The sequence below is a fragment of the Bradyrhizobium sp. BR13661 genome (genome assembly GCF_029892425.1).
Taxonomy (GTDB): domain Bacteria; phylum Pseudomonadota; class Alphaproteobacteria; order Rhizobiales; family Xanthobacteraceae; genus Bradyrhizobium.
The window spans coordinates 57,213-113,856 of sequence record NZ_JARXWB010000017.1 but is presented as its reverse complement, the minus strand read 5'-3'; the positions used below and the strand labels follow the sequence as shown (position 1 = coordinate 113,856).

At 64.7% G+C, this 56,644-nt stretch carries 51 protein-coding genes (2 of these 51 only partly in view); 10 read left to right on the top strand and 41 right to left on the bottom strand.

The features are described 5' to 3' along the window. The 7 genes from rpsO to rimP form a co-directional block, all read right to left on the bottom strand. Positions 1-76: the 5' end (the start) of a 30S ribosomal protein S15 gene (rpsO, locus tag M2427_RS25980; protein ID WP_018644188.1), read on the bottom strand. It extends 194 nt beyond the left edge of the window; only the first 76 of its 270 coding nucleotides appear in the window; its start codon is at positions 74-76; its stop codon lies off the left edge, out of view. 2 nt (positions 77-78) lie between these two features. Beyond that, the gene (gene truB, locus M2427_RS25975) at positions 79-1,197 is read right to left on the bottom strand and encodes a tRNA pseudouridine(55) synthase TruB (RefSeq protein WP_280709657.1); all 1,119 of its coding nucleotides are present in this window, start codon (positions 1,195-1,197) and stop codon (positions 79-81) included. Further along, positions 1,194-1,625, bottom strand: coding sequence for a 30S ribosome-binding factor RbfA (gene rbfA / locus M2427_RS25970; protein WP_280709656.1), 432 nt, complete (start codon positions 1,623-1,625; stop codon positions 1,194-1,196). Before rbfA ends, truB begins: the two co-directional genes overlap by 4 nt. Before the next feature lie 155 nt (positions 1,626-1,780). Further along, the gene (infB, locus tag M2427_RS25965; RefSeq protein WP_280709655.1) at positions 1,781-4,471 is read right to left on the bottom strand and encodes a translation initiation factor IF-2; all 2,691 of its coding nucleotides are present in this window, start codon (positions 4,469-4,471) and stop codon (positions 1,781-1,783) included. A 70-nt stretch (positions 4,472-4,541) separates the two neighbouring features. After that, positions 4,542-5,225, bottom strand: coding sequence for an RNA-binding protein (locus M2427_RS25960; protein ID WP_280709654.1), 684 nt, complete (start codon positions 5,223-5,225; stop codon positions 4,542-4,544). Between the two features lie 23 nt (positions 5,226-5,248). Next, positions 5,249-6,859, bottom strand: coding sequence for a transcription termination factor NusA (gene nusA / locus M2427_RS25955; RefSeq protein WP_280709652.1), 1,611 nt, complete (start codon positions 6,857-6,859; stop codon positions 5,249-5,251). Positions 6,860-6,861: 2 nt separating this feature from the next. After that, positions 6,862-7,617: a ribosome maturation factor RimP gene (gene rimP / locus M2427_RS25950; protein WP_280709650.1), complete on the bottom strand. Its 756-nt coding sequence runs from the start codon at positions 7,615-7,617 to the stop codon at positions 6,862-6,864. Between the two features lie 414 nt (positions 7,618-8,031). On the opposite strand from rimP, the gene M2427_RS25945 reads away from it, so the two are divergent. Then, positions 8,032-9,114 carry a DUF2336 domain-containing protein gene (locus M2427_RS25945; protein WP_280709649.1) on the top strand — a complete coding sequence of 361 codons (1,083 nt, stop codon included), beginning with the start codon at positions 8,032-8,034 and terminating at the stop codon, positions 9,112-9,114. Here M2427_RS25945 and trmB read toward each other — a convergent pair. The 15 genes from trmB to murJ form a co-directional block, all read right to left on the bottom strand. Next, positions 9,111-9,821 carry a tRNA (guanosine(46)-N7)-methyltransferase TrmB gene (gene trmB / locus M2427_RS25940; protein ID WP_280709647.1) on the bottom strand — a complete coding sequence of 237 codons (711 nt, stop codon included), beginning with the start codon at positions 9,819-9,821 and terminating at the stop codon, positions 9,111-9,113. The two genes, M2427_RS25945 and trmB, sit on opposite strands and share 4 nt — an antisense overlap. Continuing rightward, positions 9,818-10,975, bottom strand: coding sequence for a M20 family metallopeptidase (locus M2427_RS25935; RefSeq protein ID WP_280709646.1), 1,158 nt, complete (start codon positions 10,973-10,975; stop codon positions 9,818-9,820). The genes trmB and M2427_RS25935 overlap by 4 nt, the downstream gene beginning before the upstream one ends. An 80-nt stretch (positions 10,976-11,055) precedes the next feature. Then, entirely contained in the window at positions 11,056-11,469 is a 414-nt protein-coding gene (locus M2427_RS25930; protein ID WP_148750925.1) for a helix-turn-helix transcriptional regulator, read from the bottom strand. 231 nt (positions 11,470-11,700) lie between these two features. After that, positions 11,701-13,314: an apolipoprotein N-acyltransferase gene (lnt, locus tag M2427_RS25925; protein WP_280709645.1), complete on the bottom strand. Its 1,614-nt coding sequence runs from the start codon at positions 13,312-13,314 to the stop codon at positions 11,701-11,703. Beyond that, complete coding sequence (locus tag M2427_RS25920; protein WP_280709644.1) at positions 13,311-14,426, bottom strand: hemolysin family protein; 1,116 nt, start codon at positions 14,424-14,426, stop codon at positions 13,311-13,313. Before M2427_RS25920 ends, lnt begins: the two co-directional genes overlap by 4 nt. Before the next feature lies 1 nt (position 14,427). Next, positions 14,428-14,937, bottom strand: coding sequence for an rRNA maturation RNase YbeY (ybeY, locus tag M2427_RS25915; RefSeq protein WP_280709643.1), 510 nt, complete (start codon positions 14,935-14,937; stop codon positions 14,428-14,430). A 60-nt stretch (positions 14,938-14,997) separates the two neighbouring features. Beyond that, a complete protein-coding gene (locus tag M2427_RS25910) occupies positions 14,998-15,996 on the bottom strand; it encodes a PhoH family protein (protein WP_280709642.1) in 999 nt (332 codons plus the stop codon). A 64-nt stretch (positions 15,997-16,060) separates the two neighbouring features. Continuing rightward, the gene (gene miaB / locus M2427_RS25905) at positions 16,061-17,458 is read right to left on the bottom strand and encodes a tRNA (N6-isopentenyl adenosine(37)-C2)-methylthiotransferase MiaB (RefSeq protein WP_280709733.1); all 1,398 of its coding nucleotides are present in this window, start codon (positions 17,456-17,458) and stop codon (positions 16,061-16,063) included. Positions 17,459-17,594: 136 nt separating this feature from the next. Next, positions 17,595-18,263 (bottom strand): HAD family hydrolase, encoded by a 669-nt coding sequence (locus M2427_RS25900; protein WP_280709641.1) that lies wholly within the window; start codon positions 18,261-18,263, stop codon positions 17,595-17,597. Positions 18,264-18,269: 6 nt separating this feature from the next. After that, positions 18,270-18,725 (bottom strand): Fur family transcriptional regulator, encoded by a 456-nt coding sequence (locus M2427_RS25895; protein WP_280709640.1) that lies wholly within the window; start codon positions 18,723-18,725, stop codon positions 18,270-18,272. A gap of 38 nt (positions 18,726-18,763) precedes the next feature. Further along, the gene (rimI, locus tag M2427_RS25890; RefSeq protein WP_280709638.1) at positions 18,764-19,249 is read right to left on the bottom strand and encodes a ribosomal protein S18-alanine N-acetyltransferase; all 486 of its coding nucleotides are present in this window, start codon (positions 19,247-19,249) and stop codon (positions 18,764-18,766) included. Beyond that, on the bottom strand, positions 19,246-19,941 hold the full coding sequence (gene tsaB, locus M2427_RS25885; protein WP_280709637.1) for a tRNA (adenosine(37)-N6)-threonylcarbamoyltransferase complex dimerization subunit type 1 TsaB: 696 nt from the start codon (positions 19,939-19,941) through the stop codon (positions 19,246-19,248). The genes rimI and tsaB overlap by 4 nt, the downstream gene beginning before the upstream one ends. An 88-nt stretch (positions 19,942-20,029) precedes the next feature. Beyond that, the gene (locus tag M2427_RS25880) at positions 20,030-20,599 is read right to left on the bottom strand and encodes a NifU family protein (RefSeq protein ID WP_280709636.1); all 570 of its coding nucleotides are present in this window, start codon (positions 20,597-20,599) and stop codon (positions 20,030-20,032) included. 279 nt (positions 20,600-20,878) lie between these two features. After that, entirely contained in the window at positions 20,879-21,931 is a 1,053-nt protein-coding gene (trpS, locus tag M2427_RS25875) for a tryptophan--tRNA ligase (protein ID WP_280709634.1), read from the bottom strand. Positions 21,932-22,012: 81 nt separating this feature from the next. Next, the gene (gene murJ, locus M2427_RS25870; RefSeq protein WP_280709633.1) at positions 22,013-23,545 is read right to left on the bottom strand and encodes a murein biosynthesis integral membrane protein MurJ; all 1,533 of its coding nucleotides are present in this window, start codon (positions 23,543-23,545) and stop codon (positions 22,013-22,015) included. Between the two features lie 124 nt (positions 23,546-23,669). Between murJ and M2427_RS25865 the strand changes: the two genes are divergently transcribed. Beyond that, complete coding sequence (locus M2427_RS25865; protein ID WP_280709632.1) at positions 23,670-24,671, top strand: adenosine kinase; 1,002 nt, start codon at positions 23,670-23,672, stop codon at positions 24,669-24,671. A 139-nt stretch (positions 24,672-24,810) separates the two neighbouring features. Here M2427_RS25865 and M2427_RS25860 read toward each other — a convergent pair whose 3' ends face one another. Continuing rightward, entirely contained in the window at positions 24,811-26,004 is a 1,194-nt protein-coding gene (locus M2427_RS25860) for a serine hydrolase domain-containing protein (protein ID WP_280709631.1), read from the bottom strand. A 337-nt stretch (positions 26,005-26,341) separates the two neighbouring features. Here M2427_RS25860 and M2427_RS25855 point away from each other — a divergent pair, with 337 nt between their 5' ends. Continuing rightward, positions 26,342-26,662, top strand: a complete 321-nt coding sequence (locus M2427_RS25855; RefSeq protein WP_280709630.1) for a hypothetical protein — start codon at positions 26,342-26,344, stop codon at positions 26,660-26,662. A gap of 163 nt (positions 26,663-26,825) precedes the next feature. Beyond that, positions 26,826-28,319 carry an NAD-dependent succinate-semialdehyde dehydrogenase gene (locus M2427_RS25850; RefSeq protein ID WP_280709629.1) on the top strand — a complete coding sequence of 498 codons (1,494 nt, stop codon included), beginning with the start codon at positions 26,826-26,828 and terminating at the stop codon, positions 28,317-28,319. Positions 28,320-28,329: 10 nt separating this feature from the next. Here M2427_RS25850 and M2427_RS25845 read toward each other — a convergent pair whose 3' ends face one another. After that, positions 28,330-29,142: an AraC family transcriptional regulator gene (locus tag M2427_RS25845; protein ID WP_280709627.1), complete on the bottom strand. Its 813-nt coding sequence runs from the start codon at positions 29,140-29,142 to the stop codon at positions 28,330-28,332. Between the two features lie 118 nt (positions 29,143-29,260). On the opposite strand from M2427_RS25845, the gene M2427_RS25840 reads away from it, so the two are divergent. Further along, positions 29,261-30,163 carry an NAD(P)H-binding protein gene (locus tag M2427_RS25840; protein ID WP_280709626.1) on the top strand — a complete coding sequence of 301 codons (903 nt, stop codon included), beginning with the start codon at positions 29,261-29,263 and terminating at the stop codon, positions 30,161-30,163. Then, positions 30,160-31,038: an MBL fold metallo-hydrolase gene (locus M2427_RS25835; protein ID WP_280709625.1), complete on the top strand. Its 879-nt coding sequence runs from the start codon at positions 30,160-30,162 to the stop codon at positions 31,036-31,038. The genes M2427_RS25840 and M2427_RS25835 overlap by 4 nt, the downstream gene beginning before the upstream one ends. A 75-nt stretch (positions 31,039-31,113) precedes the next feature. Here M2427_RS25835 and M2427_RS25830 read toward each other — a convergent pair whose 3' ends face one another. The 3 genes from M2427_RS25830 to M2427_RS25820 form a co-directional block, all read right to left on the bottom strand. Next, on the bottom strand, positions 31,114-33,330 hold the full coding sequence (locus M2427_RS25830) for a SulP family inorganic anion transporter (RefSeq protein ID WP_280709624.1): 2,217 nt from the start codon (positions 33,328-33,330) through the stop codon (positions 31,114-31,116). Between the two features lie 319 nt (positions 33,331-33,649). Then, complete coding sequence (locus M2427_RS25825) at positions 33,650-34,564, bottom strand: phosphoribosylaminoimidazolesuccinocarboxamide synthase (RefSeq protein WP_280709623.1); 915 nt, start codon at positions 34,562-34,564, stop codon at positions 33,650-33,652. 77 nt (positions 34,565-34,641) lie between these two features. Continuing rightward, the gene (locus M2427_RS25820) at positions 34,642-35,559 is read right to left on the bottom strand and encodes a pirin family protein (protein ID WP_280709622.1); all 918 of its coding nucleotides are present in this window, start codon (positions 35,557-35,559) and stop codon (positions 34,642-34,644) included. Between the two features lie 64 nt (positions 35,560-35,623). On the opposite strand from M2427_RS25820, the gene M2427_RS25815 reads away from it, so the two are divergent. The 3 genes from M2427_RS25815 (at position 35,624) to M2427_RS25805 (ending at position 38,893) form a co-directional block, all read left to right on the top strand. Further along, the gene (locus tag M2427_RS25815; protein ID WP_280709621.1) at positions 35,624-36,193 is read left to right on the top strand and encodes a GNAT family N-acetyltransferase; all 570 of its coding nucleotides are present in this window, start codon (positions 35,624-35,626) and stop codon (positions 36,191-36,193) included. Between the two features lie 65 nt (positions 36,194-36,258). Further along, entirely contained in the window at positions 36,259-37,320 is a 1,062-nt protein-coding gene (locus M2427_RS25810; RefSeq protein ID WP_280709620.1) for a helix-turn-helix domain-containing protein, read from the top strand. Between the two features lie 145 nt (positions 37,321-37,465). Beyond that, complete coding sequence (locus M2427_RS25805) at positions 37,466-38,893, top strand: serine hydrolase (protein ID WP_280709619.1); 1,428 nt, start codon at positions 37,466-37,468, stop codon at positions 38,891-38,893. 5 nt (positions 38,894-38,898) lie between these two features. Here M2427_RS25805 and M2427_RS25800 read toward each other — a convergent pair whose 3' ends face one another. Beyond that, positions 38,899-40,269 (bottom strand): MmgE/PrpD family protein, encoded by a 1,371-nt coding sequence (locus M2427_RS25800; RefSeq protein ID WP_280709617.1) that lies wholly within the window; start codon positions 40,267-40,269, stop codon positions 38,899-38,901. Positions 40,270-40,393: 124 nt separating this feature from the next. Between M2427_RS25800 and M2427_RS25795 the strand changes: the two genes are divergently transcribed. Further along, on the top strand, positions 40,394-41,509 hold the full coding sequence (locus M2427_RS25795; protein WP_280709616.1) for an FUSC family protein: 1,116 nt from the start codon (positions 40,394-40,396) through the stop codon (positions 41,507-41,509). A gap of 1 nt (position 41,510) precedes the next feature. Here the strand turns inward: M2427_RS25795 and M2427_RS25790 are convergent, their stop codons facing one another. The 13 genes from M2427_RS25790 to dnaN all read right to left on the bottom strand — a co-directional run. Beyond that, entirely contained in the window at positions 41,511-42,161 is a 651-nt protein-coding gene (locus M2427_RS25790) for a 2-hydroxychromene-2-carboxylate isomerase (protein WP_280709614.1), read from the bottom strand. Beyond that, positions 42,158-42,646 (bottom strand): DUF2867 domain-containing protein, encoded by a 489-nt coding sequence (locus M2427_RS25785; protein WP_280709613.1) that lies wholly within the window; start codon positions 42,644-42,646, stop codon positions 42,158-42,160. Before M2427_RS25785 ends, M2427_RS25790 begins: the two co-directional genes overlap by 4 nt. Further along, positions 42,643-44,034, bottom strand: coding sequence for an MATE family efflux transporter (locus M2427_RS25780; RefSeq protein WP_280709612.1), 1,392 nt, complete (start codon positions 44,032-44,034; stop codon positions 42,643-42,645). Before M2427_RS25780 ends, M2427_RS25785 begins: the two co-directional genes overlap by 4 nt. Positions 44,035-44,222: 188 nt before the next feature. After that, the gene (gene murA / locus M2427_RS25775) at positions 44,223-45,518 is read right to left on the bottom strand and encodes a UDP-N-acetylglucosamine 1-carboxyvinyltransferase (RefSeq protein ID WP_280709610.1); all 1,296 of its coding nucleotides are present in this window, start codon (positions 45,516-45,518) and stop codon (positions 44,223-44,225) included. A gap of 121 nt (positions 45,519-45,639) precedes the next feature. Continuing rightward, on the bottom strand, positions 45,640-46,104 hold the full coding sequence (locus tag M2427_RS25770) for a hypothetical protein (protein WP_280709609.1): 465 nt from the start codon (positions 46,102-46,104) through the stop codon (positions 45,640-45,642). Positions 46,105-46,132: 28 nt separating this feature from the next. After that, on the bottom strand, positions 46,133-46,771 hold the full coding sequence (locus tag M2427_RS25765) for a phospholipid scramblase-related protein (protein WP_280709607.1): 639 nt from the start codon (positions 46,769-46,771) through the stop codon (positions 46,133-46,135). Between the two features lie 255 nt (positions 46,772-47,026). After that, positions 47,027-49,462: a DNA topoisomerase (ATP-hydrolyzing) subunit B gene (gene gyrB / locus M2427_RS25760; RefSeq protein WP_280709606.1), complete on the bottom strand. Its 2,436-nt coding sequence runs from the start codon at positions 49,460-49,462 to the stop codon at positions 47,027-47,029. 284 nt (positions 49,463-49,746) lie between these two features. Beyond that, the gene (locus tag M2427_RS25755) at positions 49,747-50,439 is read right to left on the bottom strand and encodes a hypothetical protein (RefSeq protein ID WP_280709605.1); all 693 of its coding nucleotides are present in this window, start codon (positions 50,437-50,439) and stop codon (positions 49,747-49,749) included. A gap of 138 nt (positions 50,440-50,577) precedes the next feature. Then, positions 50,578-52,755, bottom strand: a complete 2,178-nt coding sequence (locus tag M2427_RS25750) for a hypothetical protein (protein WP_280709603.1) — start codon at positions 52,753-52,755, stop codon at positions 50,578-50,580. Between the two features lie 100 nt (positions 52,756-52,855). Next, the gene (locus M2427_RS25745) at positions 52,856-53,614 is read right to left on the bottom strand and encodes a hypothetical protein (protein WP_280709602.1); all 759 of its coding nucleotides are present in this window, start codon (positions 53,612-53,614) and stop codon (positions 52,856-52,858) included. Between the two features lie 118 nt (positions 53,615-53,732). Then, on the bottom strand, positions 53,733-54,869 hold the full coding sequence (gene recF / locus M2427_RS25740; RefSeq protein ID WP_280709601.1) for a DNA replication/repair protein RecF: 1,137 nt from the start codon (positions 54,867-54,869) through the stop codon (positions 53,733-53,735). Between the two features lie 84 nt (positions 54,870-54,953). Continuing rightward, entirely contained in the window at positions 54,954-55,319 is a 366-nt protein-coding gene (locus M2427_RS25735) for a DUF559 domain-containing protein (protein ID WP_280709600.1), read from the bottom strand. Positions 55,320-55,567: 248 nt separating this feature from the next. Next, on the bottom strand, positions 55,568-56,644 hold the 3' portion of the coding sequence (gene dnaN, locus M2427_RS25730; protein ID WP_280709599.1) for a DNA polymerase III subunit beta. Its footprint extends 42 nt past the window's final position; the window shows 1,077 of its 1,119 coding nt (coding positions 43-1,119); its start codon lies beyond the right edge, outside the window — the gene reads right to left on this strand; it ends in the stop codon at positions 55,568-55,570.

Below are 56,644 nucleotides of genomic sequence, written 5' to 3'. Positions count from 1 at the left end.
CGGGCGAACCGGTATCACCGGCCTTGGTGGCATTCGTCTTGATGACTTCCGCTTTGCGTTCTGCGGCAATCGACATCGTCAATTTCTCTCGTTGCGACCGGTTGAGGCAGTCAAGCCGGTCAGGTTGAACACACGCTTGGGGATGATTTCGCCATTGCCAACTTCAGCAAGCGCCAAAAGACGGCCTGCCACCGTGACATAGACTGTGCCGCTACTTGTGGGCGCATCCCGTCCGCGCAACAAAACGGCTTGGCCCCGATGGAGCCTTGCCGCATCAGCCCGAGTGACGGCCAGTGCCGGGATGTCGTCCAGCGCGGTCTCAACGGGCATCAGCGCGTCGGCGAGGCTTCCCTCGCCGGACGCGGCTCTATCGCACAAAGCCTCCAGCTGATCCAGTGGAATCATGTCGTTTTCGCCGAATGGGCCGACCAGGGTCCGCCTGAGCGCGCAGATATGGCCGAAAGTGCCGAGAATCCGGCCCATATCGCGCGCAAGCGCGCGGACATAGGTACCCTTGCCGCATTCGGCCTCGAACACGGCCCGGTCGTTATCCGGTTGATCCACAAGGGTTAAATGGTGAATCTCGACCGGGCGGGCGGCCAGTTCCACGACCTCGCCGTCGCGGGCAAGGTCATAGGCGCGCTCGCCCTGGACCTTGATCGCCGAATAACGTGGCGGAACCTGCTCGATCACCCCGGTGAAACGCGGCAGCAGGGCCAGGATGGCCTCGCGGGTCGGGCGCTGGTCGGATGTCGCGGTGACTTGGCCCTCGATGTCGTCGGTGTCGCGCTCCTCGCCCCAGCACACGGTGAAGCGGTAGCGCTTGCGGCCGTCCATCACGAAGGGAACCGTCTTGGTGGCTTCACCCAGTGCGATCGGCAGGCCGCCGGAGGCGAGCGGATCGAGCGTGCCGGCGTGGCCGGCGCGCTTCGCATTGAACAGCCGCTTGAGCACGGCGACGGCCTGCGTCGAGGTCATGCCGATCGGCTTGTCGAGCACGACCCAGCCGTGCACGTCGCGCCGGTCGCGGCGCACCTGATTGCCCTTCTGCTTGTTCGCGCGCGGATCGTTGTTGACGCGACGCGCCTCCTGATGCGGCTGCGCATTGCCGCCGACATCTGCAAAATTATTTTGCTGCGCCTCGCGCGCATTGGCCTCGTCGCTGGCGATCGTGCCGTGAGCCGGGTCCATCATCATTGTTCTTCTTCCCGATCCGAATCCGGATCCTGTTCCAAATCCTTTTGCACCGCAGGCGTTCGCAAAAGCTTCTCGATCCGTTCCGCTTCGTCGAATCGTTCGTCGACGCGGAAGCGAAGGTCGGGTGCAAATTTCAGGTTAACGCGCCGCGCGACTTCGCCGCGCAGGAATTTCTTGTTGCGATCGAGCGCAGTGATGACGAGCTCGGTGTCGCGTCCGCCGAGCGGCATCACGTAGATGGTCGCGAGCTTCAAATCGGGCGACATCCGCACCTCCGGCACGGTGATGATGTGACCTTCGAGGTCCGCATCATGCACGCTGCCTTGCGCCAGAATATCGGCTATCGCGTGGCGAACCTGCTCGCCGACACGCAGCTGGCGCTGCGAGCCGCCGGTCGCGGAACTCTTCTTCTGATGATGGCGCGGCATAGTCGGAAATCACCTCAACGTGCCCGCGTTGGGACACGAGCATTGTCATTTGTCCTGTTGAAACGAATGGAGCGTGGATGGCCGGAATAAGTCCGGCCATCGCACTCCCGCAATTTCAGCTCAAAAAGATCCGGGCGCTTCGGTAAGATTTGGACTTACAGGGAGCGCTGGATCGTCTCCACGCGATAACACTCGATGACATCGCCTGCGCGCATGTCGTGGTAGTTCTCGAAGGCCATGCCGCATTCCTGACCGGCCTGGACTTCCTTCACTTCGTCCTTGAAGCGCTTCAGCGTCGACAGCTTGCCTTCATGCACGACGACGTTGTCGCGGATCAGGCGCACATTGGCGCCGCGTTCCACGGTGCCGTCGGTGACGCGGCAGCCGGCAACCTTGCCGACCTTGGAGATGTTGAAGATCTCCAGGATCTCGGCATTGCCCAGCATGGTTTCGCGCAAGGTCGGCGCGAGCAGACCGCTCATCGCCTTCTTCACGTCGTCCACGAGGTCGTAGATGATGTTGTAGTAGCGGATCTCGATGCCGTTGCGCTTGGCGGCAGCGGCAGCTTCCTTGTTGGCTCGAACCGAGAAGCCGATGATCGCGGCGTTGAAGCCTTCCGCGAGCGTCACGTCGGATTCCGAGATGCCGCCGACGCCTGCATGCAGGATGCGGGCTGCGACTTCGTCGGTGCCGAGCTTCTCGAGCGAACCGAGGATCGCTTCCAGCGAGCCCTGCACGTCGGCCTTGACGATCAGCGGGAATTCCTTGCGGCCCGCCGTCTTCAACTGCGACATCATCTGCTCGAGCGAGCCGCGCATGCCGGAGATCGAGGCGGCCGCGTTCTCGCGCTTCTGGTGCGCACGGTAGCTGGTGACCTGGCGGGCGCGGGCTTCGTTCTCGACCACCGCGAGACGATCGCCGGCTTCCGGCGGACCGTTGAAGCCGAGCACTTCGACCGGCACCGAGGGACCGGCTTCCTGCACCGTATCGCCCTGATCCGAGATCAGCGCGCGGACACGGCCCATTTCGGCGCCGGCGACGATGATGTCACCGACACGCAGCGTGCCGCGCTGGACCAGCACGGTGGCGACCGGACCACGGCCGCGATCGAGCTTGGCTTCGATCACGGTACCTTCGGCCGGACGCTCCGAATTGGTCTTCAGCTCGAGAATGTCGGCCTGGAGCGCGATCATCTCGAGCAGCTTGTCGAGATTGGTCTTGTTCTTGGCGGACACTTCGACGTCGACGACGTCGCCGCCGAACGATTCCACCTGTACCTCGTGCTGGAGCAGCTCGGTGCGGACACGCTCGGGCTTGGCATCGGGCTTGTCGATCTTGTTGATGGCAACAATGATCGGCACGCCTGCCGCCTTGGCGTGATTGATGGCTTCGACCGTCTGCGGCATGACGCCGTCATCGGCCGCAACCACCAGCACGACGATGTCGGTGACCTTGGCGCCGCGCGCGCGCATCGCGGTGAACGCGGCGTGGCCGGGCGTGTCGATGAAGGTGATCTTCTTGCCGGTTTCAGGCGAGGTCACCTGATAGGCGCCGATATGCTGGGTGATGCCGCCGGCTTCGCCGGAGACCACGTTGGCATGACGCAGCGCGTCGAGCAGCGAGGTCTTGCCGTGGTCGACGTGGCCCATCACGGTCACGACAGGCGAACGGGTCTCAGTGTCGCTGGAATCGTCGATGGCGTCGAACAGGCCTTCTTCAACGTCCGACGCGGCGACGCGCTTGACGGTGTGGCCAAGCTCTTCGGCGATCAGCTGCGCAGTGTCGGCGTCGATCACGTCGGTGATCTTGTGAATCGCGCCCTGCTTCATCAGCATGCGGATGATTTCCACCGCGCGCTCGGCCATGCGGTTGGCGAGTTCCTGGATCGTGATCGCTTCCGGAATGATCACCTCGCGGATGAGCTTTTCCTTCGGCTCGTTCGAGGCGTGGCCCTTCAGGCGCTGGGTGCGGCGGCGGAACGAGGCGATCGAGCGCTCGCGCACTTCATCGGCGTTGAGCGCGGTGACGACCGTCAGGCGACCGCGTTCCTTCTGCGGGCCAGGCTTGTGGGTGGGCTTGGGCGCGACCACAGGGCGCGCAGCGCCACCGGGACCGCGACGGATCTGGCGCGGACCATCGTCCTCGTCCGGTCCGGCAGCAACTGCGGGGGCACGACCCAGGGGGCCACCACCCGGCCGCGCCGTGGTGGTCGCCGGACGAGCGGTCGTGGTCGCTGCAGGGCGCGTCGTGGTCGGCGCGGGGCGCGGAGCACTGGTCGTTGGAGCTGCGGCCGCCGCGGCGGGACGCGCGCCGGCTGCCGGCTGCTCGCCTTCGCCAAAACGCTTCTTGGCCTCGGTCTCGGCCTTGCGCTTGGCTTCGTCCTCGTGACGGTGGCGCTCTTCCTCGGCCTTGCGGCGGGACTCGGCGGCTTCGCGTTCGGCGCGCTCGGCAGCCTCGCGAACCGAGCGGCGCTGGGCCTCTTCCTCGGCCACGCGACGCTCTTCGACTTCGCGAACCTTGGCGTCGGCCAGCGCGCTGGCGCGAGCAGAACGTTCGTCCTCGGTCAACGTGCGCAACACGACGCCGGAGCCGGCGTTGCGCGGCGGGGCCGGGCGCGACGGAGCAGGCGTCGGCGCTGCCGGCGCCGGCTTCGCGACAACGGTCGGTGCCTGCGGCTCGGGGCTGCCGTCGATGCGGCGCTTGCCGCGCTTCTCGACCACGACCTGCTTGCTGCGGCCATGGCTGAAGCTCTGGCGGACAGTGCCCGTTTCGACGCGCGGCTTGAGCGATAGCGTCTTGCTCGGAACGCTCAGCTTCTTGTCGTCAGGGGTCTTGGTATCAACCATTCAGCAGTCCTAATCCTGATTTATCAGTGTTGTGCGTTGCCGCACCGTCCTATCGGGTCGTCGTTTGTCTTCAGAAATCCTGGCCGGGCTTTTCGGCAGTCTTGTCAGCGTCCGCCATCCGGTATCGGACCAGCATCTGGCTACGTGACAGGAATGACTTGCTCGCCGGGCCCGCGAGCAGGGCAGCATGTATCACATTTGACCGGGTAAGTGCCAAATCCAATTCTATCGATTTCAGGGCGGTGATGACGGGAATCTGCGGCCGGGTACCGCGATTTTCGTCATTTTGCCGCGCCAGCGTGTCCAATTTACGGATTCCGTCCGGGGCCCCGTCACTGGCGTGGATCAGGACCTCGACCGTGCCTTCCTTGAGGGCGCTCTCGACCTTGCCGAAGCCGGCGACGATCTGGCCGGCCTTGGCGGCAATCCCAAGGGCTTCGGTCACGCTCCTGACCAGGAGCGCCTCGATGTCGGCGGGAAGCGTCGGGGGAGTGCGCAACTCGCGCTTGAAGGCTTTGCTAAATTGGTGACGGCGCACAGCTTCCGCAACCACCTCGCGCGAGGCGGTCACCCACATGCCGCGTCCGGGCAGCTTGCGCTTGAGATCGGGAACAATGTCGCCCCCGGGCGACAGGACGAAGCGGATCAGCTCGTCGATCGGCCGGACCTCGCGGCTGACCGCGCACATGCGCATGGTCGCGGTCCTTTCGGCCCGCGGTCCATGATCAAGTTCGTTGTCAGTGCTGGCAAGCATCCGGGCGACATTCTCCTTCGCCCTTAAGCCGGCTGATCTGCGGCCGCGTCAGCCTCTTCGGCCGGCTTGGCGAGGTCAGCCTCGGTGATCCAGCCGGCCTTGACGCGGGCCTGCATGATCATGGCTTCCGCATCGTCGCGGGAGACGCCGAGGCCGTCGAGCGCGCCGGCGAACTTGGTCTGCTCGCCCCCTTCCTTGCGCTCGGTCCAGCCGACCAGATCGTCGGTGGCGCAGCCGGCGAGGTCCTCGACCGACTTGATGTCGTTCTCGCCGAACTTCACCAGCATCTTCGAGGTCACGCCAGGCACGTCCTTCACGGCGTCCTCGACGCCGAGTTCCTTGCGCTTGGCTTCGATCTCGGCTTCCTGCTGATCGAGATATTCGCGGGCGCGGTTCTGCAGCTCCTGCGCGGTCTCCTCGTCAAAACCCTCGATGCTGGCGAGTTCCTTGAGGTCGACCATCGCGAGCTCCTCGACCGACGTGAAGCCTTCGGACGCCAGCAGCTGGCCGACCACCTCGTCGACATTGAGCGATTCCATGAAGACGCGGGTGGAGTTCTCGAAGTCGGCCTGGCGGCGCTCCGATTCCTCCTGCTCGGTCAGGATGTCGATGTCCCAGCCGGTGAGCTGCGAGGCGAGGCGGACGTTCTGGCCGCGACGGCCGATCGCCAGCGACAGCTGGTTGTTGGTATCGGGCACCACGACCTCGATGCGCTCGCGGTCTTCGTCGATGACGACCTTGGAGACTTCAGCCGGCGCCAATGCGTTGACCACGAAGGTCGCGATGTCGGGCGACCACGGAATGATGTCGATCTTCTCGCCCTGCAACTCGTTCACCACGGCCTGCACGCGCGAGCCGCGCATACCGACGCAGGCGCCGACCGGATCGACGGAGGAATCGCGGGAAATCACGCCGATTTTCGCGCGCGAGCCCGGGTCGCGGGCGACTGCCTTGATCTCGACGATGCCGTCATAGATCTCAGGCACTTCCTGGGCGAACAGCTTCGCCATGAACTGCGGATGGGTGCGGGAGAGGAAAATCTGCGGACCGCGGGTCTCGCGGCGGACGTCGAAGATGTAGGCGCGGACGCGGTCGCCGTTGCGGAACACTTCGCGCGGCAGCATCTCGTCGCGGCGGATGATGGCTTCACCGCGGCCGAGATCGACGATCACGCTGCCATATTCGACGCGCTTGACGACGCCGTTGACGATGTCGCCGATGCGGTCCTTGAATTCCTGATATTGCCGGTCGCGCTCGGCCTCGCGCACCTTCTGCACGATCACCTGCTTAGCCGATTGCGCGGCGATGCGTCCATATTCGAGCGGCGGCAGCGTGTCGGCGATGGTGTCGCCGACCTGGGCGCCAGGATTGGCGCGCTGCGCGTCGACCAGCGAGATCTGGTTGGAGTGGTTCTCGACCTTGTCGACCACCAGCATGTGGCGCGACAGCCGGAGCTCGCCCTTCTTCGGGTCGATCTCGGCGTGAACGTCAGTCTCGCTGCCGTACCGGGCCCGCGCGGCCTTGGCGATGGCATCTTCCATCGCCGCGATGACGATGCCGCGGTCGATCGATTTCTCGCGGGCAACGGCGTCGGCGATCTGGAGCAGTTCAAGTCGATTGGCGCTGACTGCCATAGCTAGTCTCCTTCGTCAGGCTCGATCTCGCCGCGCCGCGCGCGTTCGGCGGCAAGGCGATGTTTCTTCGTATTGGTCGGGGCCGGCTTCTTTTGCGGCTTGGTGTTCTTGGTGGTTTTCGCACTGATCTCGGCGTGCGGCGCCTGCGGCGGCGCGATGCCGAGATCGCGGCGCATCTGGCGCTCCTCGGCCTTGCCGCGGCGCATCGATTCCGCGATCAGCGCATCGGTCAGCACCAGCCGTGCCTCGCCGATATCTTCCATCGTCAAGAGAACGTCGGCATCGTCGCTGGCCTTGGCGTCGTCGCGATGCAGATGCACCCGATCACCCTCGACGGCACCGAGAACGCCACGGAACCGCTTGCGGCCTTCATGGGCGACGGCCATGTCGATTTTCACCAGATGGCCGGAATAGCGTTCGAAATCGGAGCGGCGCACCAGCGGACGGTCGATCCCCGGCGAGGAGATTTCCAGCCGATAGGCGCGGTCGATGGGATCGGCGACGTCGAGCACGGGCGACAGCGCCCGCGAGATTGCCTCGCAGTCCTCGAGCTGCATCGAACCGTCCGGCCGCTCGGCCATGATCTGCACGGTGCAGCCAGACTCGCCGGAAATGCGGATCCGCACCAGGCGGTAGCCCATGCCTTCGAGCACGGGAGAAGCGACCGCAGACACCCGCGCCGCGACGCCCGGCTCGACCACGAGCCTCGGCTCGGCCAGCAACTCGGCATCTGTGGAACCAATGGTCGGTTCGGTCATCTCAGGGATCAAGGCGCTCGATCGTCTCGATGGTTAAGACCCGGTTAAAACGTCAGGCCCGCTTCGGAACTCCCCCGACAGCCTGTCGGGTCGCATCTTCCGCCGAGCCGCGTCCAGGTAATAAAAAAGAGCGGGTCCTTTCGGGCCCACTCTCACTACGCGGATCGTATGAGAAGATGAATTGGCGCTGATATAGCCCTTTCCGCCGTCCCGGACAAGGCCCATCACAGGCGAATGCGGGCTTTTTGCGCCTCGGGCGGCGTCCCCCGGGAGCGTCGAGAGACGCCCCAAGGGAGCGCCGAGAGGCGCCCCTGGGAGCAACGCTTCTTTCACGAAACGGGCCTAAATTCCCTGATTGTGGGGCGGCTTGAGCTTTGGCGCGCCCACGGCGTGCCAGATCCGAGTTGCGTTTTCATGACCGTTGCCACGTCGCTCATTCCAGGACTGGACGATATCGTCAAACGTGGCGATCCCCGCCGTCGTGGCGAGGTCGCGAGCGCCATCGCCGCGCTGTTCTTTCAGGACGCCTCAAGACTCCGTCCCGAGCTCATCGATCTCTTCGACAATCTGCTGATCGATCTCGTCCCGCACGCCGAGCTTGCATCGCGCGTCGATCTCGCCGAGCGCTTCTCGCGGCTGGACAATGCGCCGCCGCATCTGGTCGGCCAGCTCGCGCGCGAAAACGAGATCCAGGTGGCGGGCCCGGTGCTGCGCCGCTCACCCGTGCTCGATGAGGCCGCGCTCGTCGAGATCGCCCGGCTGAAGGGCCAGGGCCATCTGCTCGCGATGACGGAGCGGCCGACTCTGTCGACCGTGATCACCGATGTGCTGGTCGAGCGCGGTGATCGCGACGTGGTGCGCCGCGCCGCCGGCAATGCCGGTGCCCATTTCTCTGCCGGTGGCTATTCGGAATTGATCAAGCGCGCGAGCCAGGATGGCGTGCTGACGCTCAAGCTCGGCCAGCGTGAAGATCTTTCCGGCGATCATCTCAAAGAGCTGCTCAACGGCACGCTCGACGTCATCAGGCGTCGGCTTTCCACCGTGGTCAATCCGGCGCGCCAGGTCGAGATCAAGCGCGCGATGGCTGCGATCGAGGAAGCTGCGCGGCCCGCAGGCCCGCGGCGCGATTTCGCGGATGCGCAACGCACGGTGCTCGGCCTGCATCGCGGCGGACATCTCGGCGAGAGTGCGCTGCTCGGTTTCGCCAAGGCGCACAAATACGAGGAATCGGTCGCCACGCTCTCGGCAATGGCCGGCGTCAGGCTTCCGATCCTCGATCGCCTGATCTCCGGCGATCGCTACGATCCGATCCTGATCCTCGGCCGCGTGCTGAATCTCGGCTGGCCCACGGTACGCGCGCTGATCCTGATGTGGTACGGGCCGCATCGCACGCCGGCTGATGCCGATCTCGAGCAGGCACGGACGAATTTCACCCGCCTGATGCCGTCGACGGCAGAGCGCGTCGTGAATTTCTGGCGCAACCGGCGGACGATCTAGCTTCGCTTGAACCGCAAATACGCTGCCTTGCGCCCTTCTCGCGCGGCTTTTCTGCCATAGCGCGTCATGGTGTAGCCGGCCCAGGGTTGGCGGAAATCATCGGCGCGTTCTGCGAGCCAACGAAAATCCGGCGCGCGCGCAAGATGTGACAGCGTCCAGGCACAGTAATCGTCGATATCGCAGACGAAGCGGAATTCACCGCCCGGCTTGAGGACGCGCGCCATCGCGAGGATCGTGCGATCCTGGACGAAGCGCCGCTTCCAGTGTCGCCGCTTCGGCCAGGGATCGGGATGGATCAGATCGATCCGCGACAGCGAGGCATCAGGCAGCCAGGCCAGCAGTTCGGCGGCGTCGCCTGCGAACAGGCGGATGTTGGCAATGTTGGCCGCCTCGATCTGCGCGAGGATCTTGGCCATGCCGTTGACATAGGGCTCGCAGCCGATGAAGCCGGTTGTCGGAAAGGCCTGCGCTTCTGCTGCGAGATGCTCGCCGCCGCCGAAGCCGATCTCGAGCCGCACGTCCTCCGCTGCGGGATCGAAGATCTCGTTGGCGTTCGCCGGTCTCTCGCCCGTGATGTCGAGCGCGAGATGCGGCAGCAGATGGTCGACCAGCTCGGCCTGGTGCTGCCTGAGCTTGTGGCCCTTGCGGCGTCCGAAGAAGGCGCGCTCGCCATCCGCGCGATCGGGGTCTGACTGGCGTTCGCTCATCGCAGCGTCTGGTACAGCCGATACAGCAGCCGCGCGCGCGGCTCGAGCGAGGAAACGTAGATCTGCTCATAATGCGTGTGCGCGCCCTTGCCGTCGACGCCGAGTCCGTCGAGCGTGCCGGTGTAAGGCGCGGTGAAATTACCGTCCGAGCCGCCGCCGGTGTGGGTGTCGACCAGCTCGAAGCCGAGTTCCGCGGCAATCGTCTTCGCATGTTCGTACAGTGAGGCGCCCGCATTGCCCTTCTCGTAAGGAGGACGATTGAGCTCGCCGGTGACGGTGACGGTCACGCCCTCGGTCTTCGACGTCAGGCCGAGAATCTTGCCGACGAACTCTTCTGCATCGCTGGCGCTCGGCACGCGCAAATCGACTTCGGCATAGGCCTCTTCCGGCGTGACGTTGGGGCGTGTCCCGCCGCGCACCACGCCGACATTGACGGTCACCCCGCGCTTCAGATCGTTCATCCCTTCCAGCGTCTGGATGACGTTGGCGAGCTCGCGCACCGCGCTGCGGCCGTCTTCAGGGCGCGAGCCGGCATGCGCGGGCACGCCCTTGATGAAAACCTGGAACCGTCCGACGCCCTTGCGCCCGGTGACGATCTTGCCGCCGTCGCGCGCGGGTTCCGTCACCAGCACGTATTTGGCCTTGCGTCCCTCCTTCTCAATGAGCGCACGCGAGGTCGGGCTGCCGATCTCCTCGTCGGAGGTGAACATGTGGGTGATGCCGAGTGGCGAACGCTCGGGTGCAGCGCAAAGCTCGCGAAAGGCGTGATAGGCGATGTAGGCGCCGCCCTTCATGTCGTAGATGCCGGGACCGAACGCGCTGTCGCCTTCGACCTTGAAAGGCAGGCGCGCGATGAAGCCCATCGGATGAACGGTGTCGAGATGACTGAGCACCAGGATACCGGGCCGGTCCTGGCCCCAGCTTGAACGCACCACGAGATGATCGCCGCAGCCATCGACACCGGCGACGCGCTCGAGTCTGACGGGGAGATCGCGATAATGGTCGGCAACCATCGAGGTCAGCTTGTTGACCTGCTCGGGCACTTCCGTCGGCGTCTCGATCTCCACCCAGCGGCGGATACCAGCGAGGATAGTTTGGGAATCGAATGAATTGGAGTTCGCCATGGACGTATCTGTGCCTTCAAATCGCATCATCTCAGCGGAGGTGGCGCAAGGCGCGCCCGCAGATGACGACATAGGCCAGAATTGGCGCAGTCTCAAATCGAACAAGCGCCTTAGCGCTTGTCCGGGCCTTCGCGGGCGGCGATCTGCTCGACGAGATCGACGATCGAACGGCGCAGCTTCGAATCGGTGATTCGGGTGAACGCCTTGGTCAGCGCGAGCCCTTCGGAGGTGGCGAGGAAGTCGGAGACATAGGAGGGCGATGCACCTTCGGCGAAGCCGTCGGGCCCGGCTACGCCGCTCGGTCCGCCCTCGAACAGGAACGACACCGGCACCTGGAGAATCTCGGCAATCTGCTGGATACGGCTCGCGCCGACCCGATTGGTGCCCTTCTCGTATTTCTGAACCTGCTGGAAAGTCAGGCCCAAAGCTTCACCGAGCTTTTCCTGGCTCATGCCCAACATGATGCGGCGCATGCGCACGCGACTGCCGACATATTTGTCAACAGGGTTGGGCGCTTTCGACATTTCCTCAGCCCTCCAAACACCACCGTCGGCGCAATGAAAGTATTGCCTCAGGTGACAGCGACGTCAAAACTTCACTCTGATTGGGGAAACATTGCGGAGAAATTTAGCAATGCACCGCTGTCTTGTGCAGCCGGTGCAGAATGGGGAGCCAGCGTGCAGTCTGTCAACCGTGGGACTACGGTTGTCAAAAGTTTCCGGCCGTCTCACCCGAAATCGCTAGCGACGGCGCGATCAGGGGTGCCGCTTTGCAACGCGTCGTCGCACCGCAAGAACGATCGCCAGCGCGACGAGCATGGCCGCGGGGATGTCTCCGACTCGCGCATAGACCGTGGGTGGGATGGCGGCGGGCAGACTTGCATCCAAAATGCCTTCGATCCCGAGACCGAGGCTGGCCACCGTGCGTCCCGCCGGATCGACCACGGCCGAGATGCCGGTATTGGCAGAGCGAACCAGCGGCAGTCCGAGCTCGATGGCGCGCATCCGCGCCTGCTCCAGATGCTGGTACGGACCGGTCGAGATGCCGAACCAGCCGTCATTGGTGAGGTTCACCATCCAGCCCGGACGCTCATCGCGCGTGCCGACTTCGCCGGGGAAGATTGCTTCGTAGCAGATCAGCGGCAGCGCGGGCGGTGCGCCCGGCACTGGCAGCGCGTGCCGCACTGTGCCGGGAATGAAGCCGCCACGCATCCGCGTCAGTTGCTCGAGGCCGAGCTTCTCCAACACATCCTGGTAGGGGAGATATTCGCCGAACGGCACCAGATGGAGCTTGTCGTAGACCGCCAGCACGCTGGCGTCGTGGTCGATGACATAGATCGAATTATAGGCCCGCGTGATCGGCGTGCCTGGCGGCAGATCGGGAGCGCGCACCGAGCCGGTGATCAGCACCGTGCCCTTGGGCAACAGCTCGGCAATCTGGGCCATCGCGTCGGCTTCGCGTGTGAGGAAGAACGGAAAGGCGGATTCCGGCCAGATCAGGATGGTCGCAGCGCTCACGCCGGTTGCTTGTGGACCGGAGGCGCGGTCCGACAGCGCCAGATATTTCTTCATCACCTCCGCCTTGGCGGAGTAGTTGAATTTCAAATCCTGCTGGAGGTTCGGCTGCATCAGGCGCAGCTTCGCACCCGCAACCATCGTGGTCGGATGCAGCGACAGGCGGATCGCGCCGAACAGGCCCATGACGACCAGCAGCGCAATCGCAGCAGTCGGCACGCGCCACGCCGGGCTGCGATCGCGCGTGCGGTCGATCAGCACGGCAGGCGCCGCGAAGATCGCGATCGCCAGAAACGTCATGCCCCATTGGCCGATCAACGAGGCCGTCTGTGCCAGCGGCAGCGGCTCCGACAGCGCATAGCCGAACGCGTTCCAGGGAAAGCCGGTGAGCACGTGCCCGCGCAGCCATTCGCCAATGGTGAGGCTTGCTGCGAGCGCGAGTATGCGGGTGGCATCCTTGGTCCAGAGCAGACGGGCCAGCGCGAACCCGATCGCGGTGAAGATCGAGAGATAGGCCGGCAAGCCCAGCACGGCGAACGGCGTCAGCCATGCGAACACGTCGGCATCAACGAAGAAGGCGATGCCGATCCAGTAGAGCCCCGGGACGAAATAGCCGAGCCCGAACCAGTAGCCCGTCAGCGCCGCGGCGGGGACGCCGCCATAGCGTCCGGCGCCGGCGCCGTCGATCAGCCAGACCATCACGGGGAACGTGATGAACAGCACCGGAAAAATGTTGAACGGGGCCAGCGCCAGCACGGAGAGTGCGCCGCACGCCATCGCGAGCAGCGCGCGCTTCCACCCCCAGGTCAGGATGATGGCGAGTGCAATCTGCCTGAAACGCTGGAACGCCGTCACTGCGGGGTCCCGTCGGCCGGCGGCGGGGTCGGCGTGTCGCCGGCCGGCGGCTGGCCGCTCTCGGGCGTAGTCTCGCGGCGGCTCCTCTCGCGCTGGGTGCGCGGCGCGGGACGTTCCTTCCGGGTCGAGATGCGCAGCCGCTTGACGCGGCGCGGATCGGCATCGAGCACTTCAACCTCGTAATTGCCGGGACCCGAAATCACCTCACCGCGCACGGGCAGGCGCCCGACGAAGCTGACGAGATAGCCGCCCAGCGTCTCCACCTCCTCGCCGGCCTCGCCGGTGACGAAGTCCTCGCCGATCACGGTGCGGACGTCGTCGAGGCTGGCGCGGGCGTCGGCGATGAAAGCGTTGTCGGGCAGCCGCACGATCGACGGCGGCTCGTCGCTGTCATGCTCGTCGTCGATCTCGCCGACGATCTGCTCGACGATATCCTCGAGCGAAACAAGTCCGTCGCTGCCGCCATATTCGTCGACGACCAGCGCCAGGTGAATGCGCGTCGCCTGCATCTGCGCCAGCAGGTCGATCGCGCGCATCGACGGCGGCACATAGAGCAGCTTGCGGATGATGCGCGCGTCGTGCAGCGGTAATGCGAGGTCCACGGCCTTCAGATCGAGCCCGGCCGGCAGCGGCTTCTTGCGCTTGGTCTTGGTGGCCTCCGACACCCGCGCACGCGCGGTCATGAAGGCGAGCAAATCGCGGATGTGGACGATGCCGACGGGATCGTCGAGTGTCTCGTTGTAGACCACGAGGCGCGAATGGCCCGCGCTCTCGAAACGGTCCATCAATTCGCCGAGCGGGATGTCGCGCTTCACCGCGACGATGTCGGCGCGGTGCACCATGACGTCGGCGATGCGGCGCTCGTGCAGGCCCAGGATGTTGCGCAGCATGGTGCGCTCGACCGCGGAGAAGCCGGTGTCACCGGGCGTCGTCGCATCGAGCACGACCTGGAGATCGTCGCGCACCGAGCCGGCCTTCCAGCCGAACAGCGTGCGGATCGCACGCAGCAGCCAGCCGTCCGCGGTCGGGCGCATGACCTCGCCTTGCGTCACCACGACCGGGAGATTGGCGGTGTTGCGCGGATTGTCGTGAATAGGCTCCGAATCCGGCATCTCAGTGTGTCCCTGCGCGGTCTGCATAGGGGTCGGGGATGCCGAGATGAGCCAGGATCTCGGTTTCGAGCGCTTCCATTTCTTCCGCGTCGTCGTCGTTCTCGTGATCGTAGCCGATCAGGTGCAGGAAACCATGCACGGCGAGATGGCTCAAATGATGATCGAACGGCTTGTGTTCCTCGTCCGCCTCGCGCCGCAGGGTCTCGTAGGCGATCGCGATGTCGCCGAGCATGCGCGGTGCATCGCCCGGCTTCCATTCGCCTTCGGGCTGGAGCGCGGGAAACGACAACACGTTGGTCGGCTTGTCCATGCCGCGCCAGTTGCTGTTGAGTGTGCGGATGCCGGCATCATCGGTCAGCATCACGGCCACTTCGGCATCCGCGACGTCGTCGTCGACAGATTCGGCGGCGGCCGCAACGGCCCGCTGGATCACGGCTTCGGCGTCAGGCTCGCCGTGCCAGCAATCGGCGACGACGAGGACCTCGGTGATGGGAAGATTGGGATGCGACATGGCTTTGTTCGGAACGAAAGGGCGCTTCGTCCGCGCCCATAGGGTCCGGCTGTTGTCCCGTCAGGATTTGTTGCCGGCGGGTGGCCGCTGCGGCGAGCCTTCATAGGCGGCGACGATTCTTGCGACGAGCTCGTGGCGGATCACGTCCTCGGCTTTGAAATGAACTTGCGCAATGCCTTCAACGCCGCTCAGCAGCTTGGTCGCCTCCGCGAGGCCCGACGTCTGGCCGTTCGGCAGGTCGATCTGCGAGGGATCGCCTGTGACGATCATGCGGCTGTTCTCGCCGAGGCGCGTCAGGAACATCTTCATCTGCATCGAAGTCGTGTTCTGGGCTTCGTCCAGGATGATCGCGGCGTTGGTCAGCGTGCGGCCGCGCATGAAGGCGAGCGGCGCGATCTCGATCTCGCCGGTCTGCAGCGCGCGCTCGACGATGCGGGCGTCCATGAGGTCGTAGAGCGCGTCGTAGATTGGACGGAGATAAGGATCGACCTTCTCGCGGAGGTCGCCGGGCAGGAAGCCGAGCCGCTCGCCGGCTTCGACCGCCGGACGCGACAGGATGATCTTGTCGACCTCCTTGCGCTCGAACAATTGCGCGGCATGCGCGACCGCGAGCCAGGTCTTGCCGGTGCCGGCGGGGCCGATGCCGAAAACGAGCTCATGGCGCTTGAGCGCGCGAATGTAGGAGTCCTGCGCCGCCGTGCGCGCGCGCACCGGGCGCTTGCGCAAATTGATGCTGTCGAAGGCTGATTTCGCCGATTTGGCGTCGAACTCGAACAGGGACCCTTGCGCGATCACCGCGCGGATCGCACCCTCGACCTCGCCCTGGTCGACATCCTGGCCCTTCACGGCATGCGCATAGAGCGTCTCCAGCACGCGGCGCGCGGCGTCGCAGCCGTCGCGCGAGCCGCCGATGGTGATGTGGTTGCCCTTGGAGTCCACCACGACGCCGAGCCGCCGCTCGATCTGCGCCAGGTTCTGGCCATAGGGGCCGACCAGCGCGGACGCGGCGCGGTTGTCGTCGAAGTCGATGACGACCTGGGTCTCGGGCGGAACTTGCATGTCGCGGTCAAACTTGCGGCTGGGAGCGAGGGAAGGCGAATCCGATGCGCTTTTGGGCAAGGGTTCAGGCTCCAGTGGCGATGGGTGAGAGAGCGGGCTCGCGCGGATGGCGCGGTGTGGCGAGCTCGCCGAGGAAGCTGTAGCGTTCGAGGCTGTCGATCCGCACCGGCAGGATCTGTCCGATGATGTCGGGCGAGGCCATCACATGAGCGGGCTGGAGGAAGGCGGTGCGGCCGACGATCTGGCCGTCCCTGCGCGCCGGACGTTCGAACAGCACGTCGACCGTTGAGCCAATCGCAGCCTTGTTGAAGGCCGATTGCTGGCTGTCGATCAGTTCCTGGAGCCGCTCCAATCGCTGGTCCATCTCGGCGGGGGACACCGTCTCCTGCATATCCGCGGCCGGCGTTCCCGGCCGGGCGGAGTATTTGAACGAATATGCCGCAGCGTAGCCGATTTGCGTGACAAGCGCGAGTGTGGCGAGAAAATCTTGCTCGCTCTCACCAGGAAAGCCGACGATAAAATCTGATGAAAAAGCAATGTCTTGGCGCGCGGACCGGAAACGGTCGATGACACGCCGATAATCATCGGCGGTATGTTTCCGGTTCATGGCGGCAAGAATCTGGTCGGAGCCCGACTGCACCGGCAGGTGCACGAACGGCATCAGCGCATCGAGATCGCGATGGGCCGCAATCAAGCCGTCATCGACGTCGCGGGGATGGCTGGTCGAGTAGCGCAGCCGCGCGATGCCGGGAATCCCTGCCAGGCGCTCCAGCAATCTGCCGAGGCCCCAGTCTGTCCCGTCCGGTCCCTCGCCGTGATAGGCGTTGACGTTCTGCCCGATCAGCGTGAGCTCGCGCACGCCATTATCGGCAAGCCGCTTCACGTCGTCGATGATCTTCGCGACGGGCCGGGAGACTTCGGAGCCGCGCGTGTAGGGCACGACGCAGAACGTGCAGAACTTGTCGCAGCCTTCCTGCACCGTGACGAAGGCGGAAATGCCGCGGGCGCGGATCGCGTCGGGTTTCGGCTGGGCGAGGAAGCCGAACTTGTCGGCCGCCGGAAACTCGGTCTCGATCGCACGGCCTTCGTGGCCGGCGCGCTTCAACAGCTCGGGCAGATGATGATAGCTCTGCGGTCCAACCACGACGTCGACCGTCGGCGCGCGGCGCACGATCTCCTCGCCTTCGGCCTGCGCGACGCAGCCGGCGACTGCGATCTGCATGGCGCGGCCCTCGCGCGCAGCCTCGTCCTTGGCAACGCGCAGGCGGCCGAGCTCGGAATAGACCTTTTCAGAGGCCTTCTCGCGGATATGGCAGGTGTTGAGGATGACGAGGTCGGCGTCCTCGACGTTGGCTGTCTCCACGAATCCTTCCGGAGCCAGCGTGTCCACCATGCGCTGGGCATCGTAGACGTTCATCTGGCAACCATATGATTTGATGTGCAGCTTGCGCGGCGGCGTCATGGAACCCGAGGTGAGGTGGAGGACGGCCCTCAAATATAGGCTGGAAGGCTGAAAAGCCAGCGAATGGGGGCTCATACGGTCATTCCGGGCGCTCTTGGCGCGATCGAACCCGGAATCCGGAGATTTTGGGCGAGATTCAGCCCGCCGCGACCCGCTGGACCAGCTCCGGCAACTGCCGCATATCATCGAACGTCAAATTGGCGCCCGCGGCGCGCAGCCTTTCGGCGTGCCTCGGCGGGCAGTGGCTGCCACCGTGAAAGCCCAGCACCGTCATTCCGGCCGCGTGTGCGCCGGTAACCCCGGGGACGCTGTCCTCGATCACGACGCACCGTTCCGGCGCAGCTTTCATCTGTTCGGCGGCAAACAGGAACAGATCGGGCGCAGGTTTACCGCGTGCGACCTGGCTCGCCGAAAATATGTGCGGAGCGAGCAGGTCATAGAGCCCGGCGCAAGTCAGGCCGTGAAGGATCTTCTCCGGCGTGCCACTCGACGCAACGCATTTCGGCAGGTCGATTGCGCCGATCGCTGCGGCCACATGCATGATCGGTTGGAGGTCGCTCGCATAGAATTTCAGCGTCGCCGCATTCACCTGCTGCTCCAAATCGTCGGGAAGACTGCGAGCGATCTCCTGCTCGACCATCCGTCGCGCGTCCTTTTCGGAGACGCCGAGGAAGCGGACGAGCACCTGCTCCGACGTAATTGGATAGCCATGGCGCGTCAGCACGTCGGCATGGGCGCGGCAGGAAATGACCTCGCTGTCCACGAGCACGCCGTCGCAATCGAAGATGATGAGACCTATGGACACGAAACTTTAAGACGTCTGCTTGTCGTCGTCGAGCGGGACGCAGTAAAGCTCGAGCCGGTGATCGACCAGCTTGTAGCCGAGCTTGCGGGCGATCTCCGCCTGCAGCTTCTCGATCTCTTCGGAGGTGAACTCGATCACCTTGCCGTCGCGCAGGTTGATGAGATGGTCGTGGTGACTGTCGCGCATCGTCTCGTAGCGTGCGCGGCCCTCGCGGAAATCGTGGCGTTCGATGATGCCGGCATCCTCGAACAGCTTGACGGTGCGATACACGGTCGAGATCGAGATCTTGTCGTCGACGGCGACACAGCGCCGGTACAATTCCTCGACGTCGGGGTGATCGACGGCTTCCGCAAGCACGCGCGCGATGACGCGGCGCTGCTCGGTCATCCGCATGCCGGTGGCGGCGCATCGCGCCTCGATGCCGGTCGCCTTGGATGCGGGAGAAGGTTTAAGTTCGGTCATATCGTGTCCGTCTGACGAGGCGCTTTCTGCCATCAATGTTACGACAAGTCACGTCGCATCAGAAGTGCGTTCAACTGTTCCCCGTTGGCCTGTTTATAGTAGCGTTCGCGGCGCCCGACCACCACGAATCCGCCCCTATCGTAGAGCCGTCGTGCGGGCTGGTTGTTCTCCTCGACCTCTAGAAAAATCGTGCGCACGCCGCGCCCTGCGAGGTGTCCGAGATGGGTCATCAGCAGCGTGCGGGAGAGGCCGCGGCCGCGGTGGGACTGGTCAACCGCGATCGAGAGGATTTCCGCTTCGTCCGCGCCGATCCGCGACACCGCAAAGCCGATCGTCTTGCGCCCCAGGCGCAAGCGATGCACGAGTGTATTGCGCTCGCTGAGCATGGTTTCGAATTCCGCTTCGCCCCAACCATGCGCAAAGGAAGCAGCGTGCAGTTGCGCCAGCCGCGCCGCGTCGCGCGACGACGCCGGCTCGACGGCCGCCGTGCCGCCACGCCACCATTCCGAAAGCCATCTCATCATGAGCTTTCGGCTTGAGCGGTGAAAAGCGGTTGTGCCGCCGGTTTTGCATCGGGCGCCTTCAGATAGAATGGCCGCGCCGGATTGGTGTCGGGATTGGCCGCGGCGCCGAGCCAGGCGACCCAGCTGATGTCGGGCGCAGGTTGTGCGTCGACAGAAACTGGTTGTGGCGCATCCGCCGGCCAGCGCTCGGCGAGAATTCTTGCGGCGTTGCCGACCAGATGCGGCGCGCCGAATTGCGAGGCCGCGATCGCCTCGTCGATGGGGGCGATCTTCGGTCGCACCAGCTGGCTGCCGTCGCCAGCGACGATCTGGAAATAGACGTGATCATGCCGCGCATCGATGGCCGAGATCACCGGTGCCGGTCCGCTCTGGCCGACGATCGCGGCCGCATAGGCCGACAGGGTCGAGAGGCCAACGGCCGGCAACTCGGCCGCGAGTGCAAGACCGCGAGCCGCCGAAATGCCGACGCGCAAGCCGGTGAAACTGCCGGGGCCGACCGTGACGGCGATGCGGTCGAGTGCCGTGAAAGCCAGATCGGCCGATTGCATCACGCGCGCGATCATCGGCATCAGCGCCTCGGCGTGGCCGCGCTTCATGAGCAATTGCTCTTGCGCAAGCAGCTCGCCGGCGCTGGTGTCGAGAACGGCGGCTGCGCAAGCCTCCAGCGCGGTATCGATGGCAAGGATCAGCATGAAAAAGCGAATGGCGAGTGGCGAATGGGGAACAGTCTAGCCGATCGGAATGCCATTCGCCATTCGCTACTCGCCATTCGCCCGCCGGTTACATCGGCCGGACTTCGACCACGTCGGGCACGAAATGCTTCAGCAAATTCTGGATGCCGTGCTGGAGCGTGGCGGTCGATGACGGGCAGCCGGAGCAGGCGCCCTTCATGTTGAGATAGACGATGCCGTCCTTGAAGCCGCGGAAGGTAATGTCGCCGCCGTCATTGGCAACCGCCGGCCGCACGCGCGTCTCGATCAGATCCTTGATCATGTCGACCGTCTCGGCATCGGCCTCGTCGAAGAACTCGTCCTCGTCGTCGAGATCGACATCGCTTGCGACCTCGCCGTCGGCGAGCAGCGGCGCGCCGGACATGTAGTGCTCCATGATGGCACCGAGAATCGCGGGCTTGAGCTGCTGCCATTCACCGTTCGCCTTGGTCACGGTGATGAAATCCGATCCATAGAACACGCCGCTGACGCCGGGCACCTCGAACAGCTTTTCCGCAAGTGGCGAGCGCGTCGCGGCTTCACGGCTGGCAAACTCCATCGGGCTGCCGTCGGACACGACGCGGCCGGGGATGAATTTCAGCGTGGCAGGATTGGGGGTGGCTTCGGTTTGAATGAACATGGCTTTCTCCAGACGTCGCCGGTTCAAGGCCGGCGCGTGCCCTATCCACTAGCAGATGGCGACGGAGAACGCACGGTCAAGGGGAGGTGAGGGTGTTTTGCTGTTAGATCAGCGGGTTAGGGGCTCTTACCCTCCCCTGGAGGGGGAGGATCGGCGCGAAGCGACGGGGTGGGGTGATCTCTCCACACGGACAGCTTGCGAGGCGGAGAGACTGTCACCCCACCCCGCTCGCGCTAAGCGCGATCGACCCTCCCCCTCCAGGGGAGGGTAAAACAGCCTCTAGCGCCGGCGGATGAAGCCGACGATGTCCTTCGAGCGGTTCATGGTCTCCTGGGCGATGGCGCGAGCCCGGTCGGACCCCTCGTTCAGGATGCTGTCGATATGGCCGGGGTCTGAGACCAGCCGCTTCATCTCGCCGGCGATCGGCGCGAGCTTGGTGACGCACAGCTCCGCCAGCGCGTTCTTGAAGCTGGAGAACTGGCCCCCGCCGAACTCGCGCAGCACGTCGGCCTTGGAGCGGTCCGAGAGCGCGGCGAAAATGCCGACGAGATTGTCGGCTTCGGGACGCGCTTCCAGGCCCTTCTCTTCGCTCGGCAACGGCTCGGGATCGGTCTTTGCCTTGCGGATCTTCTGCGCGATGGTGTCGGCATCGTCGGTCAGGTTGATGCGCGAATTGTCCGACGCATCCGACTTCGACATCTTCTTGGTGCCGTCGCGCAGGCTCATCACGCGGGTCGCCGGGCCCGTGATCAGGGGTTCCGGCAGCGGGAAGAACAGGCCGTCATTGGCGCCGTGGCTGCGGATGGAATCCCCGAAGTCGTTGTTGAACTTCTGGGCGATGTCGCGCGAGAGCTCGAGATGCTGCTTCTGGTCCTCGCCGACCGGAACGTGCGTGGCGCGGTAGAGCAGAATGTCGGCGGCCATCAGCACCGGATAGTCGAACAGCCCGACCGAGGCGTTCTCGCGATCCTTGCCGGCCTTCTCCTTGAACTGGGTCATGCGGCCGAGCCAGCCCATGCGCGCGACGCAGTTGAAGATCCAGGCAAGCTCGGCGTGGCCGGAGACCTGGCTCTGGTTGAACACGATGTGCTTTTTGGGATCGATGCCGCTCGCGATGAACGCCGCGGTCACCTCGCGGGTGTTGCGCGCGAGCTCGGCCGGTCCGCCCCAGACATCCAGGCCTTGCGTGATCGCATGCATGTCGACGACGCAATAGATGCAGTTGTGGGTTTCCTGCATCTTCACGAAGTTGACGATCGCGCCCAGGTAATTGCCGAGGTGCAGATTGCCCGTCGGCTGGACGCCCGAAAAAACCCGTTCAACGAATGGCATGGTCAGTCTTCCTGAGAGGTCGCCGGCCGTCGTTTCCAACAGCGGCGCTGCCCCGTCAAGGGCAATTCGAGGGCCTCGCGGTCAGGCGGGCCGCTTCAGGGCGGCAGCAGCCTCGCGCCAGGAGGCTGCGCCGAGGATTTGCAGGAGCAGACCATAAACGGCCATGCCCGCTGCGATCTGCAGGCCCAGCACGATGAAGCGGATGAGGCCATGGGCCTCCGAGGGCATCAGCCCCGTCGTCAGCCAAAGCAGGGCGCCCATGGCGGCGGCGGCGAGGACGATCCGCGGCAGCCGTTTGCGAGCGGCGGCATCGACCGAGAAGCCGAACTCGCTGGTGCCTTTCCGGAGCAGCGAGGCCGCGCTGCTCCAGGCACCAGTGGCGATGCTCGCGGCGACCCCGCTCGCGCCGAAGACATGTCCAAGCACGACCGCAAGCACCACGGCGAGCACAAAACCCTTTGCCGTTGCAAGCAGCGGCGTCATCGTGTCGCTGCGAGCATAGAAGGCCGGCGACAGCGCCTTGATCAGCACATGCGCCGGCAGGCCCAGCGCCAGCCACATCAATGCATGCGCGGTGGCCATGCTGTCTTCAGCACCGAAGGCGCCGTGCTCGAACAACAATCTTACGATCGGCTCGGCCAGCGCAGCGAGACCAAGCGTCGCGGGTAGCGCAAGTCCGGCCGCCAGTTCCAGCGCGCGCGATTCCGCATGCGCGACGGCCTCGCGATCGCCGCTCCCCACCGCGCGGGTCAATTCCGGCACCAGCACCGTACCCATGGCGACGCCGACAATGCCGAGCGGCAGCTCGACCAGGCGGTTGGCGAAATAGAGCCAGGACACGGCGGACGGCGTCGCCGAGGCAATGATCGCGCCCGCGATCATCAGCCATTGCGGGCCCGAGCTTGCGATCATGCCGGGAATGGCCTTGGCGAAGAAGCCGCGCATCTCCTGGTCGAAGCTCATGCGCAGCGGTGTTGCCAGGCGTGCGCTTCGCTGCGAGCCCAGCATCACGAGTTGCAGCAGGCCGGCGATCCCGACAGTCGCGGCCAGCATCCACGCGGCGAGCGGCGCATCGGCATGCCCGACGAGCAGTACGGCGATTGCCGCGATCAGGGCGATGTTGAACAGCAGCGGCGTGAATGCCGTGAGCGCAAATTTCCCTTGCGCGTTCAGCAATCCCATCAGCACAGTGACCGGGCCGGCGAAGGCCAGATAAGGCAGCATCAGCCGCGCATGCTCGACGGCGAGATCGAGCGTGGCGCTGCCGACGAAGCCCGGCGCGATGATCATCACGATCAGCGGCATGGCGACAGCAATGCCAATCGAGATCACGATCAGGCCCGCGCTGACCGTGCCGAGCACGCGTCCCGCAAAGGCGGAGGCGGCCTCTTCGCCGTCACGGTCGCGGACGCGCAGCCAGGCCGGGATCAGGGCGGCGTTCAGTGCCCCTTCGCTGAGCAGCCGCCGCGTCACGTTGACGAGCTGGAAGGCGGCCAGAAACGCGTCCGCCACCGCGCCGGTGCCGAGCAGCGCGGCGATCAGCGAATCGCGGGCAAAGCCCAGCAGCCGCGAGGCCAGTGTTCCCGTCGAGACGGTCAGGAAGGAGCGGATCATCAGGCTTACATAATACCGTTGCTTGCCCGGGCGGTACCGGTCGTGATAGGCCGCGAGCCAGATTTCAGACGGACAGGAAGCGGATTTCCGCAAGGATCGCAATCGGGCAACGGGATCAAAGTGAATGGCTGACGTGAAATATGACGTTCTCGGCATCGGCAATGCGCTGTTCGATGTGCTGGTCAGGACCGATGAGGCTTTTCTGGTCAAGCACGGCATGACCAAGGGCAGCATGTCCCTGATCGACGAGGCGCGGGCTGCTGCGATCTATGCCGACATGGGCCCGGCGACGGAAGTCTCCGGCGGCTCGGCGGCCAACACCATCGTTGGCATCGGCAGCCTCGGCGCGCGCGCCGCCTATGTCGGCAAGGTCAAGGACGATCAGATCGGCAAGCTCTATGTCCACGACATCCGCGCCGCCGGCGTCGCCTTCAACACGCTGCCCGCGAAGGACGGCCCCGCCACCGGCTGCTCCTACATTCTGGTGACGGGCGACGGCGAGCGCACCATGAACACCTATCTGGGCGCGGCGCAGGATTTGTCGCCGGCCGATATCGATCCGGCCGAAATCGCGTCCGCCAAGATCGTCTATCTCGAAGGCTATCTCTGGGATCCGCCGGGTGCCAAGGAAGCCTTCCTCAAGGCCTCCAAGATCGCGCACGAAGCGGGGCGCAAGGTGGCGCTGACGCTGTCGGATTCGTTCTGCGTCAGCCGCTATCGCGACGAGTTTCTCGGGCTGATGCGTAACGGCACCGCCGACATCGTGTTCGCGAACGAGTCCGAGCTGCACTCGCTCTACGAAACCTCCGACTTCGACACCGCGCTCAAGCAGCTGCGCAGCGACGTGAAGCTCGGCGTGGTCACGCGCAGCGAGAACGGTTGTGTGGTGGTGACGCCGACCGATGCCGTTGCAGCACCGGCCTCGCCGATCTCGCAGCTGGTCGACACCACCGGCGCCGGCGATCTCTTCGCTGCCGGCTTCCTGTATGGCCTCTCGCGCGATCTCTCGCACAAGCAGTGCGGCGAGCTTGGTGCACTCGCGGCTGCCGAAGTAATCCAGCACATCGGCGCGCGCCCCCAAGTGTCGCTGAAGGAGCTGGCCCAGCAGCGCGGGCTGACGGTTTAACTCCGCTGTCATCGCCCGGCCTTGACCGGGCGATCCAGTACGCCGAGGCGTCAGTAGTCTATCGAGAAGCCGCGGCGTACTGGATCCCCCGCTTTCGCGGGGGATGACAAGTCTTTGTGTGGCGAGAACGTGCGTTTCCTTACGCCGCCTTCTGCCCGCTGCCCGCATCGAGCCCGGTATACACTCCACGCTCGAATCCCGCGAATGCCTGCAGACATTTTGCATCCGCGAACGGCAACAGCTGCATCAGGATCACGCCGGTGACGTCGCGTGCCGGATCAATCCAGTAATAGGTGTTGGCAAGGCCCGCCCAGGCAAGGCTGCCGGCGCTGCGTCCCTCAGCGGTCTTGGCCGTATTGATCATGAAGCTGAGGCCCCATTTCTTCGCCTGGTCCGGATAGAGATCGACGTCGTTGGTGTAGACTGGCGCCGCCGTCGTCATCTTCGTCATGTTGAGATCGCCCATCTGGTTCTGCCCCATCATGGCGACCGTCTCTGATTTCAGCACCTGGTTGCCGTTGCCGCGGCCCTTGTTCAGGATCATCTGGGTGAACTTGATGTAGTCGGCCGCGGTCGAATACAGGCCGCCGCCACCCATGTGGAATTCCGGATTCTGCTCGAGCTCGAACGGCATCGCGGCGAGCTGGCCATCCTCGCCGCGCGCATGCACGCCGACCAGGCGTTTACGCATGTCGTCGGTGATCTCGAAGCCGGTGTCGGACATCCCAAGCGGCGCAAACAGATTGTCGCGCAAATATGCATCGAGCCGCTTGCCGCTGACGGCTTCCACCGCCTTGCCGACGAAATCGATATTGGTGCCGTATTCCCAGCGCGTGCCGGGATCGGTCATGATGGGCGTCTTCAGCGCGGCGTTCTGGCAGGTGATGATCCCCGGCGTGCCGGTCTTCTCCATGTAGCGCCCGAACTCGCCGTTCCACATATCGTAGCAGAAACCGGCGGTGTGGGTCATGAGGTGGCGCAGCGTGATCGCGCCCTTCGCCGGTCGCAGTTTTGGTTCGCCCTTGGCGTCAAAGCCTTCCAGCACCTGCGGCTTGGCGAGATCGGGGAGCAGCGATCCGATCGGCGCGTCGAGCGACAGCTTGCCCTGTTCGACCAGCTGCATGGCGCCGGCCGATGTCACCGCCTTCGTCATCGAGGCGATCCAGAACACGCTATCTGCCGTCATCGCATCGGGCTTGGACAGGTCGCGCTTGCCGAACGCGCTCTGATACAGAACGTCGTCGCCGCTGGCGGCGATCGCAACAACGCCGGGAATGTCCTTGGCGTCGCTTGCCTTGCGCAGAATCTCGTCGATCTGGGCTTTGCTTTGCATCCGCGTTTCCTCCGGTTTGATTATTGTTGGAAGTCATCGATTGTCCTCCCGCATCCGCTGCGCGGCAAGCGTGACGACATGCATCCTTCGGTCGCGATGTCGTGACTTGACGGTCTGCGCTTCGCGCGGGACGACTGATCTGCAACACTTCTTCACAATCTGCGGTGGATGGCCGCAACTCGCCGTGACCTTGGATGGGCTCAGGCGGTATGTTTGGGTGTTTGAAGCACTTGAAACATTTTGTGCGTTGCGGCGTTCAGCTTGCGGCCCGATCAGCAGCTGACGTTAGGACTTGATACAAATTTGGCGGCCTCCATCGGCCGCGAGGGGACCTAAGATGATTTCGACCTGGAGCGAATGGAAGCGCTATCCCCGTCCCGGACGGGGCGACAATCTGGAAGCACCGATCTCGCCCGGCATTTATGAGGTGCGGATCGCCGGATCAGGCGCGCTCTATTCGTTCGGCGCGGTCGACAATCTGGCGCAGTCGCTGGCACTGCTGCCGGTCGGCTCGAAATCCTGGTTCGGCCGCCGCGACACTTCCGACGCGCCCGATCTCGAATACCGGACCTGCGCGACCTCCTCCAAGGCCGACGCCAAGGCGGCCGCCGAGCGCATGATCGGCCGGCGCGAGACCTATCTGAGCGGCGCGGCCTGATCATCTCAGCAGTGGCGGTCCCCCACCTCTCCCCGTCGGGGAGAGGTGAAGAGACTGCGCTGCCACGATAGCTCCCAGCAGATGTGCGTTGCGGGACGGTGCATTGCGTACCTGATGTCCCTATATTCCGGGCCGACCCGATCGCCCCTGAGGGAGTAACGCCATGACGCCGACCGCCGCCGCACGCGCCCCGCACGCCACCGCCACCCTGCGTGATCGCTTGAAGGACCCCTCGCTGCTGAAGGAGGCCTGCTACATCGATGGCGCCTGGGTCGGTACGCCGGTCTTCGCGGTGAACAATCCCGCGACCGGTGTCGAGCTCGCAAAGGTGCCGCAGCTCGGCGCGGACGAGACCACCAAGGCGGTCGAAGCGGCGCAGCGCGCGTTCCCGGCCTGGGCCAAGCACACCGCCAAGCAGCGCTCCAACATTTTGCGCAAATGGTTCGAGCTGATTATCGCCAATCGCGAGGACCTCGCGCTGATCCTGACCTCCGAGCAGGGCAAGCCGCTCTCGGAAGCGCTCGGCGAGGTCGACATCGGCGCCGCCTATATCGAGTTTTTCGCGGAGGAAGCCCGCCGCGTCTATGGCGAGACCATCCCGTCACAGCGGCCCGATGCGCGGCTGCTCGCGATCAAGCAGCCGATCGGCGTCTGCGGCGCCATCACGCCGTGGAACTTCCCGAATTCCATGATCACGCGAAAAGTCTCGCCGGCGCTGGCCGCGGGCTGCACCGTGGTGTTGAAGCCCGCCAACGAGACGCCGCTGTCGGCGCTGGCGCTCGCCGCGCTCGCCGAGAAAGCCGGCATCCCCAAGGGCGTGCTCAACATCGTCACCGGTGACGCACCGCCGATCGGCAAGGTGTTGTGCGAGCATCCGGCCGTGCGCTTCGTCGGCTTCACCGGCTCGACTCCGGTCGGCAAGATCCTCTATCAGCAGGCCTCTGTCGGTGTGAAGCGGCTGGGCCTCGAGCTCGGCGGCAACGCGCCGTTCGTGGTGTTCGACGACGCCGACATCGATGCCGCGGTTGAAGGCGCGATCGTCTCGAAATACCGCAACATGGGCCAGACCTGCGTCTGCGCCAACCGCCTCTACGCCCAGGACAAGATCTACGACGAGTTCGTCAAGAAGCTCTCGGCGAAAGTCGCCGCGATGAAGATCGGCGACGGCACGGAAGCCGGCGTGACCCAGGGCCCGCTGATCAACATGAAGGCGATCGACAAGGTCGAGCGTCACATCGCCGATGCCGTCAAGCGCGGCGCCAAGGTCGTCACCGGCGGAAAGCGCAGCGAGCTCGGGCGCTCCTTCTTCGAGCCGACCGTGCTCGCCGACGTCAAGCCGGACTCGCTGGTGGCGCAGGAAGAGACCTTCGGCCCGCTCGCGCCGGTGATCCGCTTCAAGGACGAAGCCGACGTCATCGCGATGTGCAACGCCTCGCCGTTCGGCCTCGCCTCCTACTTCTATTCCCGCGATCTCGGCCGCGTCTGGCGCGTCGCTGAAGCACTCGAGTCCGGCATGGTCGGCGTCAACACCGGCCTGATCACCACCGAAGTCGCGCCCTTCGGCGGCGTCAAGGAAAGCGGCTTGGGGCGCGAAGGCTCACGTCATGGCATGGAAGAATATGTCGAGATCAAATACGTGATGATGGCGGGGGTGTAGTCCCCGCCCATCAATTCCTGCTTCGACGCAGCTCGCTGGGGCTGCGCCCGAGTTCGCGGCGCATCCACTTTGCGAGGTGTGACTGGTGGGAAAAGCCTGCTTCCAGGGCGATGTCGCTGAGCTTGCGGTCGCCCTGGAGGAGCAGCTGGCGGGCGTGCTCCAGCCGTCGCTGCAGGACGTAGCGGTGCACGGTGACTCCCATGGCCGCTTTGAACCAAGTCCTTAAGTGCGAACTGCTGACGCCGGCCTCGCGGCAGAGAATGTCGACGGTGAGCGGCTGATCCAGATTCTCGTCGACATAGGTTGCGATCCTCTGGAGTTGCGCGTCGGAGAGACGCGTGGTTTGGCGCGGTGCATCATCTGCGAGCCCAAGCAGCTCGACCGCCAGGGCCATTCCGACATTCTCCGCGAACAGGGGCCCGCCTGGCGAGCCTGCCTTCATGTCGCTTTCAAGCGCCTGTCCGAGCAGGATGATGCGGTCATTTCGCAGCATGTGATGCGTGCCAAGCCGGACTGACGTCAATCGTCCTGCTCTTGATGCTGCATGATCGAGCATGCCGGGCGCAAGGCGGATCTGAAGCGACCGGTATGGCGTCTCTGCAACGAAGCCTGCACTCGTTCCCGAGGGGATCAGATCGATATCGCCGGCGCGACGCAGATACTCTTCTCCGGTCGCAAGACAACGGGAGCGCGTGGTGGGCGTGAGATGGATGATGATCCGGTGCTCGCCGATCGGTTCGAGGGCATCAGGATCAGACTCCGTTCGCGTCGCTGCGGCGATGCCGCGGGCGGATGACGACACCGAACTCGATCTCGCTCGCATGGTGCGGGCTCCAAGGTCTTGGCGGAACGTGTTCGATATTTGGCGCATCGTGCGCGATTTTCAACGGCCCGGGCGGCAAAGAGCTCATCTGTCGTTTTCTTGACGATGAGGTTGCAGAGTGAGCCATTACGTTGTCGTTGGAGCCGGTCCGGTCGGACGTGAGACGGCTCGCCTTTTGGCAGAGGAAGGACACGGCGTCATCCTCACCAGCAGGAATGCAGGGTCGATCGATGCCGGAGATGTGCGCACGGTTTCGTCGGATGCGACCGACGCCGCACAGCTGGCAGCCCTCGCCAAGGGCGCGGACGCGATCTTCATGTGCGCCATGGCGGCCTATCATCGATGGCCGACCGATTTCTTTCCCATCATGGATGGAACGGTCAAGGCGGCCGAGCAGGTTGGCGCGAAGCTGCTCGTGGCCGGGAATGTCTATGGCTATGGCGCGAAGGCTGTGAGCCCTCTCACTCCGGGTCTGGAATCGGACCCAACCAGCCGAAAGGGCACGACCCGGCACATCATGTGGCAGCGCGCCTTGCGGTCAGGGGCTCCTGCCATCGAGGTCCGCGCAAGCGACTACCTGGGCAGGGGTGCGGTCACGTATTTTTCGCTGCTGGCGCTGCCGTCGTTGCTCAAGAGCGAGCCGGTCTCTTTCCTCGGCGATCTCGATGCGGTTCATGCATGGAGTTTCACCAAGGACACTGCGAGGACACTGGTCGCTGCGTCGCGCTACACCGGAGAATGGGGCCGTCCCTTTCACGTTCCGTCGCAGTCCGCGTCCGTTCGTGAGCTGGTGAGAAGATTCGCGGGCGCGCTGAACATCGACATTCCCAGTCTGCTTCGCCTCACCTCGGCCGATCTCGAAGGCATGGGTTTCGACGAAGCAATCGAGATGTCCTATCTGTTCGAAAAGCCGCTGCTGCTCGACGCCGACGACACGGAGAAATTGCTGGGAGTGACCGCGAGCAGCCTGGACACGATGGTCCGCGATACGCTCGCGGGACAGTTGCGGATGATGGAATGACCAATTCGAACTCCTGGCAGGCTGCCGGCCTGAACCGACGGAAGATCGGCGACTATATCGTCACCGCCATCGTCGATGGTTTCATCGCAGTGCCGTTCGATCTCCTGGCCGGAATAGGACCTGACGAGGCGATGCGCATGACGGTGGCGGCTGGACGCCCCTCGTCATCCGCGATGACCGTCAGCACTTATCTGATCGAGGGAAAAGGCCGGACCATACTGGTCGATGGCGGTGGCGGCGGCATCAATGGCTGGGGAGGGCGACTGCACGCCTCGCTTGCCGCGGCCAACGTCAACCCGCTCATGATCGACCAGGTCCTCCTGACCCATGCCCATCCGGATCACATCGGTGGTCTCGTCGGAGCCCTGCCGTCTGCGCCTTTGTTTCCGAACGCCGAGCTCGTGATGCACGATGCCGAATTCGTTTTCTGGACGGATGATGCGATCCTCAATCAGGCGCCGGATGCGATGAAGCCGTTCTTTCAGGCCGCCCGCGTCGTCTTCGAAGCGTACGGGGCGCGACGCCGAACGGTCAGCGAAGGGCAAGTCGCGCCCGGAATCTCGATCGAACATTTCCCCGGCCACACCCCGGGACATAGCGGCTATCGGATCGACGGTGGCGATGCGTCTTTGCTGATCTGGGGTGACATCGTCCACTACCCGGATATCCAGGTGCCGCGACCCGAAGTGACGATTGCGTTCGACGCCGATCAGACAGCGGCCGCAGCAACCCGAAAGAAGGTGCTCGAGCGCGTGTCTGCGACCGGAGAGCTGGTCGCCGGAATGCACCTGAATTTCCCGGGATTTGGACGATTGTCGAAGACAGGACAAGCGTTCGAGATCCGTCATGAGCCCTGGTCTGCGGAGCTCATCTGACGCTCTCCATTGTCGTCCTGGCGGAAGCCAGGACGACACCGGGGGCGTCGCGGGCTGGTTCCGTGATGGCGACAGTCACCGCCGCAGCACTGCAATCGTCCGATTCGCAAACGTCAGCCGCTCGGCCATGACTGACACGAAATAGGTCAGCAGCTTGTGGCTGAGCGCGGGGTCTTCTTCCCTGATCGCGGCGAACTGGTGCGTGTTGAGCACGTAGAGCACGCTGTCGACCTCGGCCTGGATGGTGGCGCTGCGCGGGGTCTGAGAGACGAGGCCCATCTCGCCGATGGTGGTGTATCGCCCGAGGCTGCGCACGCGCGTGGTGCGGTCGTCATCGGCAGGGACCATGATGCCGACGCGGCCGTCGAGGATGAAGTGCATGGAGTCGGCGGGATCGCCGGCCTGCACGATGATCTCTCCGGCTTCGACCTCGATGCGCTGGCAGCGGCGGATCAGCTCGTCGGCATCGTCCTCGCTGCCGAGAATGCCGGCGAACCAGTCGTGCAGGCTCGCTTCTTCCCGCGTCAGCCCCTGGTGTTGCGCGATCAGTTCGTTCTCGCACCATTCCAGCGCATGATCGAGCTCGCCGATGATGGTGACGCCTTCGCCGATGAAGTCGCTGGAGCGCAGCACCTTCTCGGCGGCCGCCGACAGATGCACCAGGATCAGCTCGACGCCGAGGTCGGCGGCGCTGCGCTTGATCTGGGCGAAGCTGTAGGCGGCGGAGGAATCGACGCCTGTGACGAGCTTGAAGTCGAACAGTAGATAGCGGCACTCCGGGCGCTCATGGAGCAATTGCTTGACGTGCTGGTAGAGCCGGTTGGCGGAGCCGAAGAACAGGTAGCTCTGGAGGTTGAGGCCCTGGATCTTGCCTCCATGGGCCAGCAGCACCTCCTGGTCGTCGCGCGAGCGGTCGAGCGAGGAGCGATATTCGGCGCCGTCAAAACTGTACTTGATGGATTCGACGCGTGCCGCGCTGAAGGCGAAGGTCGCGCAGCCGATGATCACGCCGATCAGGATCCCCGGCACGAAACCCCAGGCCACGATGATGACGATGATGGCGACCAGCGACAGATATTCGAGCTTCGAAAGCCGCTTGCGCGACTCGATGATCCATTTGTGCAGCTGGTCGGCGCCGAGATAGAGCAGCAGGCCGCCGAGCACGAATTTGGGAATGAAGCCGAGCAGCTCCGGCGCAATCGCGAGCATCAGCAGCGACAGTGCCGAGGCGGTGAGCCCGGACATCCGTCCGCGGCCGCCGCTGGAGAAGTTGAGGATCGAGCGGCTGACCGAGCTGCAGCCGCAGTAGCCGCCGAGTACGCCGGTCAGGATATTGGCCGCGCCCGTGACGTTCAGCTCGCGCTCGAGGTTGGCTTCGCGGTGCACGGCCACCTCGATGCCGGTGGTGTTGAACAGCGTGCTTGAGGCAGTGACGAAGATGACGGCGACGAGGTTGCCGAGCAAATCAGGCACGGCAAACCAGGGATAGCGGGCGAGATCGTCGGTGTGCCAGGGCAGCATGAATGCCGCTTGCGGCGGCGGCTGAAACGTCCAGCCCATCGTATGGGCCTCGTCGAGCGAGACGCCCGCGATCCAGAACGCCAGATGCGCTGTCATCACGCCGCCGACCAGGATGATTGGCAGCCCGAACGGATTTCGCGAGCGGTGCCATGTCAAATATAGCACCAGCGCCATGGCGCAGGCGGCGCCGAGCTCGAGCAGCGTGGTGCCGTTGGCGAAGCGCGGCAGCGTCGTAAGTTGCACCGGAGTGTTGGTGATGACGCGGACCGCGCCGAGCGCGATGAGAAGTCCGGTGGCACCGAGGAAGCCGCCGACCACGGGGTAAGGCACGTAGCGGATGGCACGGCCCATCCGCGTCAGGCCCAGCCCGCACAGCACGACCCCGGTCAGCACGGTCGACAGGCCGAGCGTGATCAGGACCGGTGAGAGCAATGGTGCGGAAGGATTGGCGGCCTGGACGCGCTCGACCACCGAGGCCGCCAGGATTCCCGTCACTGCGGCTGTCGAGCTATCTGGGGCGGCGATGATGAAGGGCAGCGAACTGCCGAGCCCGATCACGAGCGCAAGCACTGCAGAGCTGATGAAGGTCGCGGCAATGCCGTAGGACAGATAGGGCGAGAGCGGGCCGGCAAAGATCAGCAGCGCGTAGGACAAGCCGAAAGTGACGGTGAGGATGCTCGCCGCACCTCCGCCCAGCATATCGTTCAGTGCACGCTTGACGGACGGACTGACCCTGGTGACCGAATCGAAGCCGATTGCAGGGTCTGTCACGCTGTCGCACTCGCTCATGAAAATTCCCGTCCCGAGAGGTAGACGAGTGCGAGCCTAGCGCAACAGGATTCTTGCAAATATGAGGTATCCGACAAAAATGCCGGGAATTCGTGTGTGAACGGTCAATCACGGTTGATGAGAAAGCTGAAATGCAGTGCTCGCAGCGTTGTGGCAAAGCCATTCCACCCACCGCTGTCATTCCCCGCGAAAGCGGGGAATCCAGTACGCCGCAGCCTCTCCGTATCCCGTTGCCGTCTCTGGAATACTGGATCGCCCGGTCGCGCCGGGCGATGACGGTAGGGATGTGGGGACGGCGCGGCTAGATCTTCAGCTCTTTCCCCGTCACGCGCCGATACGCTTCCAGATACCGCTTGCTGGTCGCATCCACCACGCTGGCGGGCAGCGGCGGCGGGGGGGCGTCGCCGTTCCAGCGGCCGGCGCGGCGCTCGACGTCGAGATAGTCGCGCAAGGGTTGCTTGTCGAAGCTCGCCTGCGGCTGACCGGGCTTGTAGGCATCGACCGCCCAGAAGCGTGAGGAATCCGGCGTCATGACCTCGTCGATCAGGATGATGCGGCCGTCCCTGTCGCGGCCGAACTCGAACTTGGTGTCGGCGATGATGATGCCCCGCTCGCGTGCCAGCTCTTCGCCGAGCGTGTAGATCGCGCGCGTCATGCTCTCCAGCGTATAGGCGACGTCGTCGCCGACCACTTCGCGCATCTTCGCGATGGTGATGTTCTCGTCATGGCCGGTCTCGGCCTTGGTCGCCGGGCTGAAGATCGGCGGCTCGAGCTTCTCGCTCTCAACGAGGCCCCCCTTCAATTTCTCGCCCGCAAGCGTCCCGCTCGCCGCATATTCCTTCCAGGCGGAGCCGGAGAGATAGCCGCGGATCACGCATTCGATCGGAAACACGGTGGTTCGGCGCGACAGCGTGGCGCGGCCGAGGATCTCGGCGCGATGCGGCTCCAACGCGGGCACGGCCGCGATGATCTCGTCGGTGTCGGCGCTGATCATGTGATGCGGCACGATGCCTTCGAGCTTGTTGAACCAGTACGCACTGATCTGCGTCAGCACCGCGCCCTTCATCGGGATGGTCTCGCCCATCACGACGTCGAAGGCGCTGATGCGATCGGTGGTGAGGAGCAGCAGGCGGTCGTCGTCGACGGCGTAGATATCGCGCACCTTGCCGCGGCCGATCTTGGTCAGGGGCAGGTCGCTGGAGAGCATGGCGGTCATAGGCAGAGCTTTCGGACAGAAGGCTTGAAGAGGGGCATCCGGCCGCACCTGATGGCGCGGCCGAAAGCCGGATTAGCCTATTCCGGCAGCGGAATGAACTCATGTTCCTGCGGAACCGCGGCGAAGCGGCCGGTTTTCCAGTCCTGCTTGGCCTGCTCGATCCGCTCCTTGCTGGAGGAGACGAAATTCCACCAGATGTGGCGCGGACCCTCCAGTGCATCGCCACCGAGAAACATCATGCGCGTCGCCTTCAGCACTTTCACGGTGATGCGGTCGCCGGGGCGGAAGATCAGCAGCCGCGGCCCCTCGTAGCGCTCGTTGGCGATCTCGACCTCGCCATCGACGACATAGATCGCGCGTTCCTCGTGATCGGGGTCGAGCGGCACGGTCGCGCCGGCGACCGCTGTGACCTCGGTGTAGAACCAGGGCGAAACCATCTTCACCGGCGAGGCGATGCCGAAGGCGGAGCCCGCGATCACGCGCGCGGTGAAATCGCGCTCGGAGATCATCGGCAGATCACCGGCGGCATAATGCTGGAACGAGGGATCGATCTCTTCGGAGCCTTCAGGCAGCGCGATCCAGCTTTGCAGGCCGAGCATCTTCTGCCCTGAAGCGCGCTGCGCATCCGGCGTGCGCTCGGAATGGGCGATGCCGCGGCCCGCGGTCATCAGGTTCATCGCGCCCGGCGCGATTTCCTGCACATTGCCCTCGCTGTCGCGATGCATGATGGATCCGTCAAACAGATAGGTGACGGTGGCAAGGCCGATATGCGGATGCGGCCGCACGTCCATGCCCTTGCCGGAGACGAACTGCACCGGGCCGAAATGATCGAAGAAGATGAAGGGCCCGACCATCTGCCGCTTGCCATGCGGCAATGCGCGCCGCACCTCGAAACCGTCGCCGAGATCGCGGGTACGCGGCACGATGACGAGATCGAGCGCGTCGCAGGACATGGGATCGCCGAGCACGGGATCGTTTGAGGGTTGCCAGCTCATGGTGGACTCCTGTTTCTTGCTGGTATGATCGTAGCAGAACATCAAAGGGAACGGGAGAAGCGTGATGATTCCGCCGCTCAAGCCTGGCGCCAGGCTGCTCGAGGTCACCGGACCGAGGCTGGAGACGGAACGTCTTGTCCTGCGTCCATGGCGCGCAGGCGACATCGCGCCCAATTCGGCCATGCTGAGCGATCCGGACACGGCGCGTTTCATCACCGCTGATGGCAAACCTGTTACCACCGAGATTGTCGGCTGGCGCAACGCGGGCGTGATGGCCGGGCACTGGGCGCTCCATGGCTTCGGCATGTTCGTCGTCGAGGAAAAGTCGAGCGGCACCTATGTCGGTCGCGTCGGCCCGTGGTGTCCGCCAGGCTGGCCCGGCTTCGAGGTCGGCTGGGGCATTGCCGTTGAATTCCGCGGCAAGGGCTATGCGGTCGAGGCGGCCCGTGCGTCGATCGACTGGGTGTTCGACAGCTTTGAGATTGACGACATCCTGCATTGTATCGAAAGCACGAATGCGCCGTCGCAAGCCGTCGCGCGCAGGCTCGGTGCGCGGAAGGATCGCGAGATCGAGTTGTTCGACAAGGCGGCCGATGCCTGGATCACGTCGCGCGCCTCGTGGCGGCGAAATTGAATCGCTATCCGATCTGACCTAAGTTCGCGGCCCAAGCGATCGGACCCAGCTGTTGGACCAAGTTGATGCTGTTGACCAATCTCGATCTCGCCTTTCGCGCGGCCAGCGTCACGCTGCTGCTGCTGCTGGCGGTGTCGCTGCTGACGGATTTTCGCAATGTGCTCGCAGCGCGGCTTGGTGTCGCCTTCGCGCTGGGCACGGCGGTGCATGCGGCGAGCTATTCGCTTGATGTCACGTCACGAGTCCCGCTCTGGCATGCACCGCTGATCGCGTTGTCGACCGGCGATATCGTGGTGTTCTGGCTGTTCACACGCGCCCTGTTCGACGACGAGTTTCGCCTCCGCTGGCGGCACGGATTGATCTGGGCGCTGGTGACGGCCTACAGCTTCGCGGGCTGCGTGTGGATTGCGCCCAGCGGCCATGTGCGGTTCTCGGTGACGTTGGTCAATCTGATCGTGCTCGGTTTCATCGCGCTTGCGGTCTGGCAAATGATCGCGTCGTGGCCGGCCGACCTGGTCGAGCGCCGCCGCCGCGTTCGCGTGTTCATCGTCTGCGCAATCGCGCTTTATGGCGGGTTGAACGCGATTCTGCAGATCGCAGTCGCCGGCTACCACGTTGGCAATGTCGCCGAAACCGTCAATGCCGGCGCGCTCACCTGCACCGTGGCGGCGATTGTCTATGCCATGATGCGCGTTGAAGGGGCGGATCTGTTTCCGGCAGCAGTGGAGCCTGCACCGCCTCTGGTTTTCAGTCAGCCTGCGGGCGATGACGTCCCCGATCAGAAGCTCATCGACGCCCTGATGCGCCTGATGGGCGACGAGCGGATCTATCGTCAGGAAAACATCACCATCGGCGTGCTGGCCACCCGGCTGAAAATTCCGGAATACCGGCTGCGGCGGTTGATCAACCAGCGGCTCGGCTATCGCAACTTCAATGTATTCCTGAACAACCACCGCATCGAGGAAGCCAAGGCCGCGCTCGCCGATCCCGCCCAGGCCGAGGTTCCCGTCATCACCATCGCCATGGACGCCGGCTTCCAGTCGCTCGGCCCGTTCAACCGCGCCTTCAAGGCGGTGACCGGCGTGACGCCGACGGAATATCGGCGGCTCAAGGTTGATGCGGTCTAGATTCCAGACCCTTGAAATCACGTAAGAATTCCGAAATCGACCAGCTCCGGTCAGTTTCGGCGACGCCGATTTTCAAATCCGGCGAGCGCCTGTCGCTCGCATCCGGCCTGCTCTCCGACACACGCCCCACAGCCGGAGAAAGCCAGTGACCCGTCGCCGTAAGATCGTCCTTCTCACCACCGCCATCGCCTGTGCCGGCCTCGCGTTCGGCGCGGCCCGGGCGCGGGACGTGCCCAAGGTTGCCACCGGCTTCATCGCCGCCACCATCTGCGCGGAGACGTTCGTCTCCGGCCTCGATCCCAGGCGCGACCTCGCAGAAACCACCGAGGCGATGCCCGGCGCCGGTCTGCTGACCTGGGCGATGAATTTTCAGGTCGATCGCGCCCGCAAGGATGTCACGGTGTCCCTGCTCGGCATCGGCCGCAGCCACGCGGTCTATCGCGAGGGGCTCGGCTGCACGCTCGAGCACGGCCAGGGGCTCACCGATGTGGCGTTGCCGCGGGATGACAAGCAGCCGGTGTTGCTGCCGGAGATCGCCGGCCCTGACATCGTCGCCCCGCAGGGCGAGGGCCTCTCAGCCGCGCTCGACCGCGCCTTCGCCGAGCCCGCGCAGCCGCCTTACCGCCGTACCCGCGCGATCGTCGTCATGAAGAATGGCCGCGTCATTGCCGAGCGCTATGCCGACGGCATCGGGCCAGAGACGCAGCTGTTCGGCTTCTCCATGACGAAGTCGGTGATGTCGGCGCTGGTGGGCATTCTCGTGCGCCAGGGCAAGTTGAAGCTCGACGTTTCAGCGCCAATTGCCGCCTGGCAAAGTCCTGATGATCCGCGCCATGCGATCACCGTCGACCAGTTGCTGCGTCATACCGCCGGCATCGCGCTCGGAAGCTCTCTGGAGGCCAAGCTTGGCTCCGCGCTCGAGCCGGTCAACACGATGAAATACGCCGAGGACGATATGGCTGGCTTTGCCGAGCGCGCGCCGCTTGCGACCGCGCCGGGCACGGCGTGGAATTATCACGACGGCAACTTCGTCATTCTCGCGCATCTGCTGCGGGATGCTGCCGGCGGCAAGCCGGCGGATGCGCTGGCCTTAGCGCGCCGTGAGTTGTTTGCGCCGCTCGGCATGCGCTATGTCACGCTCCAGCTCGACGTAACAGGCACGATCGAGGGCTCCGGCTCGATGCTGGCATCGGCGCGCGACTGGGCGCGCTTTGGCCAGCTCTATCTCAATGACGGCGTCGCCGGCGGCAAGCGGATCCTGCCGGAGGGTTGGGTGAACTATTCCGCGACCGCCACGCCAAATGCCTGGGTCGGCATCGGCGCCGGCTTCTGGACCAACCAGGGCAACAGCTTCGGTGCGAAGTTTCGCGTCGAGCACGGTTGGCCGCGCGATGCCTTCTTCGCCAAGGGCACGATCGGTCAGTACACGATTGTGATTCCGTCCGAGCGGCTCGTGATCGTACGGATGGGCCGCTCGCTGAACTGGCCGCCGGAAGTCGACGGCGTATTCGATCTCGTCCGCGACGTCGTGGCTGTCACGCGCGAGACGGGGAAGCTGGCGGGAGCGAATTAGACGACCTACTGCCGCCCCAGCTCCGTCGCCTTGGCCACGCGATCGAATCGCTCCAGCGTCATGATCGCGTCGGCGAACTTGTCGGCCCGAGCATTCAGCACGGGTCGCGCCAGCGTCAGAAACTTCTGCTGCATGGCCTGCGCGTCCGGGAACGAGGTCGGCTCGCCGGAGGGATCGGCATAGAGCCGCTCATGCACGCCGTCGTCAGTCGTGATGCTGACGCGTGCGCCGAACGGATGCGTGCGGCCGACCTCTAACCGGTCGTCCTGCACCACGTCGAATTTGTCGGCGAGCGCATCGATCGCGGCATCGCCGAGCCTGGCGTAATCGTCCCAGCCGAACGAGCCCTGGTCGAGCGCGAGCGCACCGGTGAAAAACATCGAGAACTGGCCGCCGACGATCGAGGTCGGATGCCGCTTGGTGGCGGCATCGCCGGTCAGCGTGATGCCGTTGCGGTGCAGGCCGATCTCGACGCGCTTGACCTGGTCGGGCGTCAGATTGTGCTCGCGCCGCATCGCGATCAGCGCGTCGATCGCGGCATGGGTGTAGCGGCAGCTCGGGTAAGGCTTCACGCCGATCTTCATGGTCTCGTAGGTCTTGCCGAGCCCGGCCACCGCCTTGTCGGGATGTGCGTCGTCGGTGTAGCCGGTGAGCAGGCCATGCTTGCCCTCGATCGATTCCGTCGCACCGACGAAATCGTTGCGGGCCAGCGTCGCGGCGATCACGCCATTCATCGCGGCCGCGCCAACCTGGTAGCGCTTGTTCCAGGCGCCGTTCATCAGGAATTGCAGCGAGCCCGCCGCCTGGCTGCCGGCGACGCCGAAGGCGGCGACGATCTGCGCCTCGGAGAGGCCGAACAGCTTTGCTGCCGCTGCGGCCGCGCCATAGGTGCCGGCGGTCGCGGTCGGATGAAAGCCGCGCGCATAATGCGAGGTCGGGTCGAGCGCGTTGCCGAGCCGGCAGCAGACCTCGTAACCCGCAACGATCGCGGTCAGCACGTCGCGGCCGGAGGCGCCGACCATTTCGCCGACGGCAAAGGCGGCCGGAACCACCGGCGCGCTCGGATGCAGCGAGGAATCCGCATGCGTATCGTCGAAATCGAGGGAATGGCCCAGCGCGCCGTTGAGGAGGGCTGCGACCGCCGGCGTCCAGGTCTTGGCATCGCCGAACACGGTGGAGCAGCCCTTGGTGTCGAGCGACAGCGCTTCCAGCATCTTCAGCAGCGACGGGGTCGATTCCGCCTCGCTCCGCGCCCGGATGGCGCTGCCGAGGAAGTCCAGCGTCAGCACCTTGGCGCGATCCAGCACCTCCGCCGGAATATCGGCGAATTTCAGCTTGGCGACATAGGCGGCGAGCGTTGCGGTTTCGTGAGCCATCGTGTTTCCTCGTTTTGGCCGGCAAATTAGGCGGGCTGATTTTGCCTTTCAAGCGGCCTCGGGGCCGTGGGCATCAGCTATGCTTTTGGCTGGTGAGATGAGGATCGGACCGAGGCTTTCGACAATGACACTCGCAAGAGAGGTATTCGACCTTGTCTGGTCGCGCAGGACGCAATTGGGGCTGGCGGTCCGGGTCACGGTTGCGGCCGCCGGGGCCTACGCGCTCGCGACCGCGCTGCATCTGTTGTTGCCGCTCTGGGCCGTGCTGACCTCCATCATCGTGACCCAGATGAGTGTCGGTCGCTCGCTGAAGGCGACGCGCGACTACATGCTGGGCACGATTGGCGGCGCCATCTATGGCGGCGCCATCGCAATCCTGATCCCCTATTCGAGCGAAGCGGGCCTGCTGGGACTGCTCGTGCTGGCCGTGGCGCCGCTCGCCTTCATTGCGTCGATCTATCCGAACCTGAGCTCTGCAACGGTGACGGCCGTGATCGTGCTCGTGCTTCCGAGCATGCATCACGCCGATCCCATGGCTTCCGCGATCGATCGCGTCAGCGAGGTTTCGGTCGGCGCGGTGACGGGGCTGCTCGTCTCGTTCCTGGTGCTGCCCTCGCGCGCGGTGCGGCAGATCCGCGCCAGCGCCGCGACGCTGCTTGAATTGATCGCGGATGCCTTCGGCGAATTGCTCGCGGGCCTCACGCGCGGTCGCGACAACGATGCGCTGCATCGGATCCAGGACGGCATCGGCACCGCCATGGTGGGCATGAACACCATCGGCGCCGAGGCCGAGCGCGAGCGTTCAGCCCGGCTGTCGAGCGGGCCCGATACCGGCCCGCTCTTGCGGACGATCCTGCGGCTGCGCCACGACGTCGTGATGATCGGCCGCGCCACCGTGGTGCCGCTGCCGGCCGAGGTGCAGGTCAGACTCGCAGGTCCGCTGGCCGAGGTGAGCGCGGCGATCCTTCGCTTCCTGAAATCGGCGGCAGAAGCCTTGCGCGAGGGCGCGGGTGCGCCGCCGATCCATCCGGTGCACGTCGCGCTTCAGCACTATTCCGAGGCGGTTGCGGCCGTGCGCCAGGACGGCGTGATCCGCGGCCATCCAGGCGACACCGCGGAGCGCTTCTTCGCGCTCGGCTTCTCGCTGGAGCAGATGCACCAGAATCTCTGCGACCTCGACCGCGTCGTCGGCGAGTGGTCGGATGCCGCGGCCGATGGCCCGGTGAAAGTGGCTGAGTGAGCTATCTTTTCGTCAGGCCCTTGCTTTGCAAGCGCCACAGCAGCAGATCGATACGGTCCTGGCCGAAGAACGGCTCGTTCTCGAATACGAAAGTCGGCACGCCCCAATGGCCTGACGCCGCGTGGTCCTTTTCATTCCCCGCGATCACCTGCTCGTAGCGATCCGGATCGGCGCTGATCGCGGCATCCATCGTGACGAGATCGAACCCGGCTTTCTGGGCAGCGCGGGCGAGGTGATCGCCCTCGTTCCAGCCGGCAACCGAGCCATCCCAGAGCACAGGCGCGATTGCCGCGGTGAAGACGAGCGAGCGGCCATCGAGCTGTGCCATGGCACCCAGCCGCGTCAGGCGATGGATGTAGGGCTGCTCTGTCGCGACATCGAGCGTCGTCATGTCCTGCACGATTGGATCGGGCCGCGGAAAGCGGAACGGAATGCCCGCGTGCTCGGCGACGCGGCGGCTGTCCAGCACGATGTAGCGTGCGAATTGGGGGCTGGCCTTCTTGAAGAAGCCGGGCACGCGCACCGCGATCGGATAAACCGGCCGCAGGTTCACAGCGAGATCGTACTCCTCGACCAGCTTCAGCGTCCTCGGCAGCGCCAGATAGCTGTAGGGGCTGCGAAACGAGAAGAAGAGGTCGACCGACAGCGTCATCGCGCCGGATCCGCGATGCTTCCCATCATGCTGCGGGCCACGAGCTTGTGGAACGGCGTGATGAGGGTGAGGTAGCTCCGCCCGAGGAGATTATTTGTCTTCACCAGCGTGGTCAGGGTGACCTCGCGGCTCGCTGCATCGCCGGCAACGTCAACGACGATGCGAAAATCGAGGTGAGAATCATTGAAGCCGGCGATCAGCCGCTCCGGGGTCTCGCTCAGCACAGGAAACAGGCCGATCAGGCCGCCGGGCGCTGGCGCGCCTTCACCCGATTTTTTCAGGCCAAATGGTGTCACCAGAATGTTACGCAGGCGCGTCAGCGCGTCGATCCAGCGCGGCCCGTGCAACACCATCCGGGTGCAGGCCTCGCGGGCGCTTAATTGCGTCGCGCCGACCTCTGCACGAAAGGCGTCGATGAACTGCGCGCCTGATAGCACAGCGCCGGCATCGACGTCGGGTGTGATTTCGCGGACCGGTCCCGTCATCCCACCAGTTTGCGCGTCAACATGCGGAAGCGCAAGATCAACAAGCCGGCATAAACGAACGATCCGATCGACAGTCCGACCCAGACGCCGACCGCGCCGAGACCGGTATGGAAGGCGAGCACCCAGGCAATGGGAAATCCGACGCACCAATAGCCGATCGCTGCAAACACCAATGTCATCTTCGTGTCATTGATGCCGCGCAGCGCGCCGCCCATGATGGTCTGCAGCGCATCGGCGATGAAGAAGGTCGCGCCGACCAGCAGCAATGTTGCGGTAAGCTCGACCGTCGACGCGCTGGCCTCGCTGTTGCCGAAGAACAGCCGTCCCAGCTCGTAGCGGCCGAGGATGATGGCAACCGTCAGCGCCGAGACGAATGCAATCCCGAGCACGGCGGCGACGAGTCCCGCGCGTCGGACGCCCGCCGGCTCGTTGCGGCCGAAGGCGTGGCCGACCCGCACCGTCGCAGCCATGCCAATGCCGAGCGGGACCATGAACAGCACGGCCGTGACCTGCAGCGCGATCTGGTGCGCGGCGAGCGCGGTGGTCGAGATCAACCCCATCAGCAGCGCGGCCGAGGAAAACAGGCCATACTCCAGCAGCAGCGAGAACGAGATCGGCGCGCCGATTGAGATCAGCTGGCGCATCAAGGGCCAATCGATCCGCCAGAGGCGCGTGAGTGGGTGGTAGTCGGCGAACGGCTTGCGCAACGCCGCAATGGCGAGCGCTGCGACGAAGGTGCCGAGATTGACCAGCGTCGTCGCCAGTCCCGCGCCGAACAGGCCCAGCTCCGGCAGGCCGAACAGGCCATGGATCAGGCAATAGACCAGCGCGAAATTCGCGGGGATCGCCGCGAGCGTAATCCACAGCGGGGCCTGCGGCCGGTTCACCGCACTCATCATGCTGCGGATCGCGATGAAGCCGAGCGCCGGCGCGATGCCCCAGGCGAGGCCATTCAGATAACGCTGGGCGAGCGCCGCCGAATGCGGCGCCTGTCCGAGCGCAATCAGGATCTGCTCGCCATAAAGTGGCGAGGCCATCATCGGCAGCGAGATCAGCAGCGCGACCCACAGCCCGACGCGCAGGGAGAGGCGGATGCGCCTGATGTCGCCGGCGCCGAATGCTTGTGCGGCCAGCGGCGACACCGCAGCCATCAATCCAAGCCCGAAGGTGAAGCTGACGAAATAGACGGTGTGCGCAAGTGCCGCAGCCGCGACCGAATCCTCGCCGAGCCGCCCGATCAGCGCGAGATCGCTCGTGATCATCGCGATCTGCCCGAGCTGCGTCAGCATCATCGGCACGGCCAGCCGCAGCGTCTCGGCGAATTCCTGCGCGAGGTGACCTTGGACGCCGGTTTGCCGCGGCTGTTGTGATTGGACGCTGTCGAGCATGGGGCGCTCAATAGCACAGCCTCGCGACCAAAACATGGCTCTCGTGTCCCGGACGCGCGAAGCGCGAGCCGGGACCCAGAAGTCACGGGCGTTGATGTTGCAGTATGGGCCCCGGCTCAGCAGCGCATCACTGATGTGCTGCGCTGCGTCCGGGGCACGAGAGCGTTGTTAGAAGGAGAGGCGAAGCCTCAGCCCTTCCTTTCCGGCATGCGGCGGATCTTCGCGCCCAGTGCGTTCAACCGTTCGTCGATGCGCTCATAGCCGCGCTCGATCTGGTCGGCGTTGTTGATGGTCGAGGTGCCCTCGGCGCAGACGGCGGCGAGCAGCATCGCCATGCCGGCGCGGATGTCGGGGGAGCTCAGCGTCGCGCCGTGCAGCCGGCTGGGGCCTGCGATGATCGCGCGATGCGGATCGCACAGCACGATACGCGCGCCCATCCCGATCAGCTTGTCGACGAAGAACATCCGCGATTCGAACATCTTCTCGAACATCAGGATCACGCCCTCGCATTGCGTGGCGGTGACGATCGCGATCGACATCAGGTCGGCGGGGAAGGCGGGCCAGGGCTGGTCTTCCAGCTTCGGCACATGGCCGCCGAAATCGTCCTGGATCTTCAGCGTCTGGTTCGACGGCACGATGAGATCGTCGCCCTCGACGCGGCAGACGATGCCGAGCCGCTCGAAGCCCATGCGGATCGAGCGCAGGTGCTCGACGCCGGCGCGGACAATACGAAGCGGCGAGCGCGTCACGGCGGCAAGCCCAATCAGCGAGCCGACCTCGATATGGTCGGGCTGGATCCGATAGGTCGCAGCGCCCAGCGTCGCCGGGCCGTGGATCACCATGGTGTTGGTGCCGATGCCCTCGATCTTGGCGCCGAGTGCGACCAGAAAGTTGGCGAGGTCCTGTACATGCGGCTCGGAGGCTGCGTTGCGCAGATAAGTGACGCCATCAGCTGCGACCGCTGCGACCAGCGCGTTTTCGGTCGCGGTCACGCTCGGCTCGTCCAGGAACACGTCGGCTCCGGTGAGTTTTGGGCAGCGGAATTCCAGCCGGTCGGTCGCGGTGACCTTGGCGCCGAGCTGTTCGAGCGCCAGCACATGGGTGTCGAGCCGGCGTCGGCCGATGACGTCGCCGCCGGGCGGCGGCAGCATCACCTCGCCGCAGCGCGCCAGCAGGGGACCTGCGAGCAGGATCGAGGCGCGGATGCGGACGCAGAGCTCGGGGTCGAGGTCGGCGGCGCGGATGCTCTTGGCGTGAATGTGAAGCGTGTTGCGTCCGGTCCATTCCGCCGATGCACCGACCGAGCGGATCAGCTCGACCAGCGTCTCGGTGTCGCGGATCCGCGGCACGTTCTCCAGCGTCACCGGATGCTCGGTGAGCAGTGCGGCTGCGATGATCGGCAGCGCCGAATTCTTGTTGCCGGCCGGCTCGATCGAGCCCGAGAGCCGGTGACCGCCCTCGACGATGTACTGAATGGGCGCCACTTGGATCTCTCCGTCCTGTTGGGTTGGGGCGGGCTGCTTGGGAGGCGGAAACTATAGGGAATTGAGCGCGGTAGCAATTGTGCAGGACGCGGTACGAGGCGGTCTGCCGGCCGGGCGCTCCTCAGAACATCCCGATGATATTTCCCACCACATAGAGGACCGCGATCAGGATCAGCACGCCCATGGCGAGGAAGGATATCTCGATGGCGATGGCGCCGGTCCCGAGCGTGGCTGCTACACCGGCCAAAAGTCTCTCCTCGCGAAAAACGAGGGCGAGGACCGAGAACAGGATCGCAAGCAGGCCGAACGAGATCGCAGCGATCGAGGATGCGTCACCCAACTGGCTCCGCGTCGATTTCTCGCGCGGCGGCGCATGATACTCCACGCCTTTGACACGCGCGATCAGGCGATCTTTGAGGCGGTGACCGGTGTCGACGATGATTTGATCCGCGGGCGGCGGAGGATAGATCACCGGCAGGATCCAATGCGGCAGAACGGCCGCGATCAACGCCAGCACGCCGACGAGGCTCCCGATCACGCCAAGCCGGCGCGAAGGGGCAACTGGCGTCAATGCGGGAGCGCTCATGAGATCACGCCTCAGGTCGCTCCGCGCTTCAATTGCGGAGCAAATTGATCACGCCGCCCTCGCCTTTCTCTTCGAAATACATCAGATCGATGTAGATCGCAGCCGCAAGAACCAGCGCTCGCTCATCTTCTGTCAGGCTGCGTTCCAGATATTCCACCAGAAAATTATCGCGGTCGGTGAACAGTTCTGAGCCGAGGCCAGACCATTTTTTCGCAACGCGCGCGCGCTCTTGCCCTCCGCCCATGAACGGAAAGGTCCATACGCGCCAGAATGGCGAACTGACTTCGAGCACCACTCGTCCCTGCGCATCGTGCACATGGAAGCTCTTGGTGAGAATCGAGAACTGACGCTCGATGGTTCCGATGAGGCGGCCGTCGCGCGAACGCAGTTCCAGGCACTGAAAGAACCAGCGGAAGGGATGAATCCCGCGCATGACCGGCTGTCGGGCATTGTCGAAAAAATGGACCTCGAAGGAGCGCCAATGCCCGAATGCCTGCCGCCCCAGGAAGCCGAGAAGTCCCTTCTGCTGTTCAGCCGCATAGAGCAGATCGCGGCCGTTTTCATCGCGAATGCGGTACTTGTTGCGGGTTTCGAAACCGAAGAGTTCGGCCATTTCGAAGACCTGCTGCACGTACATTCGGCTCTGTCCAGCTAAAATCGGCAACATGTCGTTCGGACCTCTTCCAGAGCCGCCTACACCATTTCGTCGCGATGGCCGGGGATGAGGTTCAGGCGGCGGTGTTGGTCCACCTCTCCCCGACGGGGAGAGGTCGGATTGCGCAGCAATCCGGGTGAGGAGCCGCAGTGCTAGGTGCGACCGTAACCCCTCACCCGGAGCGCATCTATCGATGCACTCCGACCTCTCCCTTCGGGAGAGGTGATCCGGGCCCCGTGCCTTGCACCGAGCGTCAAACGCAAAGCCTCAAATATCGATCGTCGCGCTCAGCGAATGTTCCTGGATGAAGTCGCGGCGCGGTTCGACCACGTCGCCCATCAGCTTGGTGAAGATGTCGTCGGCCTCGTCGACCTCCTTGACCTTCACCTGCAGCAGCGAGCGCGCATTGATGTCCAGCGTGGTTTCCCAGAGCTGCTCCGGGTTCATCTCGCCCAGACCTTTGTAGCGCTGCAGCGTGACGCCCTTGCGGCCGGCATCGGTAACCGCTTCGAACAGGTCGACCGGACCGTAGACCATGTGCTCGACGTCCTTGCGCCGCAGCTTGCCGGGGCGGGCATATACGTCCTGGAGCTTCACCGTGTATTCGTCGAGCTTGCGGGCTTCGGCCGAGCCCAGGAAAGCATCGTCGATAACGGCGGCTTCCTTGACGCCGCGCACGGTGCGCTCGAACTGGAAGCCTTGACCTTCGACATACTGACCGAGCCAGCCGCGCTCGACCTCCTCGGACTGATTGTCGAGGCGGGCGGCGATGTATTGCGCGGCCGCGGCGGCCTTCTCGGGATCGCCGTAGATCGCCTTGTTCAGCACGCCGGTGATGGCGGCCTGCTCGATCACCTTGCGATTGTAGCGGTTGTGCAGATTGCGCAGGATGCTGCGAACGACGCGCGCATCATCGACCAGCGAGCGCAGGTCGCGGCCCGTGCGATCGCCGCCATTGCCGGGCATGAAGACGCAGTCGTCGAGGCCGGTGTCGATCAGATAATCTTCCAGCGCGCGCTCGTCCTTCAGGTACTGCTCGGACTTGCCGCGCGAGACCTTATAGAGCGGCGGCTGGGCGATATAGAGATAGCCGCCGTCGATGATGTCGCGCATCTGCCGGTAGAAGAAGGTCAGCAGCAGCGTGCGGATGTGGGCGCCGTCGACGTCGGCGTCCGTCATCACGATGATCTTGTGATAGCGTAGCTTCTCGACCGAGAATTCGTCGCCGATGCTGGTTCCGAGTGCGGTGATCAGCGTACCGATCTGCTCGCTACCCAGCATCTTGTCGGGGCGAACGCGCTCCACGTTGAGGATCTTGCCGCGCAGCGGCAGCACCGCCTGGAATTCGCGGTTGCGGCCCTGCTTGGCGCTGCCGCCTGCCGAGTCACCCTCGACGATGAAGAGTTCGGATTTGGCCGGATCCTTTTCCTGGCAATCGGCGAGCTTGCCGGGCAGCGAGGAGACCGAGAGCGGGCTCTTGCGCGTCAGCTCGCGCGCCTTTCGCGCGGCTTCGCGGGCGGCGGCGGCCTGGATCACCTTGCCGACGATCATCTTGGCCTCGGACGGGTGCTCCTCGAACCAGGCCTGGAGCGCCTCGTTGAGGACGTTCTCGACCACCGGGCGCACTTCCGAGGACACCAGCTTGTCCTTGGTCTGCGACGAAAATTTCGGGTCCGGCACTTTCACCGACAGTACGGCGGTGAGGCCTTCGCGGCAGTCGTCGCCGGTCAGCGCGATCTTTTCCTTCTTCGCATTGGCCTCGGCATAGCCGTTGACCTGGCGCGTCAGCGCGCCGCGGAAGCCGGCGAGATGGGTGCCGCCGTCACGCTGCGGGATGTTGTTGGTGAAGCACAGCACGTTCTCGTGGTAGCTGTCGTTCCACCACAAAGCGGCCTCGACGCCGATGCCATTGGCTTCCGCACGCACCATGATCGGCGCCGGCACCAGCGCCTTCTTGTTGCGGTCGAGATATTTGACGAACTCCTCGACGCCGCCGGAATAGTACATCTCCTCGCGCTTCTCGACCGCGTGACGCATGTCGGAGAGCGCGATGTTGACGCCGGAATTGAGGAAGGCGAGCTCGCGCAGGCGATGCTCGAGCGTCGCGAAATCATATTCGATGTTCTTGAAGGTCTCGCCCGAGGCCAGGAACGTCACCTCGGTGCCGCGCCGGCCTGGCGCATCGCCGACGACCTTGAGCGGTGCGACGGCATCGCCATGGGCGAACTCGATGTAATGTTCCTTGTCGTCGCGCCAGATGCGCAAGCCGAGCTTGCTCGACAGCGCGTTGACGACGGAAACGCCGACGCCGTGCAGACCGCCGGAGACCTTGTAGGAATTCTGGTCGAACTTACCGCCGGCGTGCAGCTGGGTCATGATGACCTCGGCCGCCGAGATGCCTTCGCCCTTGTGGATGTCGACGGGAATGCCGCGGCCGTCGTCGCGCACGGTGACGGAATTGTCGGCGTTGAGCACGACATCGACGCGTGTGGCGTGGCCCGCCAGCGCTTCGTCGATCGCGTTGTCGACGACCTCGTAGACCATGTGGTGCAGGCCCGAGCCGTCATCGGTGTCGCCGATATACATGCCCGGGCGCTTGCGGACGGCATCGAGCCCCTTGAGCACGCGGATCGATTCCGCCCCGTAATCGCTCGGATTTGAGGGCTCGTTTTCGGCAGGCGTCTGCCGAGCAGGTTCTGTCATGAGAGGCCTTCGAGATGTCGCCCGAATCAGCCGCGCAAAAGGCGCTGATTTGCAGGCTATTTGTGCCATGAAAGAGGGCCTGCGCCTAGCGCAAACTATCTTCCGGCAACCCTTTGATGAAATAGGGATTTTTTGCCTGATTTCAAGGCGTTTGAAGGCCGATTCCGGGGCTTGCGAAAAGCCCGATTCGAGGGCCTGTTTTGGGGTCCTCAAAGGCGTGGATTTTGCGGGGGTGCAGAGGCGCGTTCCGAGGTGCCGTGGCGCCCGAAAACGGGCGTCGCGGTTCAGTAGATCTGATCCGGCTTGCTGTCATCGTCATCGAACCTGAGGCCCCAGGTTTCGCCGGCGGCCACTGTAATGCTATCGCTGCGGACCCGACGGCCTGATACGAGCAGGGTGTAGGGATACGTGCCGGGCGGCAGATCCAGCATTTGTGGATGGTTGGCGCCGCCCGCGATCGCGATGATCTCATCGTTGATCGCGAGTGTGGCCACATCAGGTCTGAGATAGCCGAAGATCAGCCGCGCTTGTCCTGATAGGGGCAGGAAGTTGGCCTTGGCGGCGATCTCCGTATTTCGCTGCACCAGATCGACCATGGTCTCGTCCTTGGTACGGTCGAGCCTCAGCGTGCCCGGCCCCTTCGGCGAGACGAAGGCGAGCAGCGCGTGATCGGCGGTAACCATCGCGCCTTCAGGCTTTTCCTGCCAGCCGCGCTTTCCGAGTTCCGTGCGATAGAAGGCGAGCACGTCGTTGAGCTCCGCCGGCACCTGGGCTTTGAGCTCGACCCGGAACGGGGTTTCGATGCCTGATACGTGCGAGGTGCTGAAGCTTGAATGGCTGGCTCGCGTCGGCACGGGCATGTCGGCGTGAGTATCTGCTGCGGTCAGCGGCTCCTGCGAACAGCCTGCGAGCGTGAGGCCGCACACCAACAGCCACCATCGTGCCGGGAGCTTCGTCCCGCGTTTTATCGTCGTCATGCCCAGGCTCCGCGGATGCTGCGCGTCGTGAATTTCGCGCGCTCCAGCGCGGCAGCGACATGGTCGCCGCCGCTTCCAGACAACTAGTCGCCCCGCGAACCTGATGGGTTCAACCCGGCCGTTGCAGGCACAGGAAGATCAATACATCTGCAGCGGCAGCACCTCGCCGGTCGGGCCCACCATGAGGCCCCAGGCGTCGCCCGCGGCAATGTCGATCGTGTCGTTGCGCGCGGGGCGGCCTGCCATTTTCAGCGAATATTGGTACTTGCCCGGCGGCAGATCGAGCATCGGGCCCTTCGGCGATTGAGGACCGCCGGCGCCGGCCGCGACCTTGACGGTCTGCTTGTTGATGGTGAGCACGGCTTCCTGGTTACCCATATTGCCAAGCAAGAGCTTGGCCTGTCCGGGCTTCGGCATGATGTCCGCCTTGGTCGCGGCTTCAGGGTTCTTCTGCACCAGATTGACCGACGTCTCGCCATTGGTGCGGCCAAGCTTCAATACGGCTGGTCCTTGCGGGGATGCGAAGGCAAGCTGCACCCGATCAGCGGTTTTCACCGCGCCGTCCGGCTTCTCCTGCCAGCCGAGTTTTGTCAGTTCGCTGCGATAAAATGCGAGCACGTCACCGAGTTCAGCCGGCACGCTGGCATCGAGCTCGCGACGGAACGGCGCCTCGATGCCGGGAAGTTTGGCGGTGCCAAGCGAGGTCGATGTGTGCTGCTTCGGCACGGGCAGCGCGGACTCCGGATCTGCTTCCAGCGGGCCGGACGCTTTGGCTTGTGCGCCGGCCGTATCGTCGCTCGCCGGCTTGGCCTTGGACGCGGGATTGGCTGCGGCCATCTTGAGGCCCGAACCATCGGCGCTGACATTCACCTTCGGCCCCATCTGCATCACTGTGAACGAGATCGACTTGCCGCCCTTGGCGAACTCCAGCACGGCCATGTTCGGCTGGTTGATCACCGACGGCTGCTCCTTCCAGCCTGTCTGCTTCAGTGAGGAACGGTAAAAGGTGGCGAGCGCCTTGACGCTTGATGTGGCGTTGAATTCGAGCCGGCCGCCGGTGCCATCGAAATCCACGTCCTGCGCATTCTCCGGCAGCGGCACCGGCGTGGTGCTGCCGGCCTGCGCCTGCAACGGCGCATCGGACAGCGCGGCGGCCTGCGTCTTGCGCCTGATAGCGTCGTCGGCGAGGACCTGTTTCGTCATCGCCTCCGCGTCCTTCATGAACTGGTCATCGGCATCTTTCTTCGCCTTGGCGCGGGCGGCGAGCACGCTCTCCTTCACCTGCGCGACCAGATGGACCATCGTGAAATCGTATTTGCGGCCGAGATGCAGCACGCCGTTTTCCTCGGGCGAGGAGAATTTCAGCGCGACCTCGTCGCCGGCGGCGAGAGGTGCATTTCCCTCTTCTGTCCAGCCGCGCGCGGCGAATTCGCGGTGGTAGAACGCCTCTACCGCGGGCAGATCGGCGAGAGCTTGGACGATCAGCTCGCGTGTGGCTGTTCGGGCGTTGCCCCGGCCCGAGGATGATTTGAATGGCTTCGGCTCCGGCAGGCCGGCCGCATCGCCGGCTTCGAGATCGGTAGGTAGCGCGAACGGCGCGATCCTGATCTCGACATTGGTCCGTCCGTCGTCACGGCGCGACAATGTCAGCATCACCGGCTTCTGCTTGTAGAACCCGGTCGAATCGCTGTCGGGATGATCGTAGAAGGCGCGCACGCCGTTCGGTACTGACACGGTGAGGTCCGCGTTCGGCCAGCTTGCGGCCGTTTCAGGCGTGAGCTTGCGCCAGCCGATCGCGGCCATTTCCTTGGCAAAGAAATCCTGCGTGGCCTCGAGCGTAGCCGGCGCGATGCAGCCGAGATAGGGCCGCGTCTCGTCGAACACGAGATCAACAGCGCCGTCGGGAAAGGGGACGTTCGCATAGATCCGGGTCGGGGAATAATAGACCGCGGATTGGTCGGGGCGGCCAAGCGCCTGCGTAAAGGAAACGGACAATCCCTGCCGTCCCTTCTTGAAGGCGAGATTGGGGTTGGTCTCGTCGAGCGGCCGGACATAGAGCACCCAGCCCTCGGCGCTGAGCATCTTCTTCACGGCCGCAGTCGTCACGGCGACGACGGTTGGGGTGACATATTGCACCCGGGAGGGATCGGGCCGCGAATTGTCCTCGATCGCGCCTGGCAGCATCGGCACTGTGTGAGGGTCGATATAGCCGGGGTCGAATTGCGTCGCGTGCGCGGTGCTCGCCATCAGCAGAAGGCCGCATGTCAGCAGCAGCTCACGTGCCGGGACCCATGTCCCGCGCTTGATCATCGACATCGGCAAGTCTCCTGGATTTCGCGAGAAGCGATTGCGGCCCAGAGAGCTAGTCGCTGATGGAACCAGGCAGGTTCAATAGCGGTATCCGGTGGCGCCAGGCTTAATAAAGCTGCAGCGGCGACCAGAGGTCGCCTTCGGGGCCGACCGTGACGTCCCAGGCTTCGCCTGCCACGAGGTCGATCGTGGTGGTGCGGTCCGGGCCGCCGTCGACCTTCAACGCGTATGAATATTTGCCAGGCGGCATGTTGAACAGCGGCGCCTCGGGGCGTTCCTTGCCGGCGCGCCCCGGGAGCGTGACAGTGTGGTTGTCGAGCGTGAGCACGGCTTCTTTGTCGCCGAGATTGGTGAACATCAGCGCCGCCCGGCCGGGCCTCGGCATGACATGGGCCTTGGTCGCTGCCTCCTTGTTTCGCTGCACCAGATTGACCGAGGTGCTTGCGTCCTTGCGGTCGAGCTCGAGCGCCGCCGGCCCCAGCGGGGTCGCGAAGGCGAGCCGGACGTGATCGCTCGCAATCACCGCGCCATCGCGCTGCTCCTGCCAGCCGAGCTTGCCGAGCTCGGCGCGGTAGAAAGTGAGGACGTCGCCGAGCTCGGCGGGAATGCGGGCCGTGAGCTTGGTCCGCAGCGGGGCTTCGACGCCGAGCATTTTTGTGGTGCCGATCTCGCGATAGCTGGTCCGGGTCGGCGCGGGCAGCGCCGCATCGGGATCGAGCGTGAGCGCGGAGGAAAACAGCAGCGGCAGTTGCGGCGCCCAGCCGGTGGCGCTCGCCGCGGCGAGGCCACTTGCGAGCAAAGCGAGGCCGCACACGAACAGCCGCCATCGTGCCGGGACTCGTGTCCCGGGCCTTACCGTCATCATGGTCTTTCTCCAGGGGTATCGCGCGGTTCGATCGCGCGATTGCAACGGCTGCGACACCGCCAGCAGCGGCCTCACAGTCCTAGTCGCGGCCCGGATAAGCAGGGTTCAACAAGACGGGCTATTGCCGCGCGGAAACGCGTCCGCTCTCGACGTCAAACACTTCGCCGCCCGCGCCGATCTCGGCGAACGCTGCCGGATCCGCGCCGGTCAGCCACACCTGCGCGCCGAGCTTGCGCAGCTCGTCGAACAGCGCGGCGCGCCTGTTCGGATCGAGATGCGCGACGACCTCGTCGAGCAGCAAGAGCGGCACGATGCCGGTCATCTCCGCGACCAGCGTCGCATGCGCCAGCACGAGGCCGATCAGCAGCGCCTTCTGCTCGCCGGTGGAGGCATCGCGCGCCGGCATGCCTTTCGGCGCGTAGATCACCTGCAGGTCGGTCAGATGCGGGCCGTCGGTGGTGCGGCCGGCGATCGCATCGCGCGGACGGTTGTCGCGCAGGATCTGGCGGTAGCGGTCCTCGACCGCGGTCGCGGTCTCGGTCAGCAGCGCGTTTTCCATCCAGCCGTCGAGCGCGATCTGCGCTGACGGAAACGCGGATTGTTGTGCGCGCGCGTTGAGCATGCCGGTCAGGCGGGCCGCGGTCTGGCCGCGCGTTGCGGCGACGGCGACCGCCAGCTCAGCGGTCTCGCGCTCGATGGCGTCACACCAATGGTCGTCGTAATTGCGCGTCTCGAGCAGGCGGTTGCGCGAGCGAAGGGAACGTTCCAGCGCGTTGATGCGGCTGGAGTGCTCGCTGTCGATCGCGAGCACCAGGCGGTCGAAGAAGCGCCGCCGCTCGGAACCTGCGCCCATGAACAGCCCATCCATCGCCGGCGTCAGCCACACCATGCGGATATGATCGCCGAAGGCGGCCGCCGAATTCACGGGCTCACGATCGATCCGGCAGCGCCTGACGACGGCGGCCTCGGCGCGCGGCGGTTCGATGCCGGTGCCCAGCGTGGCGAGCCCCAGCGCGCCCTCGACTTGCGCGGAGACCGCCCAGGACCCGTCGCCCTGGTTGTCGGCGACGTCGTCAAGCGTGGCGCGCCGCAAGCCGCGTCCCGGCGACAGGAACGAGATCGCCTCGATGCAATTGGTCTTGCCCGCCCCGTTGGGCCCGACCAGCGCCACCATGTCAGCCGCCGTCTCGAGCCCCGCCGCCCGATAATTCCGAAAATGCGTCAGCGTCAGGCGATGAATGCGGGAGGGGGTCATGGGTCCGTTGTGAGTGCTTCTTCCCCTCTCCCCTTGCGGGAGAGGGTGGCGCCTCACGCAGTGAGGCGACGGGTGAGGGGTATCTTACCGCCCGGCAAGCTTTGCAAGGATATCCTCCAATACGGACGTGGGTTGCTGAAGTACGTCATTGTTCCAGTAGCGGGCGATTGAAAAACCTTCAGCAGAAAGTACGGCGTCCCGAGCTGCGTCCCGCTGCGATTCTACATGCTGACTGCCGTCGATCTCGATCACGAGGCGCTTGTCGAAACAGACGAAGTCGAGAATGTAATTCTCGATCGGAACTTGTCGGCGAAACTTGTAGGCTGATAGCCGACGATCCCTCAGCAAACGCCACATGGCTGCTTCCGCATCTGTCGGTTCGTGCCGCATGTTCTTCGCGAATTGGCGAAGATGTCTGGCTGTCGGCCGATGGTGCGGATCGTCCTGCATCGGTGCTTATTCTGAACGTCTTTGTAGCGCAATGGCTGCACCCTCTCCCCTTGCGGGAGAGGGTGCCGACGCGCAGCGGCGGCGGGTGAGGGGTTGTCTCCGCGGTGAAGGTGCCGCGAGAGGACCCCTCACCCAAGTGACGTCTTGGTCAATAGCGGAGCTGCCCTCTCCCGCAAGGGGAGAGGGCACAGCAACGGGCATAGCGTTCGGCTTCAGAAGCAGGGTGTGCTGATGAGGGACCACGCCCCTCACACCCGCATCGGCATCAGCACGTAGAGCGCGCTCTTGTCGTCCTTGTCCTGCACCAGGGTGGGGGAGCCGGGATCGGCGAGCCGCAAGGTGGCGACGTCGCCTTCGATCTGGGCGGCGATGTCGAGGAGGTAGCGGGAGTTGAAGCCGATATCGAGCGCGTCGGAGGCGTATTCGACCTCGAGCTCTTCGGTCGCGCTGCCGGAATCGGGATTGGTCACCGACAGCACCAGCTTGCCCGGCGACAGCGACAGCTTCACCGCGCGGCCGCGCTCGCTGGAGATGGTCGAGACGCGGTCGACCGCGTTCTCAAAATCCTTCTTGTCGACCACGAGCTCCTTGTCATTGCCCTGCGGAATGACGCGGCCGTAATCGGGGAAGGTGCCGTCGATCAGCTTCGAGGTCAGCACGACGTTGCCGATGGTGAAGCGGATTTTCGCCTGCGACAGCTCGATCGTCATCTCGGCTTCGGTGTCCTCGATCAGCCGCTGCACCTCGCCGACGGTCTTGCGCGGCACGATCACGCCGGGCATGCCCTCGGCGCCCTTGGGCTGGACGAGGTCGAGCTGGGCGAGGCGGTGGCCGTCGGTGGCAACGCCGCGCAGGGTCGCTGCCTTCGCGGTGCCTGCGGCATGCAGATAGATGCCGTTGAGGTAATAGCGTGTCTCCTCAGTGGAGATCGCGAACTGGGTGCGGTCGATCAGCCGCTTGACGTCCTTGGCGGCGAGGTTGAACGAATGCGAGAGGTCTCCGGCGGCGAGGTCAGGGAAATCGTTCTCCGGCAGCGTCTGCAGCGTGAAGCGCGAGCGGCCGGCGCGGATCGCCAGCACTGCGCGGTCGCCGTCGGCCTCCAGCACGATCTGTGAACCATCAGGCAGCTTGCGCACGATGTCGTAGAACATGTGGGCCGGAACCGTGGTCGAGCCGGCCGTTGCGGTTTCCGCCGGCAGCGTCTCCGTCACCTCGAGATCGAGGTCGGTCGCCTTCAGCGACAATTTCGCGTTCTCGGCGCGGACCAGCACGTTGCCCAGGATCGGAATCGTGTTGCGGCGCTCGACCACGCGATGGACATGGCC

What these genes read in the sequence shown, in the direction of transcription:
- M2427_RS25815 (WP_280709621.1), top strand. Translation starts at nt 35,624, where the DNA reads ATGATTCCGCCGCTCAAGCCTGGCGCCAGGCTGCTCGAGGTCACCGGA.
- M2427_RS25865 (WP_280709632.1), top strand. Translation starts at nt 23,670, where the DNA reads ATGGCTGACGTGAAATATGACGTTCTCGGCATCGGCAATGCGCTGTTC.
- M2427_RS25795 (WP_280709616.1), top strand. Translation starts at nt 40,394, where the DNA reads ATGACACTCGCAAGAGAGGTATTCGACCTTGTCTGGTCGCGCAGGACG.
- gyrB (WP_280709606.1), bottom strand. Translation starts at nt 49,462, where the DNA reads ATGACAGAACCTGCTCGGCAGACGCCTGCCGAAAACGAGCCCTCAAAT.
- truB (WP_280709657.1), bottom strand. Translation starts at nt 1,197, where the DNA reads ATGATGATGGACCCGGCTCACGGCACGATCGCCAGCGACGAGGCCAAT.
- M2427_RS25810 (WP_280709620.1), top strand. Translation starts at nt 36,259, where the DNA reads ATGCTGTTGACCAATCTCGATCTCGCCTTTCGCGCGGCCAGCGTCACG.
- trpS (WP_280709634.1), bottom strand. Translation starts at nt 21,931, where the DNA reads ATGCCATTCGTTGAACGGGTTTTTTCGGGCGTCCAGCCGACGGGCAAT.
- infB (WP_280709655.1), bottom strand. Translation starts at nt 4,471, where the DNA reads ATGGTTGATACCAAGACCCCTGACGACAAGAAGCTGAGCGTTCCGAGC.
- M2427_RS25910 (WP_280709642.1), bottom strand. Translation starts at nt 15,996, where the DNA reads ATGCAAGTTCCGCCCGAGACCCAGGTCGTCATCGACTTCGACGACAAC.
- M2427_RS25860 (WP_280709631.1), bottom strand. Translation starts at nt 26,004, where the DNA reads ATGCAAAGCAAAGCCCAGATCGACGAGATTCTGCGCAAGGCAAGCGAC.
- rimP (WP_280709650.1), bottom strand. Translation starts at nt 7,617, where the DNA reads ATGACCGAACCGACCATTGGTTCCACAGATGCCGAGTTGCTGGCCGAG.
- M2427_RS25755 (WP_280709605.1), bottom strand. Translation starts at nt 50,439, where the DNA reads ATGACGACGATAAAACGCGGGACGAAGCTCCCGGCACGATGGTGGCTG.
- M2427_RS25920 (WP_280709644.1), bottom strand. Translation starts at nt 14,426, where the DNA reads ATGCCGGATTCGGAGCCTATTCACGACAATCCGCGCAACACCGCCAAT.
- M2427_RS25935 (WP_280709646.1), bottom strand. Translation starts at nt 10,975, where the DNA reads ATGATGCGATTTGAAGGCACAGATACGTCCATGGCGAACTCCAATTCA.
- trmB (WP_280709647.1), bottom strand. Translation starts at nt 9,821, where the DNA reads ATGAGCGAACGCCAGTCAGACCCCGATCGCGCGGATGGCGAGCGCGCC.
- miaB (WP_280709733.1), bottom strand. Translation starts at nt 17,458, where the DNA reads ATGACGCCGCCGCGCAAGCTGCACATCAAATCATATGGTTGCCAGATG.
- M2427_RS25945 (WP_280709649.1), top strand. Translation starts at nt 8,032, where the DNA reads ATGACCGTTGCCACGTCGCTCATTCCAGGACTGGACGATATCGTCAAA.
- M2427_RS25770 (WP_280709609.1), bottom strand. Translation starts at nt 46,104, where the DNA reads ATGAGCGCTCCCGCATTGACGCCAGTTGCCCCTTCGCGCCGGCTTGGC.
- M2427_RS25825 (WP_280709623.1), bottom strand. Translation starts at nt 34,564, where the DNA reads ATGACCGCCATGCTCTCCAGCGACCTGCCCCTGACCAAGATCGGCCGC.
- M2427_RS25800 (WP_280709617.1), bottom strand. Translation starts at nt 40,269, where the DNA reads ATGGCTCACGAAACCGCAACGCTCGCCGCCTATGTCGCCAAGCTGAAA.
- M2427_RS25765 (WP_280709607.1), bottom strand. Translation starts at nt 46,771, where the DNA reads ATGTTGCCGATTTTAGCTGGACAGAGCCGAATGTACGTGCAGCAGGTC.
- M2427_RS25750 (WP_280709603.1), bottom strand. Translation starts at nt 52,755, where the DNA reads ATGTCGATGATCAAGCGCGGGACATGGGTCCCGGCACGTGAGCTGCTG.
- ybeY (WP_280709643.1), bottom strand. Translation starts at nt 14,937, where the DNA reads ATGTCGCATCCCAATCTTCCCATCACCGAGGTCCTCGTCGTCGCCGAT.
- M2427_RS25895 (WP_280709640.1), bottom strand. Translation starts at nt 18,725, where the DNA reads ATGACCGAACTTAAACCTTCTCCCGCATCCAAGGCGACCGGCATCGAG.
- M2427_RS25960 (WP_280709654.1), bottom strand. Translation starts at nt 5,225, where the DNA reads ATGCTTGCCAGCACTGACAACGAACTTGATCATGGACCGCGGGCCGAA.
- murJ (WP_280709633.1), bottom strand. Translation starts at nt 23,545, where the DNA reads ATGATCCGCTCCTTCCTGACCGTCTCGACGGGAACACTGGCCTCGCGG.
- M2427_RS25855 (WP_280709630.1), top strand. Translation starts at nt 26,342, where the DNA reads ATGATTTCGACCTGGAGCGAATGGAAGCGCTATCCCCGTCCCGGACGG.
- nusA (WP_280709652.1), bottom strand. Translation starts at nt 6,859, where the DNA reads ATGGCAGTCAGCGCCAATCGACTTGAACTGCTCCAGATCGCCGACGCC.
- M2427_RS25850 (WP_280709629.1), top strand. Translation starts at nt 26,826, where the DNA reads ATGACGCCGACCGCCGCCGCACGCGCCCCGCACGCCACCGCCACCCTG.
- tsaB (WP_280709637.1), bottom strand. Translation starts at nt 19,941, where the DNA reads ATGCTGATCCTTGCCATCGATACCGCGCTGGAGGCTTGCGCAGCCGCC.
- rimI (WP_280709638.1), bottom strand. Translation starts at nt 19,249, where the DNA reads ATGATGAGATGGCTTTCGGAATGGTGGCGTGGCGGCACGGCGGCCGTC.
- M2427_RS25880 (WP_280709636.1), bottom strand. Translation starts at nt 20,599, where the DNA reads ATGTTCATTCAAACCGAAGCCACCCCCAATCCTGCCACGCTGAAATTC.
- M2427_RS25745 (WP_280709602.1), bottom strand. Translation starts at nt 53,614, where the DNA reads ATGATGACGGTAAGGCCCGGGACACGAGTCCCGGCACGATGGCGGCTG.
- M2427_RS25790 (WP_280709614.1), bottom strand. Translation starts at nt 42,161, where the DNA reads ATGACGCTGTCGGTCGACCTCTTCTTCTCGTTTCGCAGCCCCTACAGC.
- M2427_RS25845 (WP_280709627.1), bottom strand. Translation starts at nt 29,142, where the DNA reads ATGCGAGCGAGATCGAGTTCGGTGTCGTCATCCGCCCGCGGCATCGCC.
- M2427_RS25930 (WP_148750925.1), bottom strand. Translation starts at nt 11,469, where the DNA reads ATGTCGAAAGCGCCCAACCCTGTTGACAAATATGTCGGCAGTCGCGTG.
- recF (WP_280709601.1), bottom strand. Translation starts at nt 54,869, where the DNA reads ATGACCCCCTCCCGCATTCATCGCCTGACGCTGACGCATTTTCGGAAT.
- rbfA (WP_280709656.1), bottom strand. Translation starts at nt 1,625, where the DNA reads ATGCCGCGCCATCATCAGAAGAAGAGTTCCGCGACCGGCGGCTCGCAG.
- M2427_RS25820 (WP_280709622.1), bottom strand. Translation starts at nt 35,559, where the DNA reads ATGAGCTGGCAACCCTCAAACGATCCCGTGCTCGGCGATCCCATGTCC.
- M2427_RS25735 (WP_280709600.1), bottom strand. Translation starts at nt 55,319, where the DNA reads ATGCAGGACGATCCGCACCATCGGCCGACAGCCAGACATCTTCGCCAA.
- M2427_RS25780 (WP_280709612.1), bottom strand. Translation starts at nt 44,034, where the DNA reads ATGCTCGACAGCGTCCAATCACAACAGCCGCGGCAAACCGGCGTCCAA.
- M2427_RS25785 (WP_280709613.1), bottom strand. Translation starts at nt 42,646, where the DNA reads ATGACGGGACCGGTCCGCGAAATCACACCCGACGTCGATGCCGGCGCT.
- M2427_RS25835 (WP_280709625.1), top strand. Translation starts at nt 30,160, where the DNA reads ATGACCAATTCGAACTCCTGGCAGGCTGCCGGCCTGAACCGACGGAAG.